The following is a 57,671-nucleotide window of genomic DNA, read 5'->3' as shown; positions in this document are numbered from 1 at the left end:
GCAAAGAGCACGTACAGCAGGCCAAGCAAATCGCTGCAAGCCTAGAACCGGATTATGTTGTAGGAATCGGTGCGCTAGACCCGAAGCTGGTGGACGAAGTAGCAGGATCGTTCCGCAAGAGCTCCATCAGCGGGTCCGTTAAGTCAGTTGCCCTAAACGCTGCAACCGCGCGGAAAGTTGAAAAGAACTCCGTGACAGCGGTTGCCGCGCAAGACGACCCAGCCAGCCTCATTTTGGCGGCTGAGTCCGCAAGCGGTCCCCTTATTCCACTACCTGCCGATACAAGCGAAACCGAAGCGGTAGCTACTGTGCTGCTGACAAATAAGCTGACTGAGGCCTCGTCAAAACGATTTGTAGTCTTTGGCGCAAAGGATCCTGACGGCAAGCTTTTCAAAGCGGCGCAGAAGTAGCCTGTTGCTTGTCTCGCCCTAGTCTGCCAGCCGAACTACACTAGAGCGTAACTGTTGTTAAGAATGCTAGGAGCAGCCATGAGCACGCAAGCCGCACTCGAACAAGACTTTAAAAGCGAGGTTGTGAAGACTTTGACCGAGCTGCACGACTGGAGCGTTGACAACCCCGTTGAGACCGAATCTATCGTGCTTGGGCTAACCATATTCGCATGGTATGCAATGCCTGACATTCTGCGCGGATCCGGCACTCGCTTTGTGGCAAAGAGCGCTCTGCTTGGTGGGATTGGCGCCTACTACAAGCACGTGGGTTATACCGCTGAGGACGTGAAAGAGGCGGGAGCGCAACTGCAGTACTCCTGGAAGAAGAACTTCGGTGATCTGCCCGTGGCCGCGCAGGTGGGTATTGGCGTTGGGGCGGTAGCGGCCGCACTTAAAGTGAACTCGCTTGTGGAGCGCTACATCCTCCATCGCGGCGAGCGTCGCAAGCGTGCGGGCAAGAAGATGCCACACATTCGCCAGGGTCTAGTTCTTGGAGCAGTGGCCGGCGGGGTAACTTACTTCGCCCTCAAAAATCAGTAATAGTAAGGAAGTCACGCGACACGCGTGCATGATCGGTTGCAAGTGAAAGGCGCAGTTGAAGTTGGCTGAAGGAAACGTTTTCGAAGCGATTAACTGGAACAAACTTGAGGACGAAAAAGACCTGGAGGTTTGGGACAGGCTTACGGGTAACTTCTGGTTGCCAGAAAAGATTCCGTTGTCGAATGACATCCCGTCTTGGCGTACGCTAAATGCCGCTGAGAAGGATATGACTAATAAGGTTTTCACAAACCTCACGCTTCTTGACACCCTGCAGGGCACCGTCGGCGCGATTTCGCTGATTCCCGACGCGCGCACGCAGCACGAAGAGGCCGTGCTCACGAACATCGCGTTCATGGAGTCCGTGCACGCCAGGTCTTACTCCTCGATCTTCTCCACGCTGCTTTCTACCAGCGAGATTAACGAGGTGTTCCGCTGGTCTGAAGAGAACGCGGAGTTGCAGAACAAGGCGCGCATTATTAACAGCTTCTACGTGGGTGATGACCCAGAGAAGAAGAAGGTTGCCTCAACGATGCTTGAGTCGTTCCTCTTCTACTCTGGCTTCTACGCGCCCATGTACTGGTCTGCGCACGCCAAGCTTACGAACACGGCGGATCTGATCCGTCTGATCATTCGTGACGAGGCCGTGCACGGTTACTACATTGGTTACAAGTACCAGCTGGCGGTTGCAGAGGCGTCGCCGCAGCGCCAGGCCGAGCTGAAGGATTACACGTTCGAGCTTTTGGACGAACTGTACGAGAACGAAGAGAAGTTCACGGAAGACCTGTACGATCCGCTAGGTCTAACGGAAGACGTGAAGAAGTTCCTGCGCTACAACGCGAACAAGGCCCTCATGAACCTGGGATACGAGTCGCTATTCCCGCCGGAGAGCACGGACGTCAACCCCGCAATCCTCGCTGCGCTTTCGCCAAACGCGGACGAGAACCATGACTTCTTCTCCGGTTCAGGTTCCTCTTACGTTATCGGCGACATCGAAGACACTGAGGACGACGACTGGGATTTCTAGTTTGAAAACTGAGGTTTACCACCGATTTTGAGGTGGTTTGCCAAGGTAAAGCAGAAGAGCCTGGACTTGCACATACGAGTCCGGGCTCTTTCATAAACATGGCGCGCGTCACAAAAGTAATCAGATTGTTACAAAATTTGTTTGCTACGCGGCAAATGTCTTTGCTACGTAGCATATAGTCGGTATATGAGAGTCAACGATGACAATTTCTTCAAATGGTTAGAAGCCGGCTATCCACGGCCGCAGCTGTGCAGAGAAGAATGGCACAGTCTTAATGGCGAATGGGGATTTCAAGAAGATCCCGATGATGTTGGGCTAGATCAGAAGTGGTATAAAACCGATAGGTCGGATGCCTTTGGTCATGCCATTATCGTGCCGTTCCCACCGGGGTCAAAGAAGTCTGGCTATACGTGGCAAGACGCTCAAAATGACTCGGAAGTTGTTTGGTACAAACGAACGATTACAGCTGAGAATCTGACAAGCTCATTGAAACGTCCGGAGTGGTTCATAAACTTCGAAGCGGTGGATTATGAGTGCGATGTTTGGGTTAATGGTCAACATGCCGCTCGTCATCGCGGAGGTTATACGCCGTTCTCGGTGCAACTTGAGGGCGATGCTCCTTTCGAAGTGGTGGTTCGGGCGAAGGATTGCCCTATTGCTAGCCAACCGAGGGGTAAGCAGTCTTGGCGTAAAGAAATTAATGGAATTTGGTACGAACGCAGTACAGGAATTTGGCGCGATGTTTGGCTAGAAGCTCGCCCGGGGCTGGCTATCGAAGATCTGTATTGGCGCTCTGATGTTGAAGGTGCGCAGCTGATCGGCCAGATCACTTTGTCGAAGGAGCCTGAAGCGAACACCAAGTTCACGGTTCGGGCCAGGAGCAAGAACAACGATATTGCCGACATTTTGGTTTGCCCTAACACGCGAGTTTTTGATGTGGTGATTCCTCTTCCGCAAATCAAGAACAACATGGATTCACAAGAATGGTTGTGGGCGCCAGCGCATCCGAACTTGATTGACCTCTTCCTAACCTTGGAATCTGGCCGCGGTGTGGATCGCGTAGTGTCTTATGCGGGTATCCGAAGCGTTAGTGTGTCAGAGGACTACCTGCACATCAATGGCCAGCCTGTATACATCAGGGGAATTCTGGACCAGGGATACTGGCCAGAGAGTTACTTTACTGCCCCCTTCCCTGAAGCCATTCGAGATGAGATTCGACTTATCTTGGACCTTGGTTTCAACCTTTCAAGAATTCATGAGAGAACCCCGGATCGCCGCTACCTGGCGTGGGCAGATTCCCTTGGGCTCCTACTTTGGGCAGAGTTCCCCTCCTCATATGTTTTTGACGACAGCGCTTTGACTGATCTGTCTGCAGAATGGCTCAGTGCGGTTCGTAGAGATAGGTCGTCTCCGTCAATCATCACCTGGGTTCCAATAAACGAATCCTGGGGTGTTCCGCAGATAGCCGCCGATGTAAGGCAGCGAGCCTTTGTGGAGGGGCTGGCGAATCTAACCCGCGCGGTAGATGACACCCGCCCAATAAGTTCAAACGACGGTTGGGAACAGCCCGCTACGGACATAGTCACCACCCATGACTACGCGGATAAGCCGGAGCAACTCCAGTGCGCGTACGTCAGTGAAAGCGCCATGAGGCAATCCGTAAACGGCATCGGTCCCCAAGGGCGTCGAACCCTCCTCGATTCGGATTGGGATTTCGATAAACCCGTCATTGTCTCCGAATTTGGAGGAATCGCCTTGGCCGAGGGGAATTCGAAGCACTGGGGTTACAGGACGGTTGGTTCTAAGGAAGAGTACGAGAAAGTTTTTAGAGGACTTGTCTTTGCTCTACTTGAATCACCTTTCTTGGCTGGTTTCTGCTACACGCAGCTAACGGATACCGCGCAGGAGGTAAACGGGATTTGCACTCCTGATAGGAAACCGAAACTGCCTAAGCAAACCGTTCGAGAGATTATTACCGGCTCAAAGCCGCACGATTCTCAAGTGCGTCCCCGAGTGGTAACCGAACACGCAGTGGGGGTAGCTGAAAAATGACCTCAACACGTAGTGCTCGCGACATTAGACGATGGTTCACCAATTTTGGTTTCACAGTTCCATTTCTGCTGTTCTACATAGCGTTCATCCTTTACCCCGTTATCCAGGCGGTACTGATGAGCTTCTTCGATTGGGATTTACTTGGTAGAACACCGCAGTGGGTGGGATTCGATAACTACAAGCAGATGCTCGGCGGAGTCGGGATTGAATGGAGCGTTGGATCCTCTTGGTGGGTGCAGCTAACACTTCTGATTCTTGCCGCAGTAGCTGCAGTTTGGGCAGTACGCAATAATCGCCTTCGTTCAGGTGAAATCTTGCTAGTTGCTTCCCTGATCGTAGCTGCCTTTCTGCTCGGCTTTAACGCGGGAGACACCGGGGCTTGGAACGACCCGCGCTTTTGGAACGCCTTCAAGAACACGGTGGTTTTCACAATCGTGTCAACACCCATCATTGCTGGGTTGGGCCTAGCTTTTGCACTATTGCTTGATCTGGGCAAAAAAGGAAATGGATTTTACCGAGCAGCCCTTTTTGTCCCGTACATCCTTCCAGTATCGGTAGCCACCCTTATTTGGGGATACATGCTCAACCCCTCGCGAGGAATAGTTGCCAAACTGACCGACACATTAGGTGTTGGCGTAGTGGCTTGGCTGTCGGATCCACGCACTGCAATGGCCGCAATCGTTGTGACTACCGTGTGGTGGACGGTGGGCTTCAACATGATCCTGTTCGGAGCCGGCCTGCAAGATATTGATCCCACTCTGTATGAAGCTGCAGCAATTGATGGTGCGGGGCCATGGCGAAAGTTTGTATCGATCACCTTGCCTGGACTGAAGCACGCGACGCTACTGGTTGTAGTTACCCAGGTGATCGCCTCATTCCAGATTTTTGGTCAGGTGAGCATCATGACAAATGGTGGGCCTGGAGGCGTCACAGATGTTTTGGTTCGATACATCTACCAAACCGGTTTCAGGGATTCGAACCTGGGGTATGCCTCCGCGATGTCACTTTTCCTATTCGTAGTCATGGTCTTTGTTTCACTTATCCAGTTCCTCATGTCGCGCGAAAGGAGCAACTGAAATGACTGCTCAGACACTCTCTCTCGCTCCGGAGGTAACCGAGCCGAAGCCAAACCCTAAGCGAAACACAGCTAATGTGCTGTACCACGCTTTGATGATCCTAATCGTTCTGATTTGGCTCATCCCTCTAATCTGGATGTTGTCTTTGGCGCTGACGCCAAATGACGTTCTAAAAACCAATTCGCAAAGCTTGCTTCCGCAGGGATTCACGCTCTCAAACTTTGCTGATGCGTTCCTTACAGGGGCAACTCTGCGGTGGTTCCTAAACTCCACGATTGTCACGGTCATAACCACTATCGTCACGGTAGTTGTATGCGCGATGGCCGGGTACGCCTTTGCGAAGTTGCCGTTTGCGGGCAGATTAGCGGTTTACTCGCTCACTCTGGCCGGAATGATGGTTCCTAAAGAGGCAATGTTCATTCCTCTGTTCATGATGTTTAGCGACATTAACCTGCATAACACCTACTTGGCGCTGATTCTGCCACGAATTGCCTTTCCTTTAGGTGTTTTCATAATGACGCAATTCTTCGCGCAAGTTCCGGATGAGATTCAAGAGGCAGCCAGCATTGACGGGGCTTCTTCCTGGAGAATTTTCTACTCGGTAATGCTGCCCCTTGCCCGCCCATCACTGATCGCTCTAGCAACATTCACATTTGTGCAGACGTGGAATGACTATCTGTGGCCACTCGTATCTGCCACGAAACCAGCGATGTTTACGATCACGACAGGTCTTGCATCGTTGCAGGGGACCTTCTCGCAATCAACGGAACTAGGTTCATTGATGGCTCGAGGAATCGTGGGAACGTTGCCTTTGCTACTTGTATTCGTTTTCTTCCAGAAGTACCTCATTCGAGGCGTGTCCATGTCTTCTGGAGAAAAGTAACAAACCCAAGAAAGATTGGAGAGAAAAATGAGGTTAAGGAAATTAGGTGTTCCAGCAATGGTGCTGGGCGCTGTTTCACTAGCTCTTACGGGTTGCGGTGTTAGTGGCTCGGGAGGATCCGGAGACGAATCCGGATCTAGCGAGGACATGCTCCAGAAAATCGCAGAGGTTTCAGATGCTGACCTTCAGGGCGCCACGATAACCTTGGCGCGGTTTTTTGGCGATTGTAACGAAACCACCAATGGCGTTACTGACATGGATAAGGCGACCACAGAATGTGAAGCTATCCAGATCCTGACAAACAAGTTCGAAGCTGAAAATGCTTGGGGGATCAAGGTAGAGCGGTTGGGTGGATCCGCCTGGCACTCGTACTACGATGGCCTGAATACAGCTCTGGCTAGTTCGGAAAAGCCTGATATCGCCGTAATGCACGGATCGAACCTGCCTGAATATGCAGATAGGGGCCTACTCATGGAGGTTCCTGAATCTATTGGTGTTGACACCTCTGATTACACTGACCCGGCATCTGCAGCGGTTGAGTATGACGGTAAGCAATACGCGCTTCCCTTCGATTCGCACGCAACGGTTTCCCACCTGAACATGGATATTCTTCGCGAGGCAGGTTTGGCCGTGGAGGGCGAAGTGTACAAAGTTCCAACAGACCCGAAGGTATTCCTCGAGCACGCTCAGATTGTGAAAGACAAGACCGGGAAGAACTTCCTGGACGTTGCAATGACTGCTGATCCGATGGCTTCGCGCCTGTGGGAGACTTTCATCTACCAGCAGGGTGGAACGCTTTTGGATCCGCAGAGCGGTGAAGTAAACATGAACAGTGAGGAAGCTGTAACCTCTCTGGAGCTCGTCAACAAGCTAGTTGATGGAGGATTTACCGCAAAGACTCACGACTATGATGCTTCCATGCAGGCCTTCCTGCGCGGGGAGTCGGCCATCATGTACAACGGCTCATGGGCAGTCAACCAGTTTGAAGCTGAGACGCCTTTTGATTACGAGGTAGCTGACGCGCCGATGCTATTTGACAAGCCTGCAACTTGGGCGAACTCGCACGTCTGGACGGTTCCCGTTCAGGAACAAGGCGATCCTGTACAGTACCGGGCAGCATTTGAGCTTGCTAAGTTCTACTACGAAAACACTGGAGTCTGGGGCGTTAAGACGGGACACATGCCGGCAAGTAACACGGCTTTGAACTCCGAAGAGTACCTCGCAGCTCCGCACCGCGAGCAGTACCTGGAAACTGCAAAGGCATACGGTACGTTGCCTCCACGTGTTGTTGAGTGGTCTGCCATTGATTCATCTATCCAAGAGACCATCGAAGCTACCTGGCTGAATGATGCTGACATTAAATCGACGCTAGATAAGCTTCAGACAACTGTTGAGGGAATCCTCAAGTAAATCGACAGCCATCTGTCCACCAACGTTGGGTGCCCATCGGTTTGAATCGGTGGGCACCCTACGTTTAAGTCGCAATATGGGGATCGTGGGCACTGTCTGTAAACTTGTGTTTGATTCTTGTTTTGTAGTTTCACTATTTCCAAAATGGCGATGGAGTTAGGGCTTGCGACCACCAAACATGCAAGACGTTGCGGCGCTTGCCGGCGTTTCGCAAAGAACTGTTTCAAACGTTGTTAATAACTACGTGCATGTTTCTGACCAGACCCGCAAGAAAGTGCAGGACGCCATTCAGGAACTCGGTTACAGGCCAAATATCGCTGCTCAAAGACTTCGGTCAGGGCGTACCGGCATGATCGCGCTGGCCGTACCAAACATTTCTTGGCCATATTTTGGCGAACTAGCGCACCTCATTCAAAAAGAAGCGCAAAAGTACGACCAAACCCTACTCATCACCGAGACCGAAGGAATGCGGGAGCGGGAACTGAAATCCCTTGAAGGTTTCCGACCAGACGTAGTTGATGGAGTGATCTATTCCCCGATCGTTCTCACAGGGCAAGAGCTACCCAAGATTGACGTGCCCCTCGTTCTGTTGGGAGAGAAGATCTCTGATATTGGCGTCCCTCACTTTGCAGTTGATGGGGAAGCAGCCGGAAAGGCGATCACAGAGCATCTATTGGAGCGCGGGGCGAGAAGATTCGTTGTTGTCGGTTCCTCCGAAACCGTTATGACAATTGGGCCAGGGCCTCAACGTCGACGCGGTATTGAAAAAGCGCTTGAAGAAAAGGGACTGAGCCTGACCCCAGATTGCGTGGTGGAATCCCCGTGGACATACGAGGGCGCGCACGGCGCCTTAACGTCCTGGCTCACTACTCATGATTTACCAGATGCGATCATTGCCCTCAATGACATTGCTGCGGCGGGCTCAGTGCGTGCATTGGCCGATATTGGCGCACATGTGCCTGACGATGTGATGGTTACGGGCTGGGATGACACGGACGTGGCGTCCTATACTCTTCCATCTCTAACCACAATCAGTCCGGACAAGGTTGCTATTGCCAGACAGTCCGTAAAGGCGCTCATGGAACTGATTGAAATCGGGAACACCGATTGCGGTGAGGAACGAGTTGATTTTGAACTTGTAGTCAGGGAATCTTCGACGCGGCGCTAATGCATACAGATCGTGCAAAAGTGCGCGTCCAGTGCACGCTACTCCTGCTCGTGCCGGCACCCATTCACGACCTAACGTGTTCAACTGCGGTTTTCGCTTTCTCACTACGTTGATAGGCTGAGCCCCATGACGTTTCGAGTACTTTTTGTTTGCACCGGAAACATTTGCCGATCCGCCATGGCCGAGGTTGTGCTAAATCAGCACTTTGAAGCCGCTGGCCTTGACGCCGTAGCTACCTCTGTTGGTATTTCTGACGAGGAACACGGTAACCCCATTGACTACCGCGCTCAGCGCACTCTAAAAGCCGCCGGCTATGACATTCCCAATCACTTCGCCAGGCAGATCACTACGCAAGATCTCAAAGATTGTGACCTCGTGCTCGCAATGACGTCAAACCACTATGCGGCAGTCGAACGGTTGGCCGCACACACCCACATTGACGTGATCGAAAACCCGCAGGTGGGGGACGAGCGTTCAACTGATCTACGCATGTTCCGCGCAATGGACCCGGCGCTTGCGGGTGCGCGCAGGCGAGAACTCGACGTTCCTGACCCCTGGTACGGCACCCAACAAGACTTTGGGGACACCCTAGACGTCATCGAATCAGTTGCCGACTACATAGTGGAGTATGCGCGCGAAGCGCTATGAGAGTTCGGACGGGCCGAGCGAGAGACAGCTCCTACGATCTGAACGTCTAAATGAATGCCCCTGTACGCAAATTTCGTATGCCGGCGCACTTATTATGTCGATTTCCAAAGATGAGGACTAGTTAGGTCAGTTTCTTTGTCTCGGCATTACCCATCAGGGCTTTGAGCTCCTCCGCGGTCAATCGTGCCCCCGAATCTGTTGGAGCCTCAGCTGCAGTAAAGCGTGCGTTTCCAGGAATAATCCCCTCTGATTGCAAGCGTTCAGAAACCGCTGAAACGTTGCTTTCGCCTGAAAGGCGAGCAATAGCCGCCGCAGAAACAGCACCCCACCTATAGCCTTCCATCGTTCGAGCGAGAATATCCTGAGGAGGACGGGCCGTTGATGATTCCAATGCCTGCACCTCATACTCGGATGGCCACCCGTAACGAGTCGACAGCAGGCTACCAGAAAGGCTCTTCCACTCCTCATATGTAGAACTGTTTATCAAGCCCAAATCCCGCATTTGGATGGCGGCCATATGAGCAGAAATCCCAAAAGTCTGTACCAAATCTGATAGTAACCGTTCCGAAACTTGCCTTTCATCAGCAAACTTCTCTACTGCCGCTAAAGGCAATAAGAAATGGCGAGCAAAAGCATCAGCCTGAATCTCTCTTGAATCTCGCTCCCCTATTTCCTGATCATGAAGATAACGATCAACGCTTTGAAGGACGACGTGACCTAACTCGTGGGCAAGCGTAGAACGCATTCGCAAAGGATGCGGAGTGCATCCCGCGGCAATAAGAGTGCGTAGCCCATCGCTCATAGTCATGCCATGGCCGGGTTCCGCCCCCTGAACGTACGCAACCCCTATGCCGAGTTCATTCTCAATAAGTCGAGCCAAATTCCCGACAGGGCGCGTACCTAATCCAAGGTTCTCACGGTACTCCTCGGCTGCTTCTCGTCCGATTCGCTCGTTACTCATCGTGTCTCCGGTACGCCAAGCTCATCCAAGCGACGAGCCAGCCCAAGCGCGTAGATCATGTACGCAGTCAATGCCGCAGAGCCATCACTATCGGTTCGTCCCGCGTAAACAACGTCCTCGGCAACGGTACTTGTTCCATACAGGTCAGCCGGCAACACGCCACACGCATCGGCAAGAACCGCAACCTCAACGGGTGAGGTTTCGCGCTGTCCCGCTTCAATGCGATGAATCGTCGGTTGGGAAATGCCTGAAGCTTCCGCCAAATCGCGCTGAGTCATGCCAACAGCATGACGAGCTTCCGCAAGCCGTTGCCCAACAGAATTAGAAATACGCAACATAATGAATCAAAACCTCCCGCTTTTGATTCTAGCGGAACGAGGTGCGAATTAGTAGATTCGAAAATCGTTCATGAAGAAGTCGAAATCTGCTAGCTATTCAACATGGCATATAGGCGCTTCAGTGACACCTTTCTTGAGGTGCCAAGTTCCTGGGCGAACAGGGACACGCGAAGTTCTTCCACCAGCCACAGGGCCTCATCCAGCTGCGCGGCTCGGGCGACCTCGTGAGCTGCAAGTGCCGCCCGGGCAGACGCCAATGCCGCCTCCACATCCTTAACGGAGCGCCACAGCCCCTCATCGCGTGCGAGTACGCTCGCGGACTGTGATGTCTTCTCTACCCGCAACCGGTCAGCCTTCACAAACCGCGCCACGTGCTGCAACCACTCAAAAGGTACGCGCGTTAAGAACCCTTCAAACACCAAGCTATTCGAATGTTCGCGCACATCCGCCAGCACCCTGACCATCGCCGGCGAAGACACCGAACGAACCGCGCGGTCAAGCTCGCCAAACTCGGCGAACGCCTCCACGGCCCAACCCAAAATCAGATAGGTGCGATCCTCAATCCGATCCTGCACCCACCCGGCCAATGCCTCAAACTGAGCCTTGGAGCGTATCTGCACCGCAGGAGTTTCGTACTCATCAATTAGCGACGCCACAGCTGCTAACTGTGCATCCGCCACCAAGCTTTCCGTATCCGGGTATGGGCCGCTAGCCAGAATCAGTGCCTCCCGGCCCGTCCAACGAGTAGACACCCGGGCCGTTGCCAAACGCGTGTGCGCCAGAACCAGACGAGCCAGACCCTCCCTATGGCTGGCATCGGCCTGAGTGCGCTCCGCAATAACTCGCACGCCAGCGGACGGCTCAGACGCTGACCCCTGCGGCACCAACGCCGGGAATGCCCGAACAGAAAGTCCTGCCTGCGTGCGCGCATCCACGCTGAGGGGCAGAGCACCTCCTTCAACAACGGGCCAATCCGACAAACCATCCAATTCCGGGACCGACGCAAAAACACCTGGGGTCGGTTGATCCCCCGAAGTAGCCGTACCTTCCGACGCGCGCCCCTTCGGGGATGCCTGCACTCCCGCAAACGCCTTTTTAGTGCGCTTAGACGGCTCTGACTTTGCACCCGACTCCTTCATCGCCTGATCCAAAGCCTCGCGCATTGCCGAACGAACCGCCTTTTGCGACTGCCCGCTCAACTGCTTTTGCAACCACGTCAGATCTTCACCGGAGCGCAACTCGCGACCCTGCGCATTGACCACCACGAACATGGGCGTAACATGCGAAGGTAGCGTTAAATCGTCCCATGTTTCACGTGGAACATAGACGCCCTTAACTGCGTCCGTAGCGCGTACAAACGCATCAAAATAGTGGGGGAGGAACTCGCCAGCTTGAGTACCCGGAATCCGCTTCACTCGCGGTTTATCTTGATTTTCGAGGCCGGCCTGCGGCTGTTTGGGCAAATCCGACTGCTGGTTCTGCGTTTGCTGATCCGTGGGGGATACCGGTTTGCGCTTGGCTGCCGGATCCGTTTGTGACTGCGAGGAAGAACGCGCGGACGCCCGCTTCATCTTCGCAATCGACTTCTGATTCGCTGTGCCCGACTTTGAAGCCCAGGCGGCAAGCCTTCCAAGCGAAGCTTCAAGCGAACGAGGGTCCACCTCGTCCTCGCCTGCAGACTCCGGCGAGCTCGCGGCAGACACAGCTGAACCTGACGAGTTCCCACTCGAAGCGATAACCCGCTCGTCCGAGTTTACCTGCCCAGATGAGGGGCTCGACGCATCCTCGGACATCCAAATGTTGTGCTTGATCCAAGTGGCGAGCTCGCGCGCAACATCGGGCGCGGGCACAAGCTGGGCGCGCAACTGCTTAGGCAAAGCGCGGATAGTGGCCGTGAGCAACTCTTCCAACATACCCGGAACCAACCACTCAAAGCCCGCATCGTGCAGACGCGGCAACACCGCCACAGGCACGCGAACCGTCAGCCCATCGCGGGGCGAACCCGGATCGAACTCATAATGCAGCGGCAAAGTGATGTCCCCTTGATGCCACTTAGCCGGATAGCCGCGCTGATCCACCTCGCGCGCACCCGGAAGCACATCCGCGCGCTCCATCTTCAGCAACCGCTTATCGCGCTGACGGCGCCACCACGCATCAAAATGTGCAGCTGACACGATCTCACGCGGCACTCGCTCGTCATAAAACGCGAAAATCGCATCATCCGAAACCGTGCCGCCCTGGCGCAGCTTCTTTTCTGCCTCGTGAATCTTTGCCAGCAGCTCACTGTTCTTGCGCACAAACTTATGGTGCGCATTCCACTCACCATCCACGAGGGCGTGCTGGATAAACATTTCGCGAGCCACCTGCTGGGGGGACCCACCCAACTCGCCGCCGGTAACTCCGGCCCGGGCCGCAATCGAGGTGGCGTTCGTTGGCGCCTCCACCTTCGCTCCATGCGGCACGTTTGCGAGTAGCAGGGGCCGATCAGCTACCAGAGTGAGGCCGTACAGCATCACCTTCTCGCGCACCATCGCCGCCCCCATCTTGGAGGACCAGTACGGTTGCGAATACGAATGCTTCAGCAAACGCTTGGCTGACTTCTCCACCCACTCGGGTTGGATCTTCGCGACCGTGCGAGCGAACAGACGTGACGTCTCTACCAGCTCCGCAGCCATCACCCAGTCATAGTGCTTGCGCGCCAAACCAGAGCCCGGCCAGACCACAAATCGCGTTCCACGCGCCCCCTGATAATCCTGACTGGTCTGATCCCACGAACCCAAGTTAGATAGCAAACCAACCAGCAGGGCCCTGTGAATCTGTTCGCTGTTACGGCCGGATGTACGCGCGGTCAACGCCGTGGTTGCGCGCGCCGCAGCATCAACCGCTCCGCCCTCGCGCTCTTGATCGCGAACCTCTTTGCGTGACGGAATCTGGAGCGCGTCCACCTTCAAACCGAGGGGACGCGCCAGATCGCGCAACTGGCCAGCGACGTCCTGCCACTCACGCCACCGCAAGAAGTGCAGGAACTCGCGCTTGCACATCTTTCTAAACTGAGTGCCCGAAAGTTCACGCGACTGCAAACGCAAATATCGCCAGAGCGACAGGTAGGTGATGAAATCAGACTCCGGATCTAAGAAGCGCTCATGCGCCCTATCCGCATCCTCTTTGAACTGCTCCGGGCGCTCGCGGACATCCTGCATGGATAGCGCGGCCACAATAGTCAAAACTTCCGAGGCCACGCCCTCTCGATCTGCTTCGATCAGCATGCGCCCCAGGCGCGGGTCGATAGGCAGGCGAGCCAACTGGCGTCCAACACGAGTGAGTCGCAGGGGATCACGAGGGGAACGCCTGGTTACCGCTCCAATTTCTTCTAGCAGACCGACACCGTCACGCACGGCCTTAGAGGCGGGGGCATCCAGGAACGGAAAGTCCTCTACCGCGCCGAGCCCTAGCGAAATCATCTGCAAAATAACGGAGGCCAGCGACGTGCGCAGAATCTCCGGTTCCGTGTAGCGCGGCCGCGCCTCAAAATCTGCCTGCGAGTAAAGGCGAATCGCCACGCCATCGCTCACGCGCCCGCATCGGCCCGAACGTTGGTTTGCAGAAGCCTGCGACACTGGTTCGATGGGCAGACGCTGCACCTTAGTGCGGTTCGAATACCGCGAAATACGGGCCAAACCTGGGTCTACCACGTAGCGGATTCCCGGCACGGTCAGCGATGTTTCTGCGACGTTGGTGGCCAGCACAACTCGCCTGCGCGGGTGCGGCTTGAAAATGCGCTGCTGCTCCTGGGCTGAAAGGCGCGAATACAAGGGGAGAACTTCCACCCCGTTAGCCGGACTCTTATCGGTTGCATCACCGGCGTGAATGTAGCGCGGGCCCAGCGAATCGGAGAGCGCGTGCGTGGCGTCGCGAATATCGCGCTCGCCGGGCAAGAACACGAGGATGTCACCCGGGCCCTCATCGATAAGCTCCTCAACGGCTTCACATATGCCCGTTAGGTAATCGATGTCCTCACCCATGCCGTATCCGAGGAGGGCGAGCGGCGCATCCGCGTCCTCTAAAACTAAGCCCTTAACTGACACCGGGGCGTCGTCCGTAGCCTCAGTATTCGAGGGAGGATCGGACTGCTCTAACGGGCGATACCGGATTTCCACGGGGTAGGTACGTCCCGAAACTTCCACAACCGGAACCGGCTTTCCCAGTGCTTTTGCAAAATGATCTGCAAACCTGTTCGAATCGATCGTTGCGGACGTGATGATTACCTTCAAGTCTGGTCGCTTTGGCAACAGTCGCGTCAGGTAGCCAATCAGGAAGTCGATGTTTAGAGAACGCTCGTGCGCCTCGTCAATGATTATGGTGTCGTACTTATCCAGGTTCGGGTCATTTTGCACCTCGGCCAGCAAAATGCCGTCCGTCATCAGCTTTACGAGGGTGGTGGGGCCAACTTCGTCCGTGAAACGCACCTGGTAACCAACCACGTCACCGGGCCGCTTGCCCACTTTAGTGTCCAGCTCATCAGCGATCCGGTCTGCAACTGTTCGAGCTGCCAACCTGCGCGGCTGGGTGTGTCCAATCATTCCTCTAATGCCACGGCCGAGTTGCAGGCAAATTTTGGGAAGCTGGGTGGTTTTACCTGAGCCGGTCTCGCCCGAAACAATCACTACCTGGTGATTCTCAATGGCCTGTGCAATATCTTCGCGCCTGGCCGACACGGGAAGTTCCTCTGGGAACGTTATTACCGGCAACGCCGCTACGCGACCTGCCAGTTCTTCGCTTGAGAACCCGGATTTTCTTCCCTTCATGCTTCTATCCTAAAGAAAATAGCCAGAACACAAGCATTTGAAGCGTCTCGCTATCTGGAACGAGAATTTCGAAATAGTAAGCGTACGTCACAAAAATCTACAGCCGGCAAAAATTACAATCCCCTACATACAGCGCAAAAGTGTCCTTTTGGTTTCGAAATGCTAACAATAAAGCGTCTCAGACTTAGAACGCTCAGATTTCAAAAAACCGCATCCTGCTAAAGTTCAACGCAAATGAAGCGCGACATTTCGCCCTTCATCGTTATCCGACTTTACGGAGGAAAAATGAAACGTTCATACTTGCGCCTAGTCGCCCCCTTTGCGGTGGCGGCACTTGCGCTGACCGCCTGCTCCGGCGGTTCCGGTGACGGCGGCGCGAACGCGCCCGAGGGTGAGTCCGGTGGCGGTGTTGTTGTAGCAAACGGCTCCGAACCGCAGAACCCGCTCATCCCGACCAACACCAACGAAACCGGTGGCGGCAAGATTGTTGACCTGATCTACGCAGGCCTCGTCTACTACGATGCAGACGGCGCCGCGCAGAACGACCTCGCCGAATCGATCGAGACTGAAGATTCTCAGAACTTCACGATCAAGATTAAGGAAGGCGAGACCTTCTCTGATGGTTCTCCCGTTACCGCTAAGTCGTTCGTTGACGCTTGGAATCAGGGTGTAGCGCAGTCGCACCTTTCCTCCTACTTCTTCGAGCCCATCAAAGGCTACCCGGAGGGCGGCGAGGCTCCTGCTGACTTTGCCGGCCTCGAGGGTCTAAAGGTTGTTGACGACCAGACGTTCACCGTTGAGCTTTCCCAGCCTGAAGCTGACTTCCCGCTCCGCCTGGGCTACTCCGCGTTCTACCCGCTTCCTGAAGCAGGTATTGGCGACGCCGACGCGGTTGCAGCATTCGGCGCAGCTCCGGTTGGTAACGGCCCCTACCTGCTAGAGTCCGGTGACGACTGGAAGCACAACGAGTCGATCATGCTGAAGCCGAACCCGAAGTACGACGGTCCGCGCAAGGCCCAGAACGGTGGCGTTGAGATCAAGTTCTACGCCCAGCAGGACGCGGCTTACAACGACCTCCTTGGTGGAAACCTGGACGTCCTTGACGCAGTGCCCGACTCGGCATTCTCCAGCTTCGAAAGCGAACTTGGTGACCGCGCTGTAAACCAGCCGTCCGCTATCTTCCAGTCCTTCACCATCCCGGAGCGCCTCCCGCACTTCGGCGGTGAAGAAGGCGTCCTGCGTCGTCAGGCAATCTCCATGGCAATCAACCGCGAGGAGATCACCGACACCATCTTCCAGGGCACCCGTAGCCCGGCACACGACTACACCTCGCCAGTAATCGACGGTTACAACGAGAGCGTTGAAGGCAACGAGGTTCTGAACTTCGATCCGGAGAAGGCTAAGGAACTGTGGGCCAAGGCTGACGAAATCTCCCCGTGGGAAGGCTCCTTCGAACTCGCTTACAACGCTGACGGTGGCCACCAGGCATGGGTAGACGCAACCATGAACTCCATCAAGAACGTGCTCGGCATCGACGCGAAGGGCGCCCCGTACCCCGACTTCAAGTCGCTACGTGACGAGGTAACCAACCGCAAGATCGAGACCGCGTTCCGTACCGGCTGGCAGGCCGACTACCCGGGTCTTGGTAACTTCCTCGCCCCGCTGTACGCCACGGGTGCTGGCTCGAATGACGGCGACTACTCCTCGGCAGAATTCGACGGCTTCCTCAAGCAGGCAGCTGGCGCCAAGTCGGTTGAAGAGTCCAACGAGCTTTACCTAAAGGCTCAGACGGTCCTCTTCAAGGAGCTACCGGCAATCCCGCTCTGGTACTCCAACGTGACCGGCGGTTCGACCGAAGCTGTAAGCAACGTACAGTTTGGATGGAACTCCGTCCCGCTTTACTACCAGATCACCAAGTGATTACCCGAATATAAGGTAGCGTAGGCTCGGAGGGGTTTCCCTCCGAGCCTCGCTCCTGTGAGTGCGGGGCTCGCAACTGTGAGACCATAAACTCACAACTAATAAATAAAAACTGCGTAAGCAGTTACCCAAGGAGACCACAATGATCCGATATATCGGACGTAGACTCCTGCAGCTAATACCCGTCTTCATAGGCGCAACGCTGCTTATCTACGCATTAGTGTTCCTCATGCCCGGTGACCCAATCCAGGCTCTCGGTGGCGACCGCGGCCTACCACCGGCAGTGGCGGAACAAATGAGGGCGCGCTACAACCTCGACAAGCCATTCCTCGTCCAATACCTGCTTTATCTAAAAGGTATTTTCACACTCGACTTCGGCACCACATTCTCTGGCCGTGAAGTCACCGACGTGATGGCAGGCGCATTCCCCGTAACCATCAAACTCGCCCTAATGGCACTCGCATTTGAAGCAATTTTTGGCATTGGCTTTGGCCTCATCGCTGGCATGCGTCGCGGCGGCATCTTCGATGGCACCGTTCTCGTGGTCTCCCTATTTGTCATCGCAGTGCCCACGTTCGTTATCGGCTTCGTCCTCCAGTTCCTCATAGGTGTGAAACTCGGGTGGGCGCCAACGACGGTTGGTGGAAACACCACGTTTGAAGCCCTCCTAATGCCAGCAATCGTGCTCGGTGCCGTGTCCTTCGCTTACGTACTTCGCCTAACCAGGCAGTCCGTATCCGAAACCATGTCATCCGACCACGTGCGCACCGCATACGCCAAGGGCCTCTCCCGCGGCAAGGTGATTCAAAACCACGTGCTACGCAACTCGCTTATTCCAGTTGCAACATTCCTAGGCGCCGACCTCGGAGCCCTCATGGGCGGCGCAATCGTTACCGAAGGTATCTTCGCTATCAACGGCGTAGGCGGCAACATGTACCAGGCCATCATCAAGGGTGAACCTGCAACCGTCGTGTCATTCACGACCGTCCTTGTGATCGTCTACATCATCGCCAACCTGCTAGTAGACCTGCTATATGCAGCTCTGGATCCGAGGATTCGCTATGAGTAATCAAACTACCTACCGAAAAGGCCAAGAACACTTCGTCTCTGACGTAGACGAAACCGGCCTGGGGGCCGTTGACGCCGTAGCGGACGACTCTGCGCCCTCGTCCATGTGGGGTGAAGCCTGGAAGAACCTGCGCAAACGCCCCCTATTCTGGATTTCAGCCGCAATCATTGCTGTGGCTCTGCTGCTGGCCGCATTCCCCAGCCTGTTCACCTCAATGGACCCGAACTTCTGCGAACTCTCGCGTTCTATGGAGGCCCCATCCGGCGGCCACCCATTCGGTTTCGACAGGCAAGGCTGTGACATCTACGCGCGCACTATTTACGGCGCTCGCGCATCTGTAACCGTAGGTGTATTTACCACGATTGCCGTGACCATCATGGGCGCAGCATTCGGTTCTCTGGCCGGCTACTTTGGCGGCTGGCTCGACTCGCTACTTTCGCGCATCACCGACGTCGTGTTCGCCATTCCGTTCCTACTTGCTGCAATCGTGGTTATGCAGATGTTCCGCTCCTACCGTGCAACTTGGACCGTGGTGCTCGTCCTCGCAATCTTTGGATGGCCACAAATTGCGCGCATCACGCGCGGCGCGGTTATGAGCGTCAAGAACGAAGAATATGTGTCTGCAGCCAAGGCTCTTGGCGAGTCCAAGTGGACCATCCTCATGCGCCACATCCTGCCGAACTCTGCGGCACCCATCATCGTTTATGCAACCGTAGCGCTCGGCACGTTCATCGTGGCCGAAGCAACCCTCTCATTCCTGGGCGTTGGCCTACCACCAGACATCGTCTCGTGGGGCGGCGACATCAACAAGGCGCAGGTTGCGCTCCGTACCCAGCCATCCGTGCTGTTCTACCCCGCAGGCGCTCTCGCCCTGACCGTGCTCAGCTTCATCATGATGGGTGACGTGGTACGCGACGCTCTCGACCCGAAGTCACGAGAGAGGTAAACGAAGTGGAAAACGAGATGAACACTGACGTCGAGCCCCTGCTCGAAATCAAAGACCTCGAGGTCGCCTTCCAATCTTCCACGGGCATGGTTCCCGCAGTGCGGAAAGCCAACCTCACCATCTACCCTGGCCAGTCCGTTGCCATCGTAGGAGAATCAGGCTCCGGTAAATCCACTACCGCGCATGCCATCATCAACCTCCTGCCCGGCACCGGCAAGATCGTGGGCGGCTCCATCAAATTCCGCGGTGAAGAACTCACCACTAAGAGCCGTAAAGAGATGGAACGCATTCGCGGACGCCACATCGGCCTTGTTCCGCAAGACCCCATGTCGAACCTCAACCCCGTTTGGAAAATCGGCTTCCAAGTTCGTGAAGCCCTCAAAGCCAACAACGTGGTTAAAGGCTCGCAAATGCACCAGCGAGTCAATGAACTCCTCGCTGAAGCCGGGTTGCCCGACACCGAACGCGTTGCGAAACAGTATCCGCACGAGTTCTCTGGCGGCATGCGCCAACGCGCCCTCATCGCTATCGGCCTGGCCGCTCGTCCCGAGCTACTCATCGCGGATGAGCCGACCTCGGCCCTTGACGTGACCGTGCAGCGGCTCATCCTGGACCACATGGAGTCGCTCACCCACGAACTTGGCACCGCAATGCTGTTCATTACGCACGACCTCGGCCTGGCCGTTGAACGCGCTGAACACCTCGTTGTTATGCACCGCGGCCGTATTGTGGAGTCCGGGCCCGCCATGCAGATCTTGCAACGTCCGCAGCACCCCTACACCAAGAGGCTGGTTGCCGCTGCTCCCTCGCTAACCACCGCGCGTATCATGACCGCGCACCAGGCTGGCATTCAGGTGACCGAAGAGGAACTGCTGGGCGCAGGTAAGGGCGCAACCTCAACTGAAGCTGCGGTTGAAGTTAAGAACCTGGTGAAGACCTTCCCGATTCGCGGCAAGCGCGGACAGACCTTCAAGGCGCTTGACGACGTGTCATTCACGCTGCGCAAGGGCACAACGCTAGGTGTTGTAGGCGAATCCGGTTCTGGTAAGTCCACTGCGGCAAACATCATTCTGGGTCTGCTAGAGCAAGACTCAGGCGACGTCATTTTTGAGGGCGTAAACGTTTCTGAACTTTCCAAGAAGGAACGCTTCGCCATGCGCCGCAACCTTCAGGTGGTGTTCCAAAACCCGTACGGCTCCCTGGACCCCATGTACTCCATCTACCGCGCGGTTGAAGAACCCATGCGCGTACACAACTGGGGGACCAAGAAGGAGCGCGAGGAGCGCGTTGCCCAACTACTCGACATGGTTGCCCTCCCTCGCTCCGCGATGAGGCGCTACCCCAACGAGCTGTCCGGCGGTCAACGCCAGCGTGTAGCCATTGCTCGTGCACTTGCGCTACGCCCGCACGTCCTTGTGCTTGACGAGGCCGTGTCTGCGCTGGACGTGCTGGTGCAAGACCAAATCCTGCACCTGCTAAACGACATCCAAGCCGAAATGGAGCTGTCTTACCTGTTCATCACCCACGACCTTGCGGTTGTCCGTCAGATTGCTGACGATGTGGTGGTAATGCAGCACGGCAAGGTAGTTGAAACCGGTGACACGGACTCGATCTTTGATAGCCCGCGCACCGACTACACGCGCAACCTGATCGACTCGATCCCCGGCAAGAGCATCGAACTGGGAATCACCGACGACTAACGCGTTCCAACTCGACAATGATCGCCGCTGGTAGCCCAAGCTGCTAGCGGCGATACTAATTCGCTTTCAAGAACGAAAACCCGCAACCAGCCTGAGATGTTCGCTAAAGCCGAGACTAAGTGCCTAATGGAAACTCGTTGAGGGATTGATTATCCCCCTTAGTAGATGACTTAAGTGTCGAGTAGTGACTCTATTTGGTGACGCCGGCTTGAAAGCTCTCTTTGAGCCCCATGCAACGGGGATCCATCAAATGGTAATTCGCTCAAATCGATACCCTTCGCCACTCTTAGTACCAAACGTTGAGCGCTGCGCGCCGCTCTAATTGGCAGACCGATATTATCTGCAAAAGCATCCCAATGACGGCCCCGGAGATTCTTCGTTTGCCCATCAATCGGGAGCGCCATCGTGAAATCGCGATAAAGAGCCGTGCAGGGTAGGTCGTACATCGGAGCGACCTCCCACACGCCCTCCGGATTTCGTAAAATTGACAGGTTCTTTGCGTGAACATCACCGTTTCCGGTAAGCCAAGCGAACAGGAACTGTACATATAGAGCTCGAATAGCAACCATAGGGGCACTGGTGTGTTGCGCGAGCGCCGCAACCACGGCTTCGGATTCGACGTTGTACTTTTCAGATGGTGGAATCTGCAGAACTTGCGAAGCGTCCTCTTGAGCGAGACGCACAATCTGTCCGCTCGCATCAACACGGCGGTCAAAACGCTCAACGAGTAAGCCTTCTACGCCTTCTTTATCTACAACCAACTGAGACTTAGCTACAGGGATTTTAAGGCCGCGAGCATGACGTAGATGTAAAGCTTCATTGCGCACGAGGTGAGGGTACTGGGCCGGGTCGATCTTGAGGATCGCGTGCGTGCGTCTCGTTCGAATCGGCATATTAATCATCGATGCTGATGCTTTTGGCTGAACACCGGGAACTGCGTAGGGGTCAACCATCTCGGTTAGATCTTGAAAACTCCATCTAGATGGGTCCTCGTATAGTGGTGGAACTTCATTAGGCGCAGCCTCGGACGCAAAAATCCTTACATCGCCGGGAGTGTCAGCGCCCACCGCCAGAAGCATCGTAAACTCATCATTCATAGATGTTTTGGTTGCTCTGTTCAATACATTGAGGCGGTGTCCCTCTGGTAATAGTCCCGCGAAGAATGCGGGGAGCGCGCCACCTTGTTGTGTGGAGGTTTCACCCAACGGCAACGAAAATGCTACGGGATCCCCCACATAGTCATCCCTGTATTTGAACTCGACCACTCCCTCCGAGTCGCGTGACAACGTTCCAGCCAAGTGGTTGCCTTTGTAGACATTCGCGCGCTTTACAAATCGGAGCTGATCAAGGCTTATGGATGCAATACTCACCTGTTGGATACCTCTACCTTCAAGCCCAAGGTTCCTGTGACCGCCAGTAACGACCTCAATGTTGGGCCGAGTCCGCCCTGCTCCAAAGTGCGCACCGTACGATCTGAAACTCCAGCAAGTTCAGCCAACTGTTGTTGCGTCAATCCGTATTCTTTGCGAGCAGTTTTAATCACTCCGCCAATCTGAGCTGCAGGTAGGGGGAATTGCCCAGATGTAGAATCATTGGCGCGGTCAGAGGCTAAATTATTCGGAGACATATTTCCGTTTAGAGCGTTCATGTATATGAATCTACACTCTAAACGCTGGTTTCGGAAGCATGCTTCCTATTACGATGGGCGAGCGAGCGAGAAGAGTTATTGTTCACGCCCCTGCGTCCACTATCAAGGAGCGTAATAATCGCGTCCTCCTATTCCAATGAGATACTTAAACCATGTACGGACTTTTCGCTGGGATCACCACACTCGACGTTGCCCAACTAACCGCAGGCACAGTACGCGAGAACCAAAAAGTAACCTCACTTGACCAGATCCTCGCTGCGGGCGGGCCCGCAACCAATGCGGCCGTTGCGTTCTCTCACCTCACCCGCGCAGCCACCCGTGCCGCGAGCGCGAGCGACTTCAATCGGGGTGCGAATCCGGGAGGGGCGATGGCCTCCCTCCTCGTTTCCGCAATCGGTGAAGGCCCTGCCGCGCACCTCATTCTTGAAGACCTGGAAGCCCAGGAAGTGGCTTTGGTGGACTGCACCGATTACGAGGCTGAGGCACCCGAAACCACCGGCAAGCTAGATCTCACCCCCAGCGTGTCCGCGATCCTCATCAACGCGCAAAACAATGCGCGCACCGTTGCATCCACCAACACGCGACTGCCGCTAAAGCCCGCAATCGCGCTGGAAACCCTAGAAGCCATGGGCCGGCCGCAGGTTGTGCTCGTTGACGGGCACAATCCCGATCTGGCGATGGCTGCACTCACCATTGGCGCTCCCGAAGATGGCGAGCCCTTCGAGGCGCAAGAATACAAGCCCGAGTATCTGCGCATCCTTGACGGAGGATCCTGGAAACCGTGGCTGCCCACAATGCTGGGATACATAGACGTGGCCGTCATCTCCGCAGACTTCCTGCCACCCGGATGTACGAACTTCGACGACACGGTGGCCTTCCTCAAAGGCTTCGGCATTGAACGCGTAGTGCGCACAGCCGGACCAAACCCCGTGCGATGGGCCTGGCTGGGTGAAACCGGGACTGTTACCCCTCCTGCAGTTGACGCCATCGACACCCTTGCAGCTGGCGACACGTTCCACGGAGCCTTCGCGTGGGGATGCGCTCACGGCCTCGTAAATCGAGAAACAACCCACCCGTCTGCGCTCATCGACTTTTCCAACCGCATCGCATCGCTCAGCACCACCAGCTTTGGAACGAGGGCGTGGCTAGGTGACCTCGAAAATCTGGAAGCGGAAACCGCGCGCGTACTTTCATAGATCACGCGAGGGGGTGGGCTAAAGCTGGGGTTGCGTTAGCCTACGCGAACGGGAACATGGCGGCTAGCCCACTGCACCGACATGTCGCGAAGCGTATCTACGCCCTCATGTGCACCAAAACGGGCGTCCCGCAGGACCTCAACGCGAGAGCCGTCCGGCAGGCGCGCAAACTCTTCCTGAGCCATCTCAACCAAGCCCAAATGCTCATCGTCTGCGTCATAAATCGCCAGGATCGGGGCAGATAAGTCATCTAGCAAGTCGTCTGCCTCATTCATCGACAGATCAATCAACGTCTGCTTTGAAATCACAAAAAACTCGCGTTTGGAATACGCATCATCTGGGATCTGTGCGCGGCCAGAACGCTCCAAATCATCCAACTGTGTGGACGAAAAAATCTGATCCCACTCAAACGACAGTGGGCCTGTAATCATACCGGTTAGAAGCATCGCCTTAGCGGCCTGCGGGCGGGCTTTCAAAGCTACCAGCGTGCCAAACGAATGCGCGTGCAAAATCTGGCGGTTAAAACCCTGCGTGCGAAGCCACGCCGAAGCCGAATGTAAATCCTCCACCTGGCTGGCCAGCGTAATCACGTCATCATCAGAATCGCCGCAACCGGAAAAATCGAACTCTAGAGTTGCATAACCCGCGCCCCGGTATGCTGCCGACAAACGATCGAAATGCTCGCCCGAATGCCTATCAGCCAAGAAGGAATGCGCAAACAAAACCGCAGCGTCCGTAGAATCAACAGGGTCCACAAACGTGCCCGCGAGCTGAACTCCGCGGGGCGTCGTAATCTGTACCTCTGTCACAACCTAAGCCTAAGGGAAAACTAGGGATAAAGCGCCCCTAAACCCCGGCTTGTTCAAAACCGCAGGCAACACCACCTCTAAACACTTCCAGCAAATGCGCACCCGCCGTCTGGCCCGGTAAACTAGCTGAGAAACATGCAATAAGGAGGAGCCTTGGGCGCAAAATTCGGATTCATTGTAGGAGCCGGCCTTGGGTACGTGCTCGGCACGCGCGCAGGACGTGAACGCTACGAGAAAATCAAGATGCAAGCATCTAAAATCAGGCAAAGTCCGCTGGTAGCTGAGCGCATGGACCAGGCCTCTGAAAGAGTCTCCGAAGCCCTTAAAAAGGGCGGAGCAGCAGCCACTGACAAGCTCGTTGGAGTAGTCAAAGAGCGCGTCTTTGGTGAACCCCAAGACCAGTACGTTGACGTAACGGTCATAGAAGTTGATGACATAGACACAGAAGAATAACGAGGCGAGGGCGGCAATACCGCCCTCGTAACAATTTCAACAGTCTTTAGAACAGCCCCACACTGCCCTTCGTAGCACTGGGGTGCAAAGTTCGGTGCGAGGAACAATCACATGACACCTGGCAATCAGCCAACCGAGGAACAAATCAAACGCTGGCGTAAATACCTTGCCGATGAGCAAATGGAACGCCAAACCTATTTGAACCTAGCGCAACGACGCACCGGGGAAGAAGCCGCCATCCTGCAAGCGCTTGCCGACGCCGAAACACGACACATTGAGCACTGGACCTCCCTTCTTGGTGAGCACGCACATCCCGCCCCCAAACCCACGCTATACTCGCGCGTCCTCGCCCGGTTTGCCGCAACGTTCGGCTCCATCTTTATCCTCGCCCTCGCCCAACGCGCAGAACAGCGCCAGTCTTACGACGTTGACCAAGACGCCACCGACGCGATGGCTGCCGACGAGCACATCCACGGTGAGGTTGTGCGCGGCCTCGCCGCCCGCTCGCGCGCACGCATTGCCGGCACGTTCCGCGCCGCAGTGTTTGGAGCCAACGACGGCCTGGTATCAAACCTTGCCCTCATCCTCGGCATTGCCGCTACCGGTGTTCCAAACAGCATGGTCATCACAACCGGTATTGCCGGTCTGCTAGCCGGCGCCCTCTCAATGGCAGCAGGCGAATACATTTCCGTCACCTCCCAACGCGAACTACTAGAGGCCTCGGACCCGTCCACCGACGCGCCCGTGCAAGTATCCAAACTCAACGTGCAACAAAACGAACTGGAGCTCGTGTTCCGCGCTCGCGGTGACACCGCTGAAGAGTCCGAAGAACACGCACGCATCATCTTCGACGCGATCAACCGACCGGCCTCGGAAATGACCACGAGCTCGATCATCACGCCCCGCTCCCTGCTATCTACCAAGGAACGCCACCGCGACCCCTCCGAATCCCACGCGGAAATCGGACATCCGTGGGGCGCAGCCGCATCCTCATTCCTGTTCTTCGCAATCGGAGCGCTGGTGCCACTGCTACCGTTCCTGTTTGGCGCTAGTGGAAACCTAGGAATCCTACTGTCTGCGATCGTGGTTGGCGTGGTCCTTATGTTCACGGGTGGTGTAGTGGGCGTGCTGTCAGGCAAACCGCCCGTGAAGCGCGCGATTCGCCAGCTCCTCATCGGCTATGGGGCTGCGGCCGTCACCTACACGCTGGGCCTCCTGTTTGGCGCTAACGGAATCTAGCGCGCAGGTCTAGGAGGATCTATGTGCGGCCGCTACGTACTTTGGACGCCGGAAGAAGAACTTACGGCCATCTTCGGCACTGACTTTCGCATAGGCGAAGTTACTCCCACATACAACGCTGCCCCCTCCCAGCAACTACCCATCGTGTTTGAAAGATACGAGGAGGAGCCCGGGCGGGTGCTACGACGCATGCAAACCCACCAGTGGGGGCTGGTGCCCTCCTGGGCGCGCGACGCCAGCCGTCCCATGATTAACGCGCGAGCAGAAAGCCTGGTGGACAAACCCTCATTCAAAGCCGCTGCGCGCCGGCGCCGGTGCCTCGTGCCCGCCAACGGCTACTACGAGTGGCAGGTCGGCGCTGGAGGCAAGCAACCCTGGTTCCTTTCTGCGGGGGAGGGGGACCAGGTGATGGGATTTGCCGGCATCTACGAGGCGTGGCAAGGCCCTCGCGACCAGTGGCTCCTGACCTTCGCGATTGTCACGCGTAGTGCGCCCGACGCCGTCGGTCACATTCACGACCGCTCCCCGGTGGTGGTCCCTCCCTCCATGTGGAGCGAGTGGCTGGACCCCGAAACAGGAACAGACACCGAGGTCAGGCACTTGCTGGATGCGATTGCCAGCCCCGTACTCGTCCCCAGAAAAGTTGGAAACGCCGTGGGGAACGTGCGAAACAACGACCCTAGTTTGATCGAAGAAGTGGACTGAATAAGGTTCTGTCAACGAATCGCAGGATCGGTAGATGTGGGTGTGGGCCAGGCAAATGCCTGGCCCACACCCACATGAATACGGTTTACTTCTTCAGCTGGCGTTCCTTCTCCAGCTCATTTTCATAAGCGGGAAGATCCAGCAGACCATTACCGGACAGGCCAATCACGATGACCTCGCCATCGCGCGCCTGGACAGACTTGATGTAGTTCAACGCGCCCGCAACAGCGTGCGTGGACTCCGGAGCCGGAATGATGCCCTCCGCGCGAGCAAACTCCAGGCCCGCAGCGAACGTCTCATGCTCACCAATCGCAACCGAGTCAAGTAGGCCCAGCGACTTAGCGTGAGACACCATCGGGCTCATACCGTGATAGCGCAAACCACCAGCATGAATCGACGGCGGTACAAAATCATGACCGAGCGTGTACATCTTCATGAGCGGCGTCGTGCCAGCCACATCACCAAAGTCGTAGCGGAACTCGCCCTGAGTCATCGACGGGCAAGCCTGCGGCTCACACGCAACCACCCTCGTGGTCTTTCCATCGCGCAAGTTCTCACCCAAGAACGGGAACGACAGGCCAGCCAAGTTCGAGCCGCCACCGGCGCAACCGAACACCACGTCAGCCTGCTCTTCGCCGGCCTCACGCAACTGCTCAATCGCCTCCAGACCAATCACCGTCTGATGCAGCATCACATGGTTCAAAGCCGAACCGAGCGCATAGTGAGCTCTATCCGACTTCAGAGCAACCTCCACGGCCTCTGAAATCGCCATGCCAAGCGAACCCGTAGTGTCCGGATCCTGCTCCAAGATCTTACGACCGGCCTCCGTTAGCGTAGACGGCGACGGATGACACGTGCCGCCATACGCCTCCATCTGCATGCGACGGTACGGCTTCGCGTCAAATGAGGAGCGAACCTGGAACACCTCGCACTCAAGCCCAAACATCGCGCAAGCCATCGACAAAGAAGCGCCCCACTGGCCAGCACCAGTCTCGGTAGTTAGCTTCTTCGTGCCCTCAAGCGCGTTGAAATACGCCTGCGCAACCGCCGAGTTCGGCTTATGCGAACCAGCGGGAGACACGCCCTCGTACTTGTAATAAATCTTCACCTTCGTATCGAGCGCCTGCTCTAACCTACGCGCGCGAACCAAAGGTGACGGACGCCAGCTCGCATACACCTCGCGAACAGCCTGCGGAATCTCGATCCATCGTTCGGTGGAAAACTCTTGTTCCACCAACGCTTTGGAAAACAGAGGATGCATTTCCTCTGGCTTAAGTTCCTCACGAGTCTGCGGATTCAAATGCGGAGCCATCGGCTCTGGAAAATCAGCAGTGAGGTTGTACCAATGCGTGGGGACTTTCGACGGAATTGCAAACTCGAGCGCGTCAGTAAGCGCATGTTTCTGTACCAATTTCATCCCCTTTACTCAAGATAAAGCTGTTCTCGCAAGGCCTTTCCTAGCGAGTGGCAATAATGCCGCCTTCAACATTACGCACCAGGCAATGAACAAGACGACACGTTCCAAAGGATGATATTACGAGTGGCGAAAATTAGCGAAGAATGCCAAGTGCCCTTGCCCGGTGCAGGAGCTCGAAGCCGTCCTCGCCAACTACCACCGGGATTTTTGGGTCAAGAGATTCGATCAGCGGGCCCAGCTCCTCGCGCGGATCGGGCGCGCCGTGATTCAAAACCTGCTCGGTCGTAGTCAAACTGCGAATAAAAATCGCCGCCACATTTTGCGGATGCTCGCGCGCGAACTCTGTATAGATCGAGGGGTCGTGCTGACCATCATCGCCAACCAGAACCCACTTCACCCACGGAAACATGCGGGCTAACTCACGCAACTGCGAACGCTTATGCTCCCGCCCAGAACGGAACCAACCCGTCTGAGAAGGCCCCCAATCCGTCATCAGTGGCGTGCCCGTAGGGAAGTTTGACCGGAACAAGAACCGGCGCAAACTCGGCGCCACATTCCATGCTCCCGTAGACAAATAAACCGCGGGAGCCGGTAGCGTTCCAACGCGCCCCCTCGACGTTTGCATATGCGAAATCTGCTGCAACAAGTTCGCCATTCCCGGCACTACTTGGCGCGAGGACACGTACGTGAAAAATGCGTTCTTTGCTGCTACCAGCGGGCGAGGCAACCACGACACCATCACCGTGTCATCCACATCCGATACCAGGCCAATGTGTTCCTGCTCCGAAACTACTCGAACCGGCACCGCAATTGGGCGTGATGCGCGCACACGCCTCTCGCCTTGCGCCACCTCATCGGGCTTCAGCGCCTGCAACGTCGCCGCATGCCAACCCGGCTCCAACCCATGATCCTCAACCATAAGATCCACATAGCCGCCACGATCCGTATAAACCAGCAGCTTTCGGCTACCGACCGTCACCAGCACCGGCGCTCTCGGCACTTGCGCGTCCACAAACTGGCGCCACCCGCGTTCGCCGCGCATATGGGATGTTGTGTTCGTATCGTCGCCCTCGTCGGCGCCAATAGCGTCTTTCACCACCTCGCCAAACGCGTGCGGAAGCCTATCTGCCGCGCGGGAATGAAGCTGATACCAGCTAGGCAAACCGTGCCGGTTAGCCCAAACCTCGTACTTTTCTTCAAAATACGTAGGGGCCATCAACGCCCTGGCAATGATGCGTACGCGCTGCGCGTTTCCGAAGCCGCCGTACGCGATAAGCTCTGGGCGCCAACCCAAATCCGAAAGCGTGCGCGCTACCTGCGTGTTAAACGCGTCTTCCAGCCGAGTGACAGCAGTTAAAAGCACGCCCTCAGTCTATCGACTTTCGCGGCCGGCGCTTCCACAAACCCCCAAGACCCATGCGGCGTGAACGCACCTGCACCGGGATCCGCGCCCGCTTCTTATGCGAGGTGGCCCGCAACGCTGGAATCGCAATCAGAGAAATCGTAACCATGACCCACGCGAAACCAATTGCCGTGTGGAAACCGCCCACGTGTCCACTGTGGTCAACCACGCGGCCAGCCAGTGCCGAACCCAGTGAACTACCCACATTCATAGCCGTGGACATCCACGTGAGGCCCTCTGTTAAACGCCGTGGAGGAACCGCCTTTTGTACCATCGCGGTCACGTTAATCATCGTGGGCGAAATGGAGAATCCCGTGAAGAACAAAATGACGCCCAGGCCGATTATCGTCCGCGCAAAATATGTGAGACTTACGCCCACTGCCAGCAGGAAAACCCCACCGACAAACAACTTCCACAATGGGATCGACGTTGCCCTCGCCCCATAAAGGAGGCCCGCCAGCATAGAACCGAACGCGAACACGCCAAGCAGGACGCCAGCCATTGCTTTTTGACCCATGGACTCGGTAAACGCAACCACCGAAATATCGATTGAGCCGAACATTGCGCCCGCACCCACATACACCAGAGCCAACGCAATCATTACCGGTTGCGCCATCACGGAGCCTTTAGGGCCGTGAATACTTGAGGTGGAAATAGGCGGCTCCGTTGCCCGCTGCGACAATAGCCAGAACCCGCCAGAAATCGCGAGGATAAAAGCTAAAACCATGCCCGCAACCGGGTTGACGTTAGCCGAAAGAATCGTTGCCAAGATCGGGCCGATCATGAACACGACCTCGTCTAGCGTTGCCTCCATCGAAAATGCCGTGTGCAACTGCGCCGGATTTTTTACCGCTACCGTCCACCTCGAACGCACCATCGAACCCAGCGAACCCGAAGTTGCACCTGAAACTGCTGTCAAAACGTACAGGTACACCACCGGCGCGTGCATTGCTGCCGCAACGATCAATCCCAACAAGCTGGTAGCAGACACCGTAACCAGCGGAATCATCACGCGCGCCTGCCCAAAACGGTCAACCAAACGCGCCACAAACGGGGCACAAATAGCAAACGCAATAATATTCGTTGCCCCCACCTGGCCCGCCAACGTATATGAGCCATACAGTGTTGAAATCATCAAAATCTGCGAAATTCCGACGATTGACATGGGGAAACGGGCAATCAAACCCGCCAACGAAAATTTCAGTGCCCCCGGAATCGACAAAATTTCGCGGTAAGAATTCAACACAAATGCAGTCTACGGCAAAGCAGTCCGCACAGACCTCACAGGACTAAAAAACAACAAAAACGTTCCGGGTACGCATCAAAGACACGTACCCGGAACTACAACTAACCAAACGCGCTAGCAAACCCGCTAGGCTGCTCGGCTCTCAAGCCGTAAAGGTTTAGGCCAGAGCCTCCTTCACGACTTCCTTTGCTTCCTCCAACACCTCTTGCAAGTGGTCCTCGCCCTTGAACGATTCCGCGTAAATCTTGTACACGTCCTCCGTGCCAGAGGGGCGAGCCGCGAACCACGCGTTCTTTGTGGTCACCTTTAAACCGCCAATAGCGTTGCCATCGCCCGGAGCGTTCACCAAACGAGCCGTGATTTCCTCACCCGCAAGCTCCTGCGCCGCCACGTCCTCCGGCGCCAACTTCGCAAGCTTCGCCTTCTCTTCACGCGTAGCTGCATTGTCAATACGCGAGTAGTAGGACGCGCCGAAACGCTCCACCTGCTCCCGATGCAACTGCGACGGAGTCTTACCCGTCACCGCGATAATCTCCGCAGCTAGCAGGCACAGCAAGATGCCGTCTTTATCCGTGGTCCAAACCGTGCCGTCCTTGCGAAGGAACGAAGCGCCCGCGGACTCCTCGCCTCCAAAACCGATCGTGCCGTTCATCAGGCCCGACACGAAGTACTTAAACCCAACCGGAACTTCAATCAGCTTGCGGCCCATGCTCTCAACCACGCGGTCAATCAGAGCAGAGGACACCAGCGTCTTACCCACCGCCGTGTCCTTGTCCCAACCCGGACGGTGCGTGAACAGGTACTCGATCGCAACAGCCAAATAATGGTTGGGGTTCATCAGGCCATCCGGTGTAACAATGCCGTGCCTATCCGAATCCGCATCATTACCAGTAGCAACGTCAAACGGAGTCTTACCGGACGCATCCGGCTTCATGCGTTCACGAACCGATGCCATCGCGTAAGGGGAGGAGCAGTCCATGCGGATCTTCCCATCCCAATCCAGCGTCATGAACCTCCACGTCGGATCCACCTTCGGGTTAATCACCGTGAGATCCAGACCGTAACGCTCCGCGATCGCGCCCCAGTAATCCACGGACGCGCCGCCGAGGGGATCTGCGCCGATACGAACACCGGCCTCGCGAATCGCATCAATGTCGATCACGTTCTCGAGGTCATCGACATATTTCTTCAAATAGTCGTAACGATGTACGTGCGGGTCCTCTAGCAAATTCTGCGAACGAGCGCGCTTTACCTTAGACCAGCCGTCCGCCAAAATCTCATTAGCGCGGTTCGCAATCCAGCCCGTCGCATCCGAATCTGCCGGACCGCCGCTTGGAGGGTTGTACTTAAAACCACCATCACGAGGCGGGTTGTGCGACGGCGTAACCACGATGCCATCAGCCAACCCTGGGCCGGACGTGCGCAGACCCTGTGCAGACCCCGCGCCGTTAGCCACGAGAATCGCGTGCGAAACCGCCGGAGTGGGCGTGAACGATCCTCGCGAATCGATCTGAACATCCACACCATTTGCCACCAGCACCTCAAGTGCCGACCTCCAAGCCGGCTCTGACAGCGCGTGCGTATCGCGGCCAATAAACAACGGACCGTCAAAACCCTGACTTGCACGGTACTCCACGATCGCCTGCGTTGTTGCAACAATGTGCGCCTCATTAAACGCGCCATCAAGCGACGAACCGCGGTGCCCAGACGTGCCAAACACGACCTTTTGCGCGGGGTTATTTACATCGGGCTCAATCTCGTAATAAGCGGATAGAACCTCATCAACATTAATCAAATCTTCTGGTTTAGCCAGTTGGCCAGCTCTTTCATGCATACCTACAAGTGTGGCAGGTGTCACTGAAATTTTCATCCCTATTCCAGCAGATAAACATCGCCGGCCCCGCATGCTTTGTTTATTGACTTCACGCCGGTAACTTTGGGCTAGATCAAAACTATTCACCAACTTAGGAGACCCACATGGGAAAGAAATCACGACGCAAAAAAGTAGCGCCCGGCAAACCGATTCGCCCCATCATCGCGCACGTCGCACGCCCCTTTGAAGGTATGAGCGCCGAAGCTGACCTCGTTGCCATGCGTGAAATTATTCCTGCTGCCACCCTTGCAGCGCAGACCACGGCAGAATACGGATCCGAACCCTTCCTTTTCGCCTCCATCCTTCCCAACGCCGTTCCTGCCCTCGTACGCGAAGACGGACAGATCCTCATCGGCTTGCAAACTCGCTCCTCCAGCCGCGACATCGGCCACGACCTCGGCGTTGCACTTAAAGCCGCCCTGGCGCGTAAAACCAAAATTGAGCAAGGCGAAGCCGAATATGGCCCCGTGCCAGTAGACGTGCGTGACGCCGGACCGCGCATCCCCGACATGATCGAAAGCACCCAACCGATGGAGCTACAAAACGACCTCGGATACTGGATTGCTGACGGCCAGCGCGACGAAGAAGTGGAAGCCGCCATCGCGCAAACCTCCGCCGAACTCATCCCCACGCGTGCCATTCCCGGCGTGGCCAACACCTACTGGCACGACATGGGCAAACACTTTGTGCGCTGGATCCGCCTCGAAGACGAAGATAAACTCTTCACTGCCCTTGCCCGACTCCAAGCCGCAGGTGAACTCACTCTCGCCGGCGCGCACTTCATCGGCGCATTCCGCGCCCTCGGCCTGTCGATCCCCGTATTCGAATTCGAAAACGAGGTAGATCCAGGCACCCTCACCGAACCCGTAACGGAACTCGAACGCAAACTCGAAGCCGCGCTCGCGGAAACCCAGCCGCTAACGGACGACGAAAAACGCGCCCGCGCAGGCCTCGTATCCCGTCAAGTATCCCTATAAAACAGGTTAAAACACGGGGCGGGAACGGACTAAACTAGACGCATGAGTAACTCCGGTCCCGCCCCCTCAACCAGTCGCGTCAGCGAATCACTCAAACAACAGCCCGAAAAACATAAAGTTGCGGTCATTATTCCCGCCCGCAACGAAGCGCGCCGCATCTCCCACACCGTGCGTGCATGCCGGGCGCTACCGGGCGTTGACCTCCTCATCGTTGTAGATGACGGATCTGAAGACAACACCGGCGACCACGCGCGTCAAGCCGGAGCCGTCGTCGTGCGACACTCCGTTACCCGCGGCAAAGCCTCCGCCCTTGAAACCGGAGTCAAAGTTGCCGCCATGCGAGACCTCGCCAAAGGCCTACCTCGGCACCTGCTATTCCTCGACGCCGACCTGGGGGAAAGTGCGCTGGAAGCAACCTCCCTCATCGACGCCGTACAACGCGGGATCTGCGACTGCGCCATCGCCACACTTCCCAAACAAAAAGGAGCGGGCGGACACGGATTTGTGGTTGGGCGCGCCCGCAAATCAATTCGCCGCGCCACCGGCTGGCACGCCAACGCGCCACTGTCCGGGCAGCGTTGCATCACTCGCAAAGCGGTTAACGACATCATGCCTTTTGCCCCCGGATGGGGCGTTGAAGTAGCCATGACCATCGACCTTCTGGTCAAGGGCTACACCGTGCAAGAAATCCCCTGCGACTTCACGCACCGCGCCACCGCCAACGACCTCATGGGGTACATGCATCGCGCCGACCAATTCAAAGATGTCTGGAAAGCCACGGCGCTGCGCCGCGTACACCGCCACCGAATTCCCGTTCGCGAGCGAGTGCAGGCGGCTATACGTCAAACCGCGGGCTCTCCGTACAACGCGTACGAGAAATTTGTAGACGACGAGCAAGAATAGACACCAGCGCGGGCGCTGCAATCGCAACGGTGTCCACCACAATCAGCAAACCTGAATCGTTAATCGGTACGGCCACCAGCGCACCCACCGCTATTCCCGCCGCAACTGCGGCTAAACCCGGGGGAGTGGCTTCACGCAGGGTTTCCCAGTGCGGATTCGGTGAGGGGGCCGGGTCCATTTCGCCGGTTTGGGGCGGCTCTTGGTGAGTATCAGCGGGTAGCTTTTTGGTGCCCTCGCGCGGTTCGAACAGCTTTCGGGCAAAACGCGCCCCAACCACCACGAGGATCGCCGCTGCTGCGACTGCCGCCAAAATCAGCGGATTTCCGGCGAACGTAGTTGCCATATCGCGGGCCTTGTCCGCTACCAAAGTGAGCGTTTCTGGCGAACCAAAATTCTTCCAGAACAGGCCGATGTGCGAGGGCGAAGCCGACCTTGCATCCAAAGCTCCTGCAAAAATCATTGCCACGGTTGTCAGCAAAACCCACCACGCGGCGTGCTTCCACCTCGGGCGAATACCGCGCACCATCAAATACGCAATCCCAAACCCGGCGATAATCCCCGCAGGTCCTCCAAAATCAGCGCCCCAAAACGGTAACGCATCAATCGCCAGCACGCCCACGCCCATAGCGGCGACGCCGCGCGCCGCCCCCTGCCTCTTATCCGGGAAACGATCCGCTATCCAAGGCAGCGTTGCTATCAGCGCCGCAGCCAACAAGATCACGTACGACCGGTTGGAAATGCCGTAAAACCGCCGGGATGCGAGCGTCATCGAACCGAAGAAACCATCGCGCTGCAAATGCGCCCCCGACGCGATATCCACCGCCACCAACAGCACAGTCAGTGCCGCGAGGACCGCCACCGGCTGGTTCGACGAGCGCGCCAGTGCCAAAAGCGCTGCAGCAATGGCGAAAACCAGCAAAATCGGCAGAAGCGGATTAGTAGAAAGCCGCCACCACGGAACCAGATTTGCGATCATCGCCGCCGGAACCACCGCGAAAGCCAACGCATTCCACACCGCGATATTTCTCCAAATCCACGCTGGCGCCTGATCTTTTGCCGGCTTGCGCACAAAATGCGTCAAACCAGCTAACACTCCAACCAAAAGGAACGCACCCCACCCGGCAAAAAATGGTGTCAGTGAACCTCGCGCCGCCAAAGCGTGGGTGGCCTCATCCATTAACTGGGCGTGTGCGGCGCTCATCGACTTTGACTCCACCTGTACCGGCCCGCCCGCAACCAAATCACGCACATCGCCCAACGTTGCCAAACCCGCCGAACGAGTGGCCGATGAGTAGAAGAGACCGGGGGTAGCTGTTTCCGGGGCAGGCGCGAGGCTGGTTGTTGAGGTTTCGGTGCCGGCGGTGGTTGCGTTTGATCCCGTGGCGGTAGCGGTCGGGTCAACCACAGCGCCAAACTGCAGCGCCGGGCCGGGCTCACTGCGACCAACAGAAGCGAGCACCACGCGCACCGTGCCAGGATTCTGCCGCTCAAACTGCGCGAACGCCGCCAAAACCGCCTCGATCCGTGCATTCACCTCGTCTACCGACAAACCCGTAGGGCCAGCCGTCGCAGAAGCTCCGCTAGCGTTAGCAACGTCAGAGGGGCCGCCGGAAGGATCAGCAGCGTTCATACCCGCTTTAGCCCACCCCGCATCAACAAACACATTCCCGTGCGATTCGCGAAGAGCCTGCAACACAACCGCGCCCAACTCATCCGCCCTGCCCGGCGCGGGCAACCAACTAGCAACCTCGCCGCTCTGGCTCGCAAGAACCAGAGCGGCTCCCGGACCAACCCCAACGCCGGCAGCCGGCTCGGCCGGCCACTTCACGTCCCGAGTTATCTGCTCAAAATCCCGCACCTTCGCCCTGCCGGGTGTGCCCGCCTCGTCCTCAACAATCACATCTAAGAACGGCCGGCAAACACCACCGCGAGCATGTCTGCCCTCATAATCAACCGCATTTCCAGGCGTGCGAACCGACATCCAACCATCAACCGGACACGTATCCGGACTCGACGTGCGCGTATGCAGATTCATCAGTGCGGCGCCATGCGCCTCCAGCGCGTTCAACACGCCCGGCGACACATTACCGGCCTCAACACCCGCAGCGCCCACAAACAACGTGCGAACCGGCTCCTGCGCCACCGCAAATGGCAACGCCACCAAAAACGCGAGAGTGAAAGCCGTAACAAACCTCAAAAAACGCACCAAAACCACCTGAAAATAAACAAGAACAAAACTAACTGTATAAGGTGAAAGCCGAGAAAAGGAGGCGCCGTGCACACCCACACCAACACGACAAGCGCGCAAACGAAGCCGCTCAAAATTGCTTTCCTTGGCCCATTCGGCACATTCACCGAACAAGCCCTTTGGCAAATCGCGCCCGAGAACGCTGAAGCGGTGCCGTGCACATCCGTGCCCCAAGCACTCGACCTCGTGCGAAACGGGCAAGCAGACCGGGCCGTCGTGCCCATCGAGAACTCCATCGAAGGTGGAGTCAACGCAACCATCGACTCGCTCTCACACGGATCTCCCCTCGTAATCGAAGCCGAAATGGTAGTCGAAGTATCCTTCGAACTCGCCATCAAACCTGCCGCTGATGGAAGCACCCCCAACATCCAACGCATCGGCACACACCCCCACGCGTGGGCGCAATGCCGCAAATGGGTAGCCGCCAACTACCCCGATGCCGTGCACGTGCCCGCCACCTCCACGGCAGCAGCCGCGCGCCTCATCGCCGAAGAAGAAAACCCGGGCTTTGACGCCGCACTATGCGCCAAAACCTCCGTTGAACGATACGGCCTGCGCGCTCTTCACTCCAACGTCGCAGACAATCGGGGCGCAGTAACGCGCTTCGTCCTGGTTGCGCCCCTCGGCAACGTTCCTCCCGCCACCGGAGCGGACAAAACCACCGTGCAAGTGCGCCTATCCGACAACGAAGCCGGAGCCCTGCTCTCAATGCTTGAACAGTTCGCAGCGCGTGGCGTCAACCTCTCGCGTATCGAATCGCGACCAGCCGGAGGGCCCCTCGGCTCCTACGAATTCTCCATCGACATCGAAGGTCATATCAGTGAAGAACGCGTAGCTGCCGCCCTCATCGGCCTGCACCGCACCTGCCCGCAAGTACGCTTCATCGGCTCCTATCCGCGCGTTGATGGACAGCGCCCAACCATTAAAACCGGAACCAAAGACGAAGACTTTGTAAATGCGCGGGCGTGGATAGCCGGCCTGATGAACGGTACCAACAACTAGACGCGCAAAAAAGAGCTTGCCAGCCTGCGATTACGCTCCAGGCGGGCGGCCTCACGGCGAGTACGCTCCGCCAGTACGGCGGCAATAAACTCCTCGTCACCAACCCCCGGTGGCGGGCCCGGAAAAACATACTCGCGAAGCTCGCTCGCGATACCCGCCAGCAGCCTGGCGCGGGCCTGCTCATCAAACTGCGCGCCGCGCATCAACAACGAGCGAGCATTACGCGCCAGCTCCGGGGGCAACCTGCGCAAATCCGCACTTTGAATCCACGAGGGGGTAGCGGGAGCCTCATGCGCTTGAACAATCGCGTCAGCACGCTTACTCGCAGCCTCAACCGCACGCGCGCCAACCCGCTCCTTAATCACCACAGTGCCCGCAGCTAAATCACCCAAACGACGATTCTTTGGGTCAATCAGCGCGGCGGCCGCGGCAAGACCACCCATCGTTGCCCAAATCTCAACCAGGCCGACCATCGCCCGAATCGCCGCCTGCTGCATACCAACGCGACGCAAATCCGAGCGCACAACCCTGGTGCCAACCACAAAACGGCCCACAGACTTTCCGCCCGTAGCCGTCTCAATCAAAACCGGAGCCACGAACACCGCGAAAACAACTAACAAAATGAACAGTGCTTCCTGGGCGGCGCTGGCATTAGAAAACAAATAATTAAACTGGGCGACCGCCACCCAAATCAAAATGGCAACCGACAACCCCACATCTATGAGGGCTGACAACATGCGCAAGCCAATGCCCGCAGGCACCACGTCCAGCGCCACTCCCTCACCAGTTATAACCGTCGTCGCCTGACTATCCATGACACAAACGATACCTTCTAGTAATCTTGGCGCATGGATTTGGACGCATTCGTCAGTGCAAACAAAAGTACTTGGGCCAGGCTCACAGTGCTTGCAAACAAGACCGTATTAACCCCAGACGAAGCTCGCGAACTCATTGACCTTTACCGCAGCACGTCCACACACCTGTCCATGATTCGGACAGGAGCGCCCGACCCTCAACTCGTCAAAGAGCTCTCCGCCCTCCTCATTCGCGCTCGCGGCAAAATGGCCGGCAAAAACCGGCGCGTCCTCACCTCTATCGCCGAATTCTTCACAACCACTTCCCCAGCCGCTCTCTACCGTTTTCGCGCCTGGTGGATCAGCGCCGGCGTCCTCTCCATCCTCTTTGCCCTTGCCGTCGGCTGGTGGATCTACGCGCACCCCGAACTACATGAGCAACTTGGATCATCCTCATCAATCTTGCAATACGTTCAAGAAGACTTCGAAAAGTACTACACGAAGGATCCTGACGCGGACTTCACGATGCTGGTGTGGTCAAACAACTGGTACGTTGCTGCATTAACACTTGCGTACGGAATCACCGTGATTGGAGCTGTGCAAATACTGATTAGCAATATGGCAAGCCTCGCCATTGCGGGAGCACTAATGACGTTCCACGGGTATGGCACCACTTTCTGGACGCTGATCCTGCCTCACGGCCTGCTAGAACTGACCGCTATATTCGTATCTGCCGGCACCGGCCTGGGCCTTTTCTGGGCCATCATCCAACCCGGCTCGCGCACCCGCCTCGAATCCTTCGTCCGCACCGGACATCAGGCCATTCACGTGCTTTTTGGCCTCCTGCTCACTCTCTTTATCTCCGGCTTCACCGAAGGCTTCATCACCGCCTCGAAAGCACCTTGGCAGGTGCAGGTCGGATTCGGAGTGCTCATCTGGGTCGCGTTCCTCATCTACGCCCTCGTTCTTGGGAAAAAGAAACAAGACTTGGCCGAATCAAGTTTGAAACTGCCCGAACAAGTAGCGGTTGAGTAATCCGAACCGTGTGGCTACAGCAGGCCGCGCGACTTCAAATTCAAGTAGTGATCCACAACCGCCATGGACAGTTTCGAGGGCGGGGCCTCAACCACAGTGATGCCTGCAGAGGCGAGGGCTTGGGCAGCCTTTTCCCGCTCGGCGCGCGAAAACTCTGTGGCGGCCACAAAGTACGGGTCCTCGATGTTAACTTCCTCTTCTGCTTTGTGAAGTTGCGGGTCGGAGGCGTTCGCAATCACTACACGCGTGTGCTTCGCAAGGTTCAACAAGGCGGGCAGTAAAGATTCTTCCAGCACGGTCACGTCAAGGGCGGTGAATAGAACCACAAGCGACATCTTGTTGCCGAAAGCCGTTAGTTTCCCAGCAATCTGAGCCCAGTTCGCTTCAACTAAAGCAGGGTCAAGAGGTGCCATTGCGGATGAAAGCTCACCCAGCACGGTTGTGCGAGACGGGCGAATCACTCGTGCCCTAATGGCCGCATCGGCAGCTATCATACTGATCGAATCTCCAGCTTTTGCAGTCACAGCGCTTAGCAGAAGAGCGGCATCTAGATTCACGTCGAGGCGAGTTTGGTTGCCCAGCCGCTGCGCGCTCATACGTGAAGTGTCAATAACCATCACAATGTGGCGGTCACGCTCCGGCCTCCACGTGCGAACAATAACGTCCTTTGAGCGTGCGGTTGCGCGCCAATCAATGGAGCGCTGGTCGTCGCCATCGACCCATTCGCGCAGGGAATCAAACTCGGTGCCCTGACCGCGCGCACGCGCAAGAATTTGTCCGGTCATCTGCTGCAGTTTTGCTAGGGCACCAGGCAGAAGCTGCTTCGATGGGAACTCTGGGAGTACGCGGATTGTGCCCGGCAGGTCAAATGTAGTTTGAATAGCGGCGAGGCCGAGCGGGCCCCACGAACGTACGGTAACCGCGTCAGCTTTCAGGATGCCTCGCCGGGTAGGAAGCAAAGCGGTAGCGAAATCCTCGGACTGGCCGGGGGAGAGCTTGAACTTGTGGCGGTTTGCCGTAGCTCCGGCGCTGGGCTGCCACGCATCACGCAAAACCCCGCGCATCGTCCGATTCGCTCCTCCCACGTGGATAACCGAGACGGAGCGTTCATTAGCACGAACTGTTTCAGGTGCTTGTCTGGTTATCTGAAGTTTGCGTGGTGAGGGAGCTAAAATCGCGTCAACGAGTGTCAGGGCGATGACGAACAGTAACCACGTTGCGAGGGTTCCAGGGGTGGGCGAAAGCACGATCGGGATGATCCCGATCGCAACTAGTGCCGCAACCCTGCTGGAAACTGTCATCGTGGTACCGCGATTGAGTCCATGACGGTTTGTAGGACGGAGGCGGCCTCAACGCCTTCCAGTTCGGCTTCAGGGCGAAGCATGAGTCTGTGCGTAATGGTTGCTGGGGCCATTTGCTTGACGTCATCCGGGGTGACGAAGTCTCGTCCGGACAACCACGCCCAGGCCCTCGAGGTAGCTAGGAGCGCGATGGCGCCGCGCGGGGATAGGCCGAGCGAGAGGGAGGGGGCCACGCGCGTTGCCCGCGCAATGTCCACGATGTACTTCTCTACCTGGGGGTGCACTTCGACGGCGGCTACGGCTCGGGTTGCAGCCTCAATATCGGAGGCGGATGCAACGGGTGTTATGCCGGCGGCGTCTAGGTCCGAGGCGTCAAATCCGTTCACGTGACGGTTAAGGATCTCGGTTTCTTCCTCATAACTGGGTAGGTTCACCTGGACTTTCAACATGAAGCGGTCCAGCTGAGCTTCGGGAAGTGGATAGGTGCCCTCGTACTCGATGGGGTTCTGCGTGGCTGCAACCATGAACGGGGAAGGCAACGGTTTCGATTCGCCGTCAACCGACACTTGGCGTTCCGCCATGGCTTCAAGCAGTGCTGCCTGGGTTTTTGGAGGTGTGCGGTTGATTTCGTCAGCGAGCAGTAGGTTGGTGAAGACGGGGCCTTCGCGGAACTTGAACTGTGACGTCTCGCGGTCGTATAGCAGTGATCCAGTGAGGTCGCCAGGCATGAGGTCGGGGGTGAACTGCACGCGTTTGGTGTCGATGGATAGCGACTTAGCTAGTGCGCGCACGAGGAGGGTTTTGGCGGTTCCTGGCACGCCTTCGAGGAGCACGTGTCCGCGCGTGAGGAGGCCAATGACGAGGCCGGCTACAGCGCCGTCGGATCCGACAACGGCTTTGGCAACTTCTGCGCGCACGCGCAGTAGGGCTTCCCTTGCATCTTGCTCGGTCATGAAACCTCCTGAATGAGCTGGTCAATTTTATGTGATCGCTGGGTAAGTTCTTTTTCGTTTAAAACGTTCGCGTCGTACAACAGTGTGTGTAGTTCGCTGGTTGGCGTGTTGAGTTTGGCGGCCAGAGTGTTGGTGAGTTCCTCTTCGCTGGCCCGATTAGGCAGGTAGAGGGCTCGGCGTAGTTTACGGCGGGCACGCGATTGGATGAGAGACATGGCCCAGCTGGCGTGTTTGCCTTCACGGGCGAGGCTGGCGCGCGCCTCTTCAATTTCGCTGGCGCTGATGATGACCGGTAGCGGTTCACGGGCGAGCGGGCCGAGCCGCCTACCTTTGGCAATCATGAGAGCGAGGGCAGCGAATAGCAGTGTCATGCCCGCCCAGAACACCCACGGAGGCAGGAGTTGCCACAATGGTGCGTTTGCCGGTGACTGCTGCTGGATGTTTGGCCGCTCGTAGTGGAATACGGCTTTGGGGTTGGCCCCGTAAAGAGTGAGGGCAAGCGCGGCATTGTCGAGGTTTTGCACGTTGGCGTTGGTAAACGCTGCGGGGTCCGAGACGAGGATGTATTCCGGGCCGTCTTCGGCAGGCCAAATGCTGAGGAGGCTACCGCTATCGGTGCGGAAGCACTGAATAACACCGGGGGTTTGGTGTTCGCGCACGATGGTGACTGAGGCGTTCTTAGCTTTGCCGATGTAGGGCAGGCACGCGCTACTGTTTTCGTTGACGCCGGGCATCGCGACGCCGTTGGTGTAGCTGTCAATGTCGAGGCCAAATTCTTTGAGGCGGTAGTCTTGCACGCCAAATAGGATTACGCGCCCGGCCTGCTGTGCTTTGGTTTTGAGGCTGTCGGTAATGTCAAACCAGTCCAGGCCATCATCTAGTAACACGAGCGTGGTGTCGCGATCGACGGCGCCGATGTCGCTGTCTTTGTAGGCGATTTTGGTTTGTATTCCCTGCTGTTTAAGCACCTCGATGACGGCTTTGGTGCCGCTTCGCCCCGGGGATTCGGGTTCGTAGTCCCTATATTCGCCCTGCGTGTTAATCCCCTTGGCGGTGATGACGAGCACCAGCAGGATGAATATCAGGATCAGCGGTAGCCAAGTTTTGCTGAAAGTTTTGAGCGTCATTCCGCGCGCGGTTGCGTTCATACGCTCACCTGCGTACTTAGGCGTTTTTGGATTTCGTTGTCGAGGGCGAGCATGGCATCCACGTCTTGTGTGGTGACGGTGCCAACGGTTTCGAGCCGGTAGGTGGCAACGTCGAATTTGGATGCGCAACGAGAAATATCGTTCTTAAGGTCGGGATATTCGTGGGCGATGAGGCGGGTGATGTCGCCTGTGGTGCGTCCGGGTGCGGCGGTGGCCGCAGTTTTGTCGAGTCGAACGATGATGGCGCGGAACCCCGCTTTGAGGGCTTCGGTGGGGTCCGTGTTTTTGAGGTCGAGGGCGCGGCGGCGGTGCTCGTCGGCGCTTAGGGAGGTGAGCTCCTGGGCCGCGCTGATTGTCTTTTGTTCGCGTCCAACTCTGGCGTAAACGCCGATGATGAGGGCAATGATGACCACTGCGATGATTGCAAGAAGCATCCAGTTGAAGGTGCCTTCTGCGGTGCGGAATACGGTTGTTCCGATTTTTTGAAGGAGCCAGTCGAGGATGCTTTGCAGTCCGCGGCCTTCCAGGTATTCGCTCTTGCTGAGTTCACGGCGCAGAAGCTCGCGCGCCTCGTCCGGTGTGGGTTCGAGGGCGAGAGCTACGTGCGCCGCGAGTGTGTTCAAGTTAGAGAGCCTCTGCCTGTCCGCTGCGGGCTAGTTCGATGTCGTAACCTTCTTTGCGAATGCGCGTGTCTACGTACATGAGGGTGAGAGCGTAGACGGTGAGGGGCGCGACCAGAAGGTAGATTAGCGCGGTGGAAATAGAGGTTACTAGGGCCAGTAGTTTTGTAGATTCGAAAACTATGACCAGCCCGCTAATCACGCCGAAGAACACGCTGAATGCGATGGTGATTGCCAGCAGGGCCAGACCCATAAGTAGGGAAGTGCCGAGTAGCGGCCAGAAACGCTCGCGTGTGAGCTTCCAAGACCGCGATAGTGCGGACCTCATTTTTTGGCCTTCGACGAGGATGATGGGGAACGCGAACATGAAGCGAATGGCGATCAGGTAGAACGCTATTTGTAGCACCACTGAGATACCGAGGAACAAAACTAGGGAGGAGAGTCCGGGATCGATGAAGAGGAGTGGAATACCGATTGATATGGCTGTGATTAGTGGTGGGATCAGGAATGTTAATAGGGCGAGGAGGATGTAGCTACCGCGGTTTCCGCGCGTGAGTTCAACGGCTTGTTGCGCGCTGATTTTGCGGCCGAGTACGCCTTCCATCGCTACGAAGATGAGGGGCGCTGCCCCGAGTAGCAAAATGATGCCTGCAAGGCCTTGGGCAGAGAAGCTGGTGTAGTTGGTGATGATTTCCCAGGTGCTCTGTGTGGTTAGCAGATCCAGATCGGTGATGGTGGATTGCACGAGGTATTCGAGGACGAATACGAGCAGCGCAATGATGGAACTGATCGCGAAGGTTGTGCGCGCGTTGAAGCGGAACGTGCCAAATGAGGTGGAGACGATTTCCGAGGCCGTCTGGGGACGCAGAATCATGGTGCCAGGCTTGATTAGGGGTTGCCGGTACGGGGCCTGCGCGTAGCCGGCCCCGTAACCCTGGTTTGGCTGGCCGTAGCCTGGGGCGCCATACCCTGGTGCCGCGTACCCGGGCGCCTCGTGTGCGGGTGTTCCGTACCCGAGTGTCCCATTCCCGGGCGCGCCATGCTCCGGTGCCCCCTGCTGTGGAGTTTCGGTTTCGGGTTGGCGGGCAGCGTCTGGTCCGGGCTGGTTGTTTCCGGGCGAGTTAGGTGATTGCCAAGGGTTGTTCGGGTTTTCGTTGGCCATGATTCCTCGCATCTTTTAAGAGATTTTGGACGTTCGAAAATTTGTTATCCGTGTCGGATTCTAAGAGCTTTGTGGTCTACGCGCACGCGCATTTCTCGCGCGTTGCCAAGCGGGTCACCGTCCACTTGAATGGGGTGGGCGTCTTTGACGAGGCTGTGAGCGGTGGCAGCTTGAATGAAGTCTAGCCGTCCGGATGTGCCTGGGAGGACGTCGTTTTTTATGCCCACTCCTTGCGCGGCGATTTTGGTGAAGAGGTCGGCCCAGCCTACAAGGCCGTCGCTGGTTTCGAGTGTTGCCACGTCCAGCATGCCGTCGTTGAGTTTTGCGTCGGGCGCGAGGACTACGCCAAGCATTAGGGATGAGCAGTTCGCGAATAGGATGGAGCGGCTGTTGATCACGTACTTGCGGCCCGCGTCGAGCTCTAGGAATGTCCTCATTCTTGGAGCGGTGAGGGCTTTGGCTCCGGCAACTACGTAGGCGCCCCAGCCCACGCGGCTTTTGAGGTTGGAGTTGGTCTCGGACATCATGCGTCCGTCCCAGCCCTGTCCGGCGATGACGATGAAAGCGTATTCGTCTTCGCTGGGTGGGTTAAATCCGCGCTGTTCGAGGAGTTCTTTGTGCTGCGTGGTGATGTACGTGCCTTCGGGAGGTATCTCGGGTTCGCCTTCGAAGCCGTTCACTTTCATCCACGCAATGTCGATTTCATTTTCGAGGCCGAAGAAAGCGATGTCGATGGCTTCTTGGATGTTGTCGGCGGGAACGTGCAGGTTGCGGGAGAGGAGGTTGCCGGTGCCGTAGGGCAGTATCGCCATGGGTGTGCCGGTGCCGGCGAGGCCGGCGGCTACTGCACGAACTGTGCCATCTCCGCCGGCGGCAAGCACGAGGTCGGCTCCATCTGCCACAGCCTGGGTGGCTTGTAGGGTTCCGGGTTGTTCCTCGGTGGTTTGAATCCACACGGGCTCGTTTAGTCCTGCTTGTGTGGCCGCGATGGTAACCATTTTTCGCAGGGTGTGCACTTTGGCAACTTTTGCGGGGTTGTAGATGACATACGGAGTTTGAGTTTTAGGGGCCATGACTCCTACCTCCGATCGAAAAGTGTCAAGGTAAACATTACCGGATCTGCAAATCGGGTGGTTTTTGTTGTTTGGATGTGGATCCTGGAAAACGGACGGCCATGTGACCGTGTTGAAATGCCGCGGTAGGCTTGGAGCATGATTGATCTTAAAGCTCTTAGGGAAGATCCGCAGCCGGCTCGCGATTCGCAGATTGCGCGCGGTGGTGATCCGAGTCTTGTTGATGAAATTTTGAAGGCCGATGAGGCTCGTCGCGTTGCGCTTCATGATTTTGAGGCTGCGCGTGCGGAGCAGAAGTCTGTGTCTCGTTCTATTGGTAAGGCTTCTGCTGAGGATCGCGAGAAGGTTTTGGCGCATGCGAAGGAGCTTGCCGCTTCGGTGAAGTCGCTGGAGGCGCAAGCCAACGAGGCTCGCGAGAAGGCTGAACGTCTGGTCTGGTCTATGCCAAACATTGTGATTCCGGGCGTTCCTGCGGGTGGCGAAGAGTCGTTTGAGGTTTTGCGTTTTGAGGGCGGGGAGCCGCGTGATTTCGCTGCTGAGGGCTTTGAGCCGAAGGATCATTTGGAGATTGCTGAGGGCCTGCGCGCGATTGATATGAAGCGCGGCGCGAAGGTTTCGGGCGCTCGTTTTTACTACATGACGGGTGTGGGAGCGCAGTTGGAGCTGGCTCTTTTGCGCATGGCGATGGATCAGGCGGTCGAGGCCGGTTTCACTCCGATGATGACGCCCACGCTGGTCACGCCAGAGATCATGGGAGGCACGGGTTTCTTGAATGAGCATTCGGACGAGATCTATTACCTGCCTGCCGATGATCTGTACCTGACGGGCACTTCCGAGGTGGCGCTCGCGGGCTACCACAAGGACGAGATCATTGATGTGGATTCTCCGAAGCGCTACCTGGGTTGGTCCACGTGTTATCGCCGTGAGGCCGGTTCGGCCGGCAAGGATACGCGCGGCATTATCCGCGTACACCAGTTCAATAAGGCGGAGATGTTCTCGTTTGTCACCGCGGATGAGGCCGAAGCGGAGCACGCTCGTTTCCTCGCGTGGGAAGAGCAGATGCTGGCAAAGGTTGAGCTTCCTTACCGCGTGATCGACACGGCGGCTGGTGATCTGGGCACTTCCGCTGCTCGCAAGTTTGACTGTGAGGCGTGGCTGCCAACGCAAAGCCGGTGGATGGAAGTGACATCGACGTCTAACTGCACCACGTTCCAGGCACGTCGTTTGAATATTCGTGAGCGTACCGAGTCGGGCACGCAGACCGTAGCGACGATTAACGGTACGTTGGCAACCACGCGCTGGATTGTTGCGATTTTGGAAAACCATCAGAATGAGGATGGTTCAGTCACGGTTCCGCAGGCTTTGCGTCCGTACTTGGGAGGTAGGCAGAAGCTGGAGCCTGTAGTTGGCTAAGTCTCTCCTCACGCCTCCGCCAACAACGTTGGCGCCGATCCCGTTTGAGGATTTAGTTGCTCAGGCAAGCGCCGCCCTCCCAGATTCTTTGCAAGAGGCCGGGCCCAGCTTGCTGGTTGCGCTCGATATTGATGGCACCTTGCTCACTGCTGATGGGGCCTCCAAGGCGGTTGTGGACACCATTGAACGCCTGCAGAGCGCGGGCGCGAACGTTGTGATTGCAACGGGTCGCGGTGTTGGTGCCACTTTGCCAGTGCTTCGCGAGGTGGGGATTCACGACGGCTGGGCAGTGGCGTCGAATGGCGCGATCGTTTTGCGTATTGTGGACGGCCAGCACGAGGTGGTGTCGAAGCGCTACTTTGATCCGGGCCCGCTGATTGACCAAGTGGCACAGCATTTGCCGGGGGCGATTTTAGCGGTTGAGGATGACTCGCCCTACTACCGGGTTTCGCGCGTGTTTCCGCCGCGGGAGCTCATTGAGGATTTCCGGATTGATGATCTGGAAGGGTTGAAGTCGAAGCCGGTTACGAAGCTGGTTGTGCGCATGCCGGGAATGAGTGTTGAGGATTTCGAGGCGCGCGTAAACGAGCTGGATATGTCGAACCTGAGCTACGCAATTGGCTGGACGGCGTGGATGGATGTGAATGCGCCGGATACAACCAAGGCGGGCAGTCTTGAGTGGTTGCGCGCTGAGTTGGGGGTACCGCTAACTGGCAGTGTTGCGGTTGGTGATGGCACGAACGACATGGCGATGTTGCGGTGGGCGCATCATTCGGTGGCTATGGGTGGGGCCGTCGAGCAGGTAAGGCAGTGCGCTAACGCGGTTACCGGCCCGGTTGACTATGACGGGGCGGCAGCGGTTATGGAAGCGATACTTAGAAGAACCTCTATCAACTGAGGTGGGCCACTAGAAGGGGCCTGTGTTTCGCAATTCGCGCAATAATGCGCGGCTATTGGTTACAAAATGGTCACATATGCACGTTCGTGAACCAAAGTGGTTGCACAGGTCACATTTATCGCGTTTGGTTATATGCATGGACGGCCTGGGAAGCAGGTCTTAGACAAGCGTATACGATTTCGTATCGCGTGCGAGGTCGCGGTTTGTCAGTCCCAATTGATTAACACTGGAGGTTTAAATGCGTTCATCGCGCATGATTTCGACGAAGAGAACTCGATGGAGCGTTCTTGCAGCCGGCGCAGCGGCCACAGCAATGTTGCTGTCCGCATGTGGTGGGGGCGGCGACATCAGCGGCGGCGGTTCTTCTGGCGAAGCTGGTGGAGATACCGATTGCTCCGCGTTTGAGGAGTACGGCCACTTCGATGGCGAATCCGTTTCGCTATTCTCGTCCATTCGTGAGGTTGAGGCCGATCAGCTTCAGCAGACGTTTGATAAGTTCACCGAGTGCACGGGCATTGATGTTCAGCACAACGGTGTTGGAGAGTTTGAATCCCAAGTTGTCGTCCAGGTTGAGGGCGGTAATGCTCCTGACCTAGCGATCTTCCCGCAGCCAGGCCTGTTGGAGCGCATGATCAAGGATGGTCACGTAATTGCGGCTCCTGCAGAGGTAGAGAAGAACGTTGACGAGGGCTGGTCTGAAGATTGGAAGGCCTACGGCACGGTTGATGGCAAGTTCTACGCCGCACCGCTGATGGCTTCTGTGAAGTCTTTCGTGTGGTACTCACCGTCCATGTTCAAGGAGGGTGGCTACGAGGTTCCGCAGACTTGGCAGGAGCTCCTTGATCTGACTGAAAAGATCGCCAAGGATCACGAGGGCGAGGATGTGAAGCCCTGGTGTGCAGGCATTGAGTCCGGTGGCGCTACCGGCTGGCCGGCAACCGACTGGGTTGAGGATCTAGTTCTGCGCTCGGCAGGTGCTGATGCTTACGACAAGTGGGTTGCGCACGACATTGCGTTTAACGATCCGGCTATCGAGAAGGCAACCGAAGAGGTTGGCAAAATTCTGCGCGATGACCGCTATGTAAACGGTGGTATTGGTGACGCTCGTTCGATCGCTACGACCTCGTTCAATGATGGCGGTCTGCCGATCCTTGAGGGCCAGTGCTACATGTACCGCATGGCTTCGTTCTACGAGGCACAGTGGCCGGAAGGCACCGATGTTTCTGAAAATGGCGACGTATTCGCTTTCTACCTACCGGGCATGACTGCTGATGAGAAGCCGCTTTTGACCGGTGGCGAGTTTGTTGGTGCGTTCAATGACCGCGATGCAACGAAGGCTGTCCAGGCCTACATGTCCTCGAGCCTGTGGGCAAATACTCGTGTTGAGATCGGTGGGGTGACCTCCGCAAACAAGGGTGTTGACCCGTCGCTCGCAACGTCTGACATTCTGCGTCTTGCAATGGAGCTGTTGCAGGATAAGGACGCGGTGGCTCGTTTCGATGGCTCTGACCTGATGCCTTCCGAGGTTGGTGCAGGCTCCTTCTGGACTGCAATGACTCAGTGGCTGAATGGCGAGAAGGACATTCCGACCGTCCTTGGCGAAATCGAAGCCTCTTGGCCAACTAAGTAACAGGTGCTGAGCATCTGATTTTCAAGAGCGGGGCGTACTAGTTACGTCCCGCTTTTGGAGGATCAATGGACTACTTTCTAAATACAAAGATTGGCCAGATGATCTTTGCGGTCATCTTGCTGGCAGTTGTGGTGCTGGTGCTGCTAGGTTTGGCGTCACTGGCAGACAGGATGAAGGGGCGCGGGCGCACGATTGCAAGTGTGGCAGTGTTCCTCGGTCCCGGTCTGCTGCTGTTGGCACTCGGCCTCATTTATCCGGCTATTCGAACGATTCTCATGTCGTTCATGGATAGGCGTTCAACGCAGTTTGTGGGCTTTGATAACTACGCGTGGTTGTTCACGGCCACTGACTCTAAACAGGCGTTCATCAATACGTTCTTGTGGGTGCTTCTCGTTCCAATCATTTCCACTGTTGTCGGTTTGCTGTATGCGATCCTTATTGATGGCAAGCGTTTTGAAAAGCTAGCGAAGTCGCTGTTGTTTATGCCCATGGCTATCTCGTTCGTGGGTGCGGGCATCATTTGGAAATTCGTTTACGAATACCGTGGTGCTTCTCAAACTCAGCGCGGCTTGCTAAACGCGATCATCGTGGGGCTCGGCGGCGAGCCCGTGCGTTTCTTGCAGGATTCACCTTTGAACACGATCTTCTTGTTGATCGTGATGATTTGGATTCAGGCTGGTTTCGCAATGGTGTTGCTGTCCGCAGCTATCAAGGCGATTCCGCATGACATTGTCGAGGCTGCAATGCTTGACGGCGTGAGCCGGTGGCAGATGTTTAGGAACATCACGGTCCCGTCGATTCGCCCAACCCTCGTGGTGGTGCTGACAACTATCACGATCGCAACCTTGAAGATCTTCGATATTACGCAGACGATGACGGGTGCGAAGTTTGGCACGCAGGTGCTGGCGAACATGATGTATGACCAGTCGTTTACGTACGGCAACAATGGGTACGGTTCGGCGATGGCGGTTGCCATTTTCGTGCTTGTTATTCCGATTGTTCTTTACAACGTGCGGCAAATGCTGATCAACAAGGAGGTGCGTGGTGCCTAGCTCTGTAGATGTTGCGCAAAATCCTGCCGCCCTGGAAGTGAAGAAGCCGGTGCGAGGCGAACGTAAGACTGCTTCTGCGGAGGCAAAACGCGCCCTCTCGGGTAGGTTTGGATCGTTTGTTGCGGTACTGATCGCAGTCTTTTGGACGATTCCAACGTTTGGCTTGTTCATAACCTCGTTCCGGCCAGAAGCCCAGATTAAGAGTTCGGGGTGGTGGACATTCTTTGCTAACCCGGATTTCACGCTGGAGAACTACCAGACGGTGTTGTATGGAGCGAAATCGCAGGGTGATCTCGCCTCATATTTCATTAACTCCCTGGTAATTACGGTTCCGGCCACTCTAGCGCCACTGTTGTTTGCGACGATGGCGGCGTACGCTTTCTCGGTGCTTAAGTGGAAGGGGCGTGACACGGTTTTTGTGATTGTGTTTGCCCTGCAGATTGTGCCGCTGCAAATGGCGCTGATTCCGCTTTTGCGCGTGTTTTCTGGAACTGCGGTTGCGAGTGCTTTCCCGTTCTTATCGATCTGGGTGGCGCACACTATTTTCGCCCTGCCTCTAGCTATCTTCTTGTTGCACAACTTCATGGCTGAAGTTCCTAAGGAACTCGTGGAGGCTGCACAGGTTGATGGAGCGGGGCACGTGAAAACATTCGTGTCGGTCATGCTTCCCCTGATGGTTCCGGCGATCGCGTCATTCGCGATTTTCCAGTTCCTGTGGGTGTGGAATGACCTGCTGGTTGGTTTGACTTTCTCGGGTGGCATGGAGCTGACCCAGCCGCTGACTGCGCGCTTGGCTTCCATGGCTGGCTCGCGTGGTCAAGACTGGCACTTGCTGACTGCAGGCGCGTTCGTTTCAATGATTATTCCGCTGGCAGTGTTCCTAACTCTGCAACGCTACTTCGTGCGCGGCCTGATGGCCGGATCCGTGAAGGGATAGCGGGTGTAGGTGCCCTGAAAGTGGCGGACATGCTTAGAGCCCCGAGCTTTTGCTCGGGGCTCTAAACTATCCCATCAACACAGTGCGAGTTTCTTAGCCTCTGGAAAGTCCATGAAATCTCGAACCCTTCAACCAGTCGGTTTAGCCGGCCCGTCGAAGTTATTCATAACTGTAGGTTTTGAATCTGTGCGTAGGTTGAAATGAATCTTAGAGTTTCCTGAAAATTTGGAAATAAAATGTGAGCCTTGTCTCATTTAGGTGATGTTGGGGCCGGTTTTCATTTTGAACTTAAATTCTCTTTGCGAATTAACTTAGGCGCAGACAGGGTAACCTCAAAGAGTTAGCAATGTTGCTTCTTTAAAACCAGGGGGATTCACTTGGGTTGGATAGAGTCTGTTGAACATAACCGCTGGCTGAGCCACCAGATGCAGGCCTTGATCTGTGTGGGCCGTAAGGCAATGGTTGAGACTGGCTTTGGTTTTGTCACATCCGAGGGCGAGATTGATACGTCTCAGCCGGTTGATCTTGCAATGACGGGGCGTTTGACGCACGTGTTTTGTCTTGCAACCCTCATGGGCTTGCCCGGTTCTCGTAAGTATGCGGATCACGGTATTAAGTGTTTGCGAAAGTATTTTGTTGACCCGGAGCACGGTGGTTGGTATCCGGCCATTAAGCATGAGCTTGATGCGGATGGAAACGGAATTCCGTGTGAAGAGGCGCTGGAGTCGAAGTCCCAGTATGCGAACTCATTCATGATGTTGGCTGCGGCTTCGGGCGTGGCGGCAAACCGTCCGGGAGCGCATGATCTGCTACTGGAAGTTATTCGTGATCAAGAGGCGCACTGGTGGGATGAGAGCGTAGACCGTGTTCGCCACCGGTATTCGCGTGACTATTCTGAGGTTGCGAAGTACTACGGTATGGATTCGAACTTGCACACCACCGAGGCCTACCTCGCGGTTGCAGAAGTTATGAATGATCCGATTTGGATTGACCGCGCCACTTCAATCCTGAAGTTTGTTTACGAAGAGGCCGGTCGAAATGATTGGCGCATTGGCGAGCATTACGACGAGAACTGGCGTGCCATGCGTGAGCATTACGGTCATTCACGTCTGGATAAGTCAGTGCCGTACGGCGTAGTGATTGGACACCAGTTTGAGTGGTCCAGGTTGGCGTTGCATGTTCGTGCCGCTAACCGCACGCTGGGTAGGCAAAGCCCGGATTGGTTGCTGGAGTTTGCGCGCGAGATGTTTGAGCGCACTCGCGTTGACGGATGGCGCCGTAACGGCAAGCCGGGGTTTGTGTACACGGTTGATTTTGAAGGCAACCCGGTGTCTACGAACCACATGTACTGGGTGGCTGCGGAGGGTATTGCCGCAACGGTGGCTTTGCGCCGTGCTCATCTTGATGACGGTGCCAGCTTGGGTGAGGTGGAGCATTACGACCACTGTTACCGCTCGTGGTTGGACTTCATTGAAGAGTTCGTTATTGAGGAGCCGGGTCAGTTTAGGCGCGAGCTTGATGAGAATAATGATGTTGTGGAGTCCAGCTTGCCGGGCTTGCCGGATAACTATCACGCCGTGCAGGCTTTGCTGATTCCGAGGTTGCCGTTGTGGCCGCCGTTTGCGTCCGCACTGTCGCGTGGCTTGTTGGATCATCCGCAGGAGCCGCCCAAGGATCGCAAGGGGTTCAACCTGTTTAAGCGTCGTGACGCTGAAGACTGATTAGGTAGTCAAATGAGTGGTGGTCATCTGGGAATCCGGGTGGCCGCCACTTTTCTGCTCGCGGGCTGCGCGGAAGGTTAGCCGGGTTTTGCTAGAGGGTGATTACGATCTTTCCGAAGGTGGAGTCGCCGCGCCCAGCAATCGCTTTGTGGGCGGCAGCGATTTCTTCGAGTGGGTAGGTCGCTCCTATGACCGGCTTGATCTGGCCCACTTCAACAGCTGGCCACACGTGTTCGCGCAGTTGTTGAAGGATCTCGATCTTGCGCTTTGGTGTTTGGGAACGCAGGGTTTGCGCGGTGATAGAGGCGTTCTTGGCGAGGAGGTAGCCCAGGTTAAGCTCGGCTTTCGCCCCTTGGAGCAGCCCGAGAACAGCGAGGTGTCCATATCGCGCGAGAGCTTTCAAATTGGTGCTCAGGCCGCCTGCTCCAAGTACATCCATGATGACGTCCACGCCGCTTGGTTGTAGCTTCTTCAGCTGCTCAAGCCACGCGTCGTGGTAGTCAAAACACTTGCTGGCGCCAAGGTCTTGCACTCGCTTGCACCGCTTGGGTGTTCCCGCGGTTGCGTACACGGTATTGCCCATCGAGTTAGCTAGCTGCACAGCGATGGAACCAACTCCGCCTGATGCTCCGTGGATAAGAACGGACCGGCCCGGGTTTGACGCAAGCTTGCCGATGTTTTCCAAGATCATCCACGAGGCCGCCGCCGATTCCACCAGGCCCATTGTTGCTACGAGTGTGCCAAGATCTGGGGCGCTCGCGGGTGCTGGGTGAGAGGACTCTTGCATGTCCGGATTGGCGTTTGCCTGGTTAATCTCGGCTCGTATGGTGGCGGTTGTGGAGGCGGGTAGCTTGGGAATAGGCAACACTTGCCGAGCGTCAACAACGGCGTGGTCGGCGTACCCTCCGCCCTCTAGAAGCGCGCACGCAGCGACGCCCTCATGAATCCATGAACACCCTGGTAGGGAAGCGGCCTCGCTACCAACTTGGTCGATGATTCCCGCGCATTCGAGGCCGAGGACGCGGCTGGCGCCCCGCGGCGAGGGGTAAGCGCCTTTTGATTGCAACACGTCAGCGGGGTTCACTGCGGTTGTGAGCACTTTGATGCGAACCTGGTTGGGTGCGGGGCTTGGAGGCTCGATGTGGATCAGTGAAAGGCGGTCGCTGAGCTGCGTCACGCCGGTGGCGTTTGCAAAGTGGGTTTGGTCCGCGGCGCTGATGATTGCTCTCATGGTTCCATGATGCCCGCAATGTGGACAAAATTTGGAACCGCGCCTGTGGTGCACTTTGCAAATGGCAAGTTTCAGGGTTTAAGTAAAACCGGGTTACACTAGGGAATCGTCGGGAGGGTTGACCGAGCGGCCGAAGGTGACGGTCTTGAAAACCGTTGTGTCCTCACGGGCACCAAGGGTTCAAATCCCTTACCCTCCGCAACAGGCCCCGGTATTTCGTTGAAATACCGGGGTTTTCTTGTTCTCGTCCATCCTAGGTTTCCGAGGCCCCGCACTCGCAAGTTTGCGCTCCACCTTCTGAGTGTCGTAGTTTCCGGCACGCGAAGAGTCTTGAGGTGGCCGGGGCGTTAGGTGTGGTTTTGGCCCCCATTTAGCGGATCGTTTGGAAACGCATCGCCCTACCCTTTAAGATGGGTTGAGTCTGGAGCTGTCGCATAGTGGCCTAGTGCGCCTCCCTGCTAAGGAGGTTGGGGCGTTCGCCCCTCGCGGGTTCAAATCCCGCCAGCTCCGCCAAGTGAAGTCTCGCGACAAAGTCCCCGCTGTGTCGCGAGATTTTTTATTGCGCGAAGGGGCGTAGATCCTGCGTGTGGATGCCGGTCCGGGATTCGTTTCAGTGGCCCTGAACGTTTGCTCGAATCGTTGAACTGGTATACCCCGAGGGGTATCGTTGTCGATAACTCGTTCTCGAGAGTCCCTAAAAGCGAGATGTAACGCTCCTTATCGTGAGATGAGGTGTTCTGGGGCTCCGGATGCGAGCAGGTCCCTGTCCTAATCACGCGAGTGCAAAGACGTACTCGAAGGAGATACTCATGAGCTCCCAGACGAAGAACTCTTCTTGGATGCCTCAGGAGATTCTCGATTCAGCACCATCTCCTCTTGAATGGAAGCGTCGCTGGATCGGACTCCTGCTAGGTGTTGTTCTAGCCGGCATTGTCTATCTAATTTTCCCATCGAGCGGAGCCGACCTGGTGAACGCTACCGTTACCGACGGAGAAACTGTTTACAGCCTCACTTCGCTTAGACTCACCGCAGCGGGCGCGGTACTGATGGGTGTTTGGTGGATGACCGAAGCGATCCCGCTGGCAGCCACTGCGCTCGTGCCACTGGTTCTGTTCCCGACCTTCCAGGTCATCGACTTCAAGGCCATCGCAGCTCCGTATGCCTCCTCGACAATCTTCTTGTTCATGTCCGGCTTCATTCTGGCTCTTGGCATGCAGCGTTGGAACCTCCACCGTCGCCTGGCCCTGCTGGTTGTGCGCACGGTTGGAACCAGTCCTAAGCGCCTCATCGCTGGCTTCATGATCGCCACCGGATTCTTGTCAATGTGGGTTTCCAACACGGCTACCGCAGTTGTGATGCTACCGATTGGCCTGTCCGTCCTCACGCTCACGGCTGATCGCGTGGGCGGATTCAAGAATCAGAAGAACTTCTCTACCGCGCTTATGCTCGCAATCGCGTACGCCGCATCTATTGGATCGCTGGGCACCGTGATTGGTACGCCGCCCAATGCGCTACTGGTTGCATACCTATCGGAAAACCACGACATTCACATCGGATTTGGTCAGTGGATGCTGGTTGGCGTGCCACTATCCGTGGTGTTCATGACGCTCGGCTGGCTGTTGCTAACCACCATTTTCAAGCCGGAAATGGACACGATTCCGGGCGGTCGCGAGCTGATCGGTGACGAGCTGAAGAAGATGGGGAGGATGACGCGCGGCGAAAAGATGACCGGCGTGATCTTCCTACTTGCAGCACTATCCTGGGTGTTCATTCCGATCATCTTGAAGATCACCGGATCGAGCCTCAACATTGCTGACGCTGGCATCGGTATGACTGCGGCGCTACTCATGTTCCTCATTCCCGTTGATGCGCGCCGAGGAATCCGCGTTATCGACTGGAAGACGGCCGAGCGCATCCCGTGGGACGTCCTCCTGCTGTTCGGTGGCGGCCTCGCCCTGTCCAAGATGTTCACCGAGTCGGGGCTGTCCATCTGGATTGGCCAGGTTGCGCAAGGACTATCGGTGCTGCCAACCCTGCTCATTGTTGTTGCGATTACTGCGCTCATCATCTTCCTCACCGAACTCACGTCCAACACGGCAACCGCAGCCGCGTTCCTGCCGATCATCGGTGGCGTGGCCGTGGGCATCGGCCTCACGGATGGTGCGCCGCAGAACGTCATGCTGCTAACCATCCCGGTGGCGCTTGCCGCGACCTGTGCGTTCATGCTTCCTGTGGCAACTCCTCCGAACGCCATCGCGTTTGGTTCTGGCTATGTGAAGATCGGCGAGATGGTGAAGGGCGGCCTGTGGCTGAACCTGATCGGCATCGTCCTCATCACGATCACAACTTACGCTCTCGCGGTTCCGGTGTTCGGCCTCGTCCTGTAAACACCAGCCGCTTAGATAAGTCAGTCCCCCGATGGGTAAACCATCGGGGGACTAGCCTATTCAGTTGCTATAGCGCTGATTTGTGAGGTGGAATCACTTCACCCGCGAGGCGCGAACCGCGCCAACTCCAGTACCTGCAAGCATTAGGGCAACAATGGCGAGAAGCCCCGTCTCAACACCGGTCTTAGCCAGTGGTTTGCTTACACCCG

The 57,671-nt window shown here is 56.5% G+C and carries 47 protein-coding genes and 2 tRNA genes (1 of these 49 running past the window's edge); 30 read left to right on the top strand and 19 right to left on the bottom strand.

The features are described from left to right. The 9 genes from HMPREF2891_RS07970 to HMPREF2891_RS07930 all read left to right on the top strand — a co-directional run. Positions 1-410, top strand: the final stretch of a protein-coding gene (locus HMPREF2891_RS07970; RefSeq protein ID WP_148130884.1) for a hypothetical protein. It extends 661 nt beyond the left edge of the window; 410 of the gene's 1,071 nt are visible here — the last part of the coding sequence; the start codon falls outside the window, past its left edge; the stop codon is at positions 408-410. A 78-nt stretch (positions 411-488) separates the two neighbouring features. After that, positions 489-989 carry a hypothetical protein gene (locus HMPREF2891_RS07965; protein ID WP_070664875.1) on the top strand — a complete coding sequence of 167 codons (501 nt, stop codon included), beginning with the start codon at positions 489-491 and terminating at the stop codon, positions 987-989. A gap of 61 nt (positions 990-1,050) precedes the next feature. Further along, a complete protein-coding gene (gene nrdF, locus HMPREF2891_RS07960; RefSeq protein WP_070665229.1) occupies positions 1,051-2,013 on the top strand; it encodes a class 1b ribonucleoside-diphosphate reductase subunit beta in 963 nt (320 codons plus the stop codon). A 186-nt stretch (positions 2,014-2,199) separates the two neighbouring features. After that, on the top strand, positions 2,200-4,065 hold the full coding sequence (locus tag HMPREF2891_RS07955; protein WP_070664874.1) for a glycoside hydrolase family 2 protein: 1,866 nt from the start codon (positions 2,200-2,202) through the stop codon (positions 4,063-4,065). Further along, positions 4,062-5,141 (top strand): carbohydrate ABC transporter permease, encoded by a 1,080-nt coding sequence (locus HMPREF2891_RS07950; protein WP_070664872.1) that lies wholly within the window; start codon positions 4,062-4,064, stop codon positions 5,139-5,141. The genes HMPREF2891_RS07955 and HMPREF2891_RS07950 overlap by 4 nt, the downstream gene beginning before the upstream one ends. Before the next feature lies 1 nt (position 5,142). Beyond that, the gene (locus tag HMPREF2891_RS07945) at positions 5,143-6,024 is read left to right on the top strand and encodes a carbohydrate ABC transporter permease (protein WP_083309358.1); all 882 of its coding nucleotides are present in this window, start codon (positions 5,143-5,145) and stop codon (positions 6,022-6,024) included. A gap of 27 nt (positions 6,025-6,051) precedes the next feature. Further along, positions 6,052-7,434 (top strand): extracellular solute-binding protein, encoded by a 1,383-nt coding sequence (locus HMPREF2891_RS07940; protein ID WP_070664870.1) that lies wholly within the window; start codon positions 6,052-6,054, stop codon positions 7,432-7,434. A 163-nt stretch (positions 7,435-7,597) separates the two neighbouring features. Continuing rightward, complete coding sequence (locus HMPREF2891_RS07935) at positions 7,598-8,602, top strand: LacI family DNA-binding transcriptional regulator (RefSeq protein WP_148131752.1); 1,005 nt, start codon at positions 7,598-7,600, stop codon at positions 8,600-8,602. Positions 8,603-8,728: 126 nt separating this feature from the next. Then, positions 8,729-9,250, top strand: a complete 522-nt coding sequence (locus HMPREF2891_RS07930; RefSeq protein ID WP_070664867.1) for a low molecular weight protein-tyrosine-phosphatase — start codon at positions 8,729-8,731, stop codon at positions 9,248-9,250. 121 nt (positions 9,251-9,371) lie between these two features. On the opposite strand, the gene HMPREF2891_RS07925 is transcribed toward HMPREF2891_RS07930, so the two are convergent. From HMPREF2891_RS07925 to hrpA, 3 genes are all read right to left on the bottom strand, one after another. After that, on the bottom strand, positions 9,372-10,211 hold the full coding sequence (locus tag HMPREF2891_RS07925; protein ID WP_070664865.1) for an ImmA/IrrE family metallo-endopeptidase: 840 nt from the start codon (positions 10,209-10,211) through the stop codon (positions 9,372-9,374). Further along, the gene (locus tag HMPREF2891_RS07920; RefSeq protein ID WP_070664863.1) at positions 10,208-10,549 is read right to left on the bottom strand and encodes a helix-turn-helix domain-containing protein; all 342 of its coding nucleotides are present in this window, start codon (positions 10,547-10,549) and stop codon (positions 10,208-10,210) included. Before HMPREF2891_RS07920 ends, HMPREF2891_RS07925 begins: the two co-directional genes overlap by 4 nt. Before the next feature lie 89 nt (positions 10,550-10,638). Then, a complete protein-coding gene (gene hrpA / locus HMPREF2891_RS07915; RefSeq protein WP_070664861.1) occupies positions 10,639-15,354 on the bottom strand; it encodes an ATP-dependent RNA helicase HrpA in 4,716 nt (1,571 codons plus the stop codon). Positions 15,355-15,639: 285 nt separating this feature from the next. Between hrpA and HMPREF2891_RS07910 the strand changes: the two genes are divergently transcribed. The 4 genes from HMPREF2891_RS07910 (at position 15,640) to HMPREF2891_RS07895 (ending at position 20,989) form a co-directional block, all read left to right on the top strand. Beyond that, a complete protein-coding gene (locus HMPREF2891_RS07910) occupies positions 15,640-17,274 on the top strand; it encodes a peptide ABC transporter substrate-binding protein (protein WP_070619023.1) in 1,635 nt (544 codons plus the stop codon). Between the two features lie 142 nt (positions 17,275-17,416). Further along, positions 17,417-18,343, top strand: coding sequence for an ABC transporter permease (locus HMPREF2891_RS07905; protein WP_034508547.1), 927 nt, complete (start codon positions 17,417-17,419; stop codon positions 18,341-18,343). Beyond that, positions 18,336-19,289 (top strand): ABC transporter permease, encoded by a 954-nt coding sequence (locus HMPREF2891_RS07900; RefSeq protein ID WP_070664859.1) that lies wholly within the window; start codon positions 18,336-18,338, stop codon positions 19,287-19,289. Before HMPREF2891_RS07905 ends, HMPREF2891_RS07900 begins: the two co-directional genes overlap by 8 nt. A 17-nt stretch (positions 19,290-19,306) precedes the next feature. Continuing rightward, positions 19,307-20,989, top strand: coding sequence for a dipeptide ABC transporter ATP-binding protein (locus HMPREF2891_RS07895; RefSeq protein ID WP_070664858.1), 1,683 nt, complete (start codon positions 19,307-19,309; stop codon positions 20,987-20,989). 170 nt (positions 20,990-21,159) lie between these two features. Here HMPREF2891_RS07895 and HMPREF2891_RS07890 read toward each other — a convergent pair whose 3' ends face one another. Together HMPREF2891_RS07890 and HMPREF2891_RS07885 are read right to left on the bottom strand one after the other, a co-directional pair. Further along, the gene (locus HMPREF2891_RS07890) at positions 21,160-22,359 is read right to left on the bottom strand and encodes a type II toxin-antitoxin system HipA family toxin (protein WP_070664856.1); all 1,200 of its coding nucleotides are present in this window, start codon (positions 22,357-22,359) and stop codon (positions 21,160-21,162) included. Next, positions 22,356-22,637 carry a helix-turn-helix domain-containing protein gene (locus HMPREF2891_RS07885; protein WP_261666857.1) on the bottom strand — a complete coding sequence of 94 codons (282 nt, stop codon included), beginning with the start codon at positions 22,635-22,637 and terminating at the stop codon, positions 22,356-22,358. The genes HMPREF2891_RS07890 and HMPREF2891_RS07885 overlap by 4 nt, the downstream gene beginning before the upstream one ends. Before the next feature lie 152 nt (positions 22,638-22,789). Between HMPREF2891_RS07885 and HMPREF2891_RS07880 the strand changes: the two genes are divergently transcribed. Beyond that, positions 22,790-23,833: a PfkB family carbohydrate kinase gene (locus HMPREF2891_RS07880; RefSeq protein WP_070664854.1), complete on the top strand. Its 1,044-nt coding sequence runs from the start codon at positions 22,790-22,792 to the stop codon at positions 23,831-23,833. 35 nt (positions 23,834-23,868) lie between these two features. On the opposite strand, the gene HMPREF2891_RS07875 is transcribed toward HMPREF2891_RS07880, so the two are convergent. After that, positions 23,869-24,642 carry an alpha/beta hydrolase gene (locus tag HMPREF2891_RS07875; protein ID WP_070664852.1) on the bottom strand — a complete coding sequence of 258 codons (774 nt, stop codon included), beginning with the start codon at positions 24,640-24,642 and terminating at the stop codon, positions 23,869-23,871. A gap of 153 nt (positions 24,643-24,795) precedes the next feature. On the opposite strand from HMPREF2891_RS07875, the gene HMPREF2891_RS07870 reads away from it, so the two are divergent. From HMPREF2891_RS07870 to HMPREF2891_RS07860, 3 genes are all read left to right on the top strand, one after another. Further along, the gene (locus HMPREF2891_RS07870) at positions 24,796-25,095 is read left to right on the top strand and encodes a YtxH domain-containing protein (protein WP_070619039.1); all 300 of its coding nucleotides are present in this window, start codon (positions 24,796-24,798) and stop codon (positions 25,093-25,095) included. Between the two features lie 111 nt (positions 25,096-25,206). Continuing rightward, positions 25,207-26,334 (top strand): VIT1/CCC1 transporter family protein, encoded by a 1,128-nt coding sequence (locus HMPREF2891_RS07865; protein ID WP_034508565.1) that lies wholly within the window; start codon positions 25,207-25,209, stop codon positions 26,332-26,334. A 21-nt stretch (positions 26,335-26,355) separates the two neighbouring features. Next, positions 26,356-27,039: an SOS response-associated peptidase gene (locus tag HMPREF2891_RS07860; RefSeq protein ID WP_070664851.1), complete on the top strand. Its 684-nt coding sequence runs from the start codon at positions 26,356-26,358 to the stop codon at positions 27,037-27,039. Between the two features lie 85 nt (positions 27,040-27,124). On the opposite strand, the gene HMPREF2891_RS07855 is transcribed toward HMPREF2891_RS07860, so the two are convergent. The 4 genes from HMPREF2891_RS07855 to pgm form a co-directional block, all read right to left on the bottom strand. Next, positions 27,125-28,456 (bottom strand): TrpB-like pyridoxal phosphate-dependent enzyme, encoded by a 1,332-nt coding sequence (locus tag HMPREF2891_RS07855; RefSeq protein WP_070664849.1) that lies wholly within the window; start codon positions 28,454-28,456, stop codon positions 27,125-27,127. Between the two features lie 133 nt (positions 28,457-28,589). After that, positions 28,590-29,819 (bottom strand): App1 family protein, encoded by a 1,230-nt coding sequence (locus tag HMPREF2891_RS07850; RefSeq protein ID WP_261666646.1) that lies wholly within the window; start codon positions 29,817-29,819, stop codon positions 28,590-28,592. 4 nt (positions 29,820-29,823) lie between these two features. After that, a complete protein-coding gene (locus tag HMPREF2891_RS07845) occupies positions 29,824-31,104 on the bottom strand; it encodes an MFS transporter (RefSeq protein ID WP_070664847.1) in 1,281 nt (426 codons plus the stop codon). Between the two features lie 157 nt (positions 31,105-31,261). Next, positions 31,262-32,938 carry a phosphoglucomutase (alpha-D-glucose-1,6-bisphosphate-dependent) gene (pgm, locus tag HMPREF2891_RS07840; protein ID WP_070664846.1) on the bottom strand — a complete coding sequence of 559 codons (1,677 nt, stop codon included), beginning with the start codon at positions 32,936-32,938 and terminating at the stop codon, positions 31,262-31,264. A gap of 143 nt (positions 32,939-33,081) precedes the next feature. Between pgm and HMPREF2891_RS07835 the strand changes: the two genes are divergently transcribed. Both HMPREF2891_RS07835 and HMPREF2891_RS07830 read left to right on the top strand, forming a co-directional pair. Beyond that, complete coding sequence (locus tag HMPREF2891_RS07835; RefSeq protein ID WP_070664845.1) at positions 33,082-33,954, top strand: DUF5926 family protein; 873 nt, start codon at positions 33,082-33,084, stop codon at positions 33,952-33,954. A 42-nt stretch (positions 33,955-33,996) separates the two neighbouring features. Beyond that, positions 33,997-34,857 carry a glycosyltransferase family 2 protein gene (locus HMPREF2891_RS07830; protein ID WP_083311311.1) on the top strand — a complete coding sequence of 287 codons (861 nt, stop codon included), beginning with the start codon at positions 33,997-33,999 and terminating at the stop codon, positions 34,855-34,857. Here the strand turns inward: HMPREF2891_RS07830 and HMPREF2891_RS07825 are convergent. Beyond that, positions 34,790-37,063, bottom strand: a complete 2,274-nt coding sequence (locus HMPREF2891_RS07825) for a hypothetical protein (protein ID WP_148131750.1) — start codon at positions 37,061-37,063, stop codon at positions 34,790-34,792. The genes HMPREF2891_RS07830 and HMPREF2891_RS07825 overlap by 68 nt on opposite strands. A gap of 69 nt (positions 37,064-37,132) precedes the next feature. Between HMPREF2891_RS07825 and pheA the strand changes: the two genes are divergently transcribed. Then, complete coding sequence (gene pheA / locus HMPREF2891_RS07820; protein WP_070664841.1) at positions 37,133-38,107, top strand: prephenate dehydratase; 975 nt, start codon at positions 37,133-37,135, stop codon at positions 38,105-38,107. Here pheA and HMPREF2891_RS07815 read toward each other — a convergent pair. After that, positions 38,104-38,922: an RDD family protein gene (locus tag HMPREF2891_RS07815; RefSeq protein ID WP_070664839.1), complete on the bottom strand. Its 819-nt coding sequence runs from the start codon at positions 38,920-38,922 to the stop codon at positions 38,104-38,106. The two genes, pheA and HMPREF2891_RS07815, sit on opposite strands and share 4 nt — an antisense overlap. Before the next feature lie 33 nt (positions 38,923-38,955). Between HMPREF2891_RS07815 and HMPREF2891_RS07810 the strand changes: the two genes are divergently transcribed. Then, entirely contained in the window at positions 38,956-39,936 is a 981-nt protein-coding gene (locus tag HMPREF2891_RS07810; RefSeq protein WP_070664838.1) for a stage II sporulation protein M, read from the top strand. A gap of 14 nt (positions 39,937-39,950) precedes the next feature. Here HMPREF2891_RS07810 and HMPREF2891_RS07805 read toward each other — a convergent pair whose 3' ends face one another. Genes HMPREF2891_RS07805 through HMPREF2891_RS07780 form a run of 6 tightly spaced genes read right to left on the bottom strand, consistent with a single transcriptional unit; the run spans position 39,951 to position 46,193 of the window. Continuing rightward, positions 39,951-41,237: a DUF58 domain-containing protein gene (locus HMPREF2891_RS07805; protein WP_070664835.1), complete on the bottom strand. Its 1,287-nt coding sequence runs from the start codon at positions 41,235-41,237 to the stop codon at positions 39,951-39,953. Beyond that, positions 41,234-42,190 (bottom strand): AAA family ATPase, encoded by a 957-nt coding sequence (locus HMPREF2891_RS07800; protein WP_034508603.1) that lies wholly within the window; start codon positions 42,188-42,190, stop codon positions 41,234-41,236. The genes HMPREF2891_RS07805 and HMPREF2891_RS07800 overlap by 4 nt, the downstream gene beginning before the upstream one ends. Beyond that, entirely contained in the window at positions 42,187-43,338 is a 1,152-nt protein-coding gene (locus tag HMPREF2891_RS07795) for a DUF4350 domain-containing protein (RefSeq protein ID WP_070619076.1), read from the bottom strand. Before HMPREF2891_RS07795 ends, HMPREF2891_RS07800 begins: the two co-directional genes overlap by 4 nt. After that, a complete protein-coding gene (locus HMPREF2891_RS07790; protein WP_070619079.1) occupies positions 43,335-43,961 on the bottom strand; it encodes a hypothetical protein in 627 nt (208 codons plus the stop codon). The genes HMPREF2891_RS07795 and HMPREF2891_RS07790 overlap by 4 nt, the downstream gene beginning before the upstream one ends. Position 43,962: 1 nt before the next feature. Further along, positions 43,963-45,120, bottom strand: coding sequence for a glycerophosphoryl diester phosphodiesterase membrane domain-containing protein (locus tag HMPREF2891_RS07785; protein ID WP_070619084.1), 1,158 nt, complete (start codon positions 45,118-45,120; stop codon positions 43,963-43,965). Positions 45,121-45,164: 44 nt separating this feature from the next. After that, positions 45,165-46,193: a diacylglycerol/lipid kinase family protein gene (locus HMPREF2891_RS07780; protein WP_070619087.1), complete on the bottom strand. Its 1,029-nt coding sequence runs from the start codon at positions 46,191-46,193 to the stop codon at positions 45,165-45,167. Positions 46,194-46,331: 138 nt separating this feature from the next. On the opposite strand from HMPREF2891_RS07780, the gene serS reads away from it, so the two are divergent. The 6 genes from serS to HMPREF2891_RS07750 all read left to right on the top strand — a co-directional run bounded on the left by serS (position 46,332) and on the right by HMPREF2891_RS07750 (position 53,844). Next, positions 46,332-47,606 carry a serine--tRNA ligase gene (serS, locus tag HMPREF2891_RS07775; RefSeq protein ID WP_034508618.1) on the top strand — a complete coding sequence of 425 codons (1,275 nt, stop codon included), beginning with the start codon at positions 46,332-46,334 and terminating at the stop codon, positions 47,604-47,606. Further along, positions 47,599-48,504 (top strand): HAD family hydrolase, encoded by a 906-nt coding sequence (locus HMPREF2891_RS07770; RefSeq protein WP_070619090.1) that lies wholly within the window; start codon positions 47,599-47,601, stop codon positions 48,502-48,504. The genes serS and HMPREF2891_RS07770 overlap by 8 nt, the downstream gene beginning before the upstream one ends. A gap of 238 nt (positions 48,505-48,742) precedes the next feature. Beyond that, positions 48,743-50,134 carry an ABC transporter substrate-binding protein gene (locus tag HMPREF2891_RS07765; protein WP_102218161.1) on the top strand — a complete coding sequence of 464 codons (1,392 nt, stop codon included), beginning with the start codon at positions 48,743-48,745 and terminating at the stop codon, positions 50,132-50,134. Positions 50,135-50,199: 65 nt separating this feature from the next. Further along, positions 50,200-51,186 carry a carbohydrate ABC transporter permease gene (locus tag HMPREF2891_RS07760; protein WP_070619094.1) on the top strand — a complete coding sequence of 329 codons (987 nt, stop codon included), beginning with the start codon at positions 50,200-50,202 and terminating at the stop codon, positions 51,184-51,186. Next, the gene (locus HMPREF2891_RS07755) at positions 51,179-52,123 is read left to right on the top strand and encodes a carbohydrate ABC transporter permease (RefSeq protein ID WP_070619603.1); all 945 of its coding nucleotides are present in this window, start codon (positions 51,179-51,181) and stop codon (positions 52,121-52,123) included. Before HMPREF2891_RS07760 ends, HMPREF2891_RS07755 begins: the two co-directional genes overlap by 8 nt. Before the next feature lie 377 nt (positions 52,124-52,500). Continuing rightward, positions 52,501-53,844, top strand: coding sequence for an AGE family epimerase/isomerase (locus HMPREF2891_RS07750; RefSeq protein ID WP_070619098.1), 1,344 nt, complete (start codon positions 52,501-52,503; stop codon positions 53,842-53,844). 91 nt (positions 53,845-53,935) lie between these two features. On the opposite strand, the gene HMPREF2891_RS07745 is transcribed toward HMPREF2891_RS07750, so the two are convergent. Beyond that, positions 53,936-55,075 (bottom strand): zinc-binding dehydrogenase, encoded by a 1,140-nt coding sequence (locus tag HMPREF2891_RS07745; RefSeq protein WP_070664833.1) that lies wholly within the window; start codon positions 55,073-55,075, stop codon positions 53,936-53,938. 112 nt (positions 55,076-55,187) lie between these two features. On the opposite strand from HMPREF2891_RS07745, the gene HMPREF2891_RS07740 reads away from it, so the two are divergent. From HMPREF2891_RS07740 to HMPREF2891_RS07730, 3 genes are all read left to right on the top strand, one after another. Further along, positions 55,188-55,274: transfer RNA gene (locus HMPREF2891_RS07740), tRNA-Ser, on the top strand. Positions 55,275-55,498: 224 nt separating this feature from the next. Beyond that, positions 55,499-55,588: transfer RNA gene (locus HMPREF2891_RS07735), tRNA-Ser, on the top strand. A gap of 296 nt (positions 55,589-55,884) precedes the next feature. Then, positions 55,885-57,462: an SLC13 family permease gene (locus tag HMPREF2891_RS07730; protein ID WP_070664831.1), complete on the top strand. Its 1,578-nt coding sequence runs from the start codon at positions 55,885-55,887 to the stop codon at positions 57,460-57,462. Positions 57,463-57,671 lie beyond the last annotated feature (209 nt).

This window comes from Actinomyces sp. HMSC065F11, assembly GCF_001813085.1.
Taxonomy (GTDB): Bacteria; Actinomycetota; Actinomycetes; order Actinomycetales; family Actinomycetaceae; genus Gleimia; species Gleimia europaea.
The sequence above is the reverse complement of the archived record's forward strand: the minus strand, read 5'-3'. Positions and strand labels throughout refer to the sequence as shown.

Coding starts and splice junctions, on each gene's coding strand:
- HMPREF2891_RS07965 (WP_070664875.1), top strand. CDS start 489: ATGAGCACGCAAGCCGCACTCGAACAAGACTTTAAAAGCGAGGTTGTG.
- HMPREF2891_RS07955 (WP_070664874.1), top strand. CDS start 2,200: ATGAGAGTCAACGATGACAATTTCTTCAAATGGTTAGAAGCCGGCTAT.
- HMPREF2891_RS07950 (WP_070664872.1), top strand. CDS start 4,062: ATGACCTCAACACGTAGTGCTCGCGACATTAGACGATGGTTCACCAAT.
- HMPREF2891_RS07945 (WP_083309358.1), top strand. CDS start 5,143: ATGACTGCTCAGACACTCTCTCTCGCTCCGGAGGTAACCGAGCCGAAG.
- HMPREF2891_RS07940 (WP_070664870.1), top strand. CDS start 6,052: ATGAGGTTAAGGAAATTAGGTGTTCCAGCAATGGTGCTGGGCGCTGTT.
- HMPREF2891_RS07930 (WP_070664867.1), top strand. CDS start 8,729: ATGACGTTTCGAGTACTTTTTGTTTGCACCGGAAACATTTGCCGATCC.
- HMPREF2891_RS07925 (WP_070664865.1), bottom strand. CDS start 10,211: ATGAGTAACGAGCGAATCGGACGAGAAGCAGCCGAGGAGTACCGTGAG.
- HMPREF2891_RS07920 (WP_070664863.1), bottom strand. CDS start 10,549: ATGTTGCGTATTTCTAATTCTGTTGGGCAACGGCTTGCGGAAGCTCGT.
- hrpA (WP_070664861.1), bottom strand. CDS start 15,354: ATGAAGGGAAGAAAATCCGGGTTCTCAAGCGAAGAACTGGCAGGTCGC.
- HMPREF2891_RS07910 (WP_070619023.1), top strand. CDS start 15,640: ATGAAACGTTCATACTTGCGCCTAGTCGCCCCCTTTGCGGTGGCGGCA.
- HMPREF2891_RS07905 (WP_034508547.1), top strand. CDS start 17,417: ATGATCCGATATATCGGACGTAGACTCCTGCAGCTAATACCCGTCTTC.
- HMPREF2891_RS07900 (WP_070664859.1), top strand. CDS start 18,336: ATGAGTAATCAAACTACCTACCGAAAAGGCCAAGAACACTTCGTCTCT.
- HMPREF2891_RS07895 (WP_070664858.1), top strand. CDS start 19,307: ATGAACACTGACGTCGAGCCCCTGCTCGAAATCAAAGACCTCGAGGTC.
- HMPREF2891_RS07885 (WP_261666857.1), bottom strand. CDS start 22,637: ATGAACGCTCTAAACGGAAATATGTCTCCGAATAATTTAGCCTCTGAC.
- HMPREF2891_RS07880 (WP_070664854.1), top strand. CDS start 22,790: ATGTACGGACTTTTCGCTGGGATCACCACACTCGACGTTGCCCAACTA.
- HMPREF2891_RS07865 (WP_034508565.1), top strand. CDS start 25,207: ATGACACCTGGCAATCAGCCAACCGAGGAACAAATCAAACGCTGGCGT.
- HMPREF2891_RS07860 (WP_070664851.1), top strand. CDS start 26,356: ATGTGCGGCCGCTACGTACTTTGGACGCCGGAAGAAGAACTTACGGCC.
- HMPREF2891_RS07855 (WP_070664849.1), bottom strand. CDS start 28,456: ATGAAATTGGTACAGAAACATGCGCTTACTGACGCGCTCGAGTTTGCA.
- pgm (WP_070664846.1), bottom strand. CDS start 32,938: ATGCATGAAAGAGCTGGCCAACTGGCTAAACCAGAAGATTTGATTAAT.
- HMPREF2891_RS07835 (WP_070664845.1), top strand. CDS start 33,082: ATGGGAAAGAAATCACGACGCAAAAAAGTAGCGCCCGGCAAACCGATT.
- HMPREF2891_RS07830 (WP_083311311.1), top strand. CDS start 33,997: ATGAGTAACTCCGGTCCCGCCCCCTCAACCAGTCGCGTCAGCGAATCA.
- HMPREF2891_RS07815 (WP_070664839.1), bottom strand. CDS start 38,922: ATGGATAGTCAGGCGACGACGGTTATAACTGGTGAGGGAGTGGCGCTG.
- HMPREF2891_RS07810 (WP_070664838.1), top strand. CDS start 38,956: ATGGATTTGGACGCATTCGTCAGTGCAAACAAAAGTACTTGGGCCAGG.
- HMPREF2891_RS07805 (WP_070664835.1), bottom strand. CDS start 41,237: ATGACAGTTTCCAGCAGGGTTGCGGCACTAGTTGCGATCGGGATCATC.
- HMPREF2891_RS07800 (WP_034508603.1), bottom strand. CDS start 42,190: ATGACCGAGCAAGATGCAAGGGAAGCCCTACTGCGCGTGCGCGCAGAA.
- HMPREF2891_RS07795 (WP_070619076.1), bottom strand. CDS start 43,338: ATGAACGCAACCGCGCGCGGAATGACGCTCAAAACTTTCAGCAAAACT.
- HMPREF2891_RS07785 (WP_070619084.1), bottom strand. CDS start 45,120: ATGGCCAACGAAAACCCGAACAACCCTTGGCAATCACCTAACTCGCCC.
- HMPREF2891_RS07780 (WP_070619087.1), bottom strand. CDS start 46,193: ATGGCCCCTAAAACTCAAACTCCGTATGTCATCTACAACCCCGCAAAA.
- serS (WP_034508618.1), top strand. CDS start 46,332: ATGATTGATCTTAAAGCTCTTAGGGAAGATCCGCAGCCGGCTCGCGAT.
- HMPREF2891_RS07765 (WP_102218161.1), top strand. CDS start 48,743: ATGCGTTCATCGCGCATGATTTCGACGAAGAGAACTCGATGGAGCGTT.
- HMPREF2891_RS07760 (WP_070619094.1), top strand. CDS start 50,200: ATGGACTACTTTCTAAATACAAAGATTGGCCAGATGATCTTTGCGGTC.
- HMPREF2891_RS07745 (WP_070664833.1), bottom strand. CDS start 55,075: ATGAGAGCAATCATCAGCGCCGCGGACCAAACCCACTTTGCAAACGCC.
- HMPREF2891_RS07730 (WP_070664831.1), top strand. CDS start 55,885: ATGAGCTCCCAGACGAAGAACTCTTCTTGGATGCCTCAGGAGATTCTC.